Source organism: Zoogloea ramigera (assembly GCF_006539865.1).
GTDB classification, from domain to species: Bacteria; Pseudomonadota; Gammaproteobacteria; order Burkholderiales; family Rhodocyclaceae; genus Zoogloea; species Zoogloea ramigera.
In genome coordinates this window covers 1-57671 of the sequence record NZ_BJNV01000024.1, presented here as the reverse complement: position 1 = coordinate 57671, position 57671 = coordinate 1, and the positions used below count along the sequence as shown (strand labels likewise).

At 65.8% G+C, this 57671-nt stretch carries 48 protein-coding genes (1 of these 48 running past the window's edge); 20 read left to right on the top strand and 28 right to left on the bottom strand.

Annotated features, from left to right (window positions below):
- Positions 1–1321: the 5' portion of a sigma-54-dependent Fis family transcriptional regulator gene (locus ZRA01_RS08815; protein WP_141351342.1), read on the bottom strand. Its footprint begins 503 nt before the window's first position; the window shows 1321 of its 1824 coding nt (coding positions 1–1321); its start codon is at positions 1319–1321; the stop codon falls past the left edge of the window.
- 691 nt (positions 1322–2012) lie between these two features.
- Between ZRA01_RS08815 and benA the strand changes: the two genes are divergently transcribed.
- The 12 genes from benA to ZRA01_RS08755 all read left to right on the top strand — a co-directional run bounded on the left by benA (position 2013) and on the right by ZRA01_RS08755 (position 16678).
- Complete coding sequence (benA, locus tag ZRA01_RS08810) at positions 2013–3392, top strand: benzoate 1,2-dioxygenase large subunit (protein ID WP_281279863.1); 1380 nt, start codon at positions 2013–2015, stop codon at positions 3390–3392.
- Entirely contained in the window at positions 3392–3877 is a 486-nt protein-coding gene (gene benB / locus ZRA01_RS08805; protein WP_174851603.1) for a benzoate 1,2-dioxygenase small subunit, read from the top strand. Before benA ends, benB begins: the two co-directional genes overlap by 1 nt.
- Positions 3878–3951: 74 nt before the next feature.
- Positions 3952–4968, top strand: coding sequence for a benzoate 1,2-dioxygenase electron transfer component BenC (gene benC / locus ZRA01_RS08800; protein WP_141351338.1), 1017 nt, complete (start codon positions 3952–3954; stop codon positions 4966–4968).
- Complete coding sequence (gene benD / locus ZRA01_RS08795) at positions 4965–5756, top strand: benzoate diol dehydrogenase BenD (protein ID WP_141351336.1); 792 nt, start codon at positions 4965–4967, stop codon at positions 5754–5756. Before benC ends, benD begins: the two co-directional genes overlap by 4 nt.
- Before the next feature lie 77 nt (positions 5757–5833).
- On the top strand, positions 5834–7147 hold the full coding sequence (locus tag ZRA01_RS08790; RefSeq protein ID WP_141351334.1) for an MFS transporter: 1314 nt from the start codon (positions 5834–5836) through the stop codon (positions 7145–7147).
- A gap of 246 nt (positions 7148–7393) precedes the next feature.
- Positions 7394–7765 carry a 2Fe-2S iron-sulfur cluster-binding protein gene (locus ZRA01_RS08785; protein WP_141351332.1) on the top strand — a complete coding sequence of 124 codons (372 nt, stop codon included), beginning with the start codon at positions 7394–7396 and terminating at the stop codon, positions 7763–7765.
- Positions 7766–8713: a catechol 2,3-dioxygenase gene (locus ZRA01_RS08780; protein ID WP_141351330.1), complete on the top strand. Its 948-nt coding sequence runs from the start codon at positions 7766–7768 to the stop codon at positions 8711–8713.
- 241 nt (positions 8714–8954) lie between these two features.
- Positions 8955–10415, top strand: a complete 1461-nt coding sequence (locus tag ZRA01_RS08775; RefSeq protein ID WP_141351328.1) for a 2-hydroxymuconic semialdehyde dehydrogenase — start codon at positions 8955–8957, stop codon at positions 10413–10415.
- An 11-nt stretch (positions 10416–10426) separates the two neighbouring features.
- On the top strand, positions 10427–11269 hold the full coding sequence (locus ZRA01_RS08770; RefSeq protein WP_141351326.1) for an alpha/beta fold hydrolase: 843 nt from the start codon (positions 10427–10429) through the stop codon (positions 11267–11269).
- Positions 11270–11289: 20 nt separating this feature from the next.
- Complete coding sequence (dmpE, locus tag ZRA01_RS08765; protein ID WP_141351346.1) at positions 11290–12072, top strand: 2-oxopent-4-enoate hydratase; 783 nt, start codon at positions 11290–11292, stop codon at positions 12070–12072.
- Between the two features lie 19 nt (positions 12073–12091).
- Positions 12092–12880, top strand: a complete 789-nt coding sequence (gene dmpH / locus ZRA01_RS08760; protein WP_141351324.1) for a 2-oxo-3-hexenedioate decarboxylase — start codon at positions 12092–12094, stop codon at positions 12878–12880.
- A gap of 249 nt (positions 12881–13129) precedes the next feature.
- Positions 13130–16678, top strand: coding sequence for an indolepyruvate ferredoxin oxidoreductase family protein (locus ZRA01_RS08755; RefSeq protein ID WP_141351322.1), 3549 nt, complete (start codon positions 13130–13132; stop codon positions 16676–16678).
- A gap of 491 nt (positions 16679–17169) precedes the next feature.
- Here ZRA01_RS08755 and ZRA01_RS08750 read toward each other — a convergent pair whose 3' ends face one another.
- From ZRA01_RS08750 to ZRA01_RS08715, 8 genes are all read right to left on the bottom strand, one after another.
- Positions 17170–17373, bottom strand: coding sequence for a DUF3079 domain-containing protein (locus ZRA01_RS08750; protein ID WP_141351320.1), 204 nt, complete (start codon positions 17371–17373; stop codon positions 17170–17172).
- A gap of 627 nt (positions 17374–18000) precedes the next feature.
- A complete protein-coding gene (locus ZRA01_RS08745) occupies positions 18001–18420 on the bottom strand; it encodes an acyl-CoA thioesterase (RefSeq protein ID WP_141351318.1) in 420 nt (139 codons plus the stop codon).
- Between the two features lie 195 nt (positions 18421–18615).
- On the bottom strand, positions 18616–20178 hold the full coding sequence (locus ZRA01_RS08740) for an acyl CoA:acetate/3-ketoacid CoA transferase (protein ID WP_141351316.1): 1563 nt from the start codon (positions 20176–20178) through the stop codon (positions 18616–18618).
- Positions 20179–20196: 18 nt separating this feature from the next.
- Positions 20197–20964 carry an SDR family NAD(P)-dependent oxidoreductase gene (locus tag ZRA01_RS08735; RefSeq protein ID WP_141351314.1) on the bottom strand — a complete coding sequence of 256 codons (768 nt, stop codon included), beginning with the start codon at positions 20962–20964 and terminating at the stop codon, positions 20197–20199.
- A gap of 91 nt (positions 20965–21055) precedes the next feature.
- On the bottom strand, positions 21056–22306 hold the full coding sequence (locus ZRA01_RS08730; RefSeq protein WP_141351311.1) for a thiolase family protein: 1251 nt from the start codon (positions 22304–22306) through the stop codon (positions 21056–21058).
- Positions 22307–22309: 3 nt separating this feature from the next.
- Positions 22310–23068 carry a crotonase/enoyl-CoA hydratase family protein gene (locus ZRA01_RS08725; RefSeq protein ID WP_141351309.1) on the bottom strand — a complete coding sequence of 253 codons (759 nt, stop codon included), beginning with the start codon at positions 23066–23068 and terminating at the stop codon, positions 22310–22312.
- A 55-nt stretch (positions 23069–23123) separates the two neighbouring features.
- Positions 23124–24986 (bottom strand): feruloyl-CoA synthase, encoded by a 1863-nt coding sequence (locus ZRA01_RS08720; RefSeq protein ID WP_141351307.1) that lies wholly within the window; start codon positions 24984–24986, stop codon positions 23124–23126.
- Positions 24987–24997: 11 nt separating this feature from the next.
- Positions 24998–26137, bottom strand: coding sequence for an ABC transporter substrate-binding protein (locus tag ZRA01_RS08715; protein ID WP_141351305.1), 1140 nt, complete (start codon positions 26135–26137; stop codon positions 24998–25000).
- A 153-nt stretch (positions 26138–26290) separates the two neighbouring features.
- Here ZRA01_RS08715 and ZRA01_RS08710 point away from each other — a divergent pair, with 153 nt between their 5' ends.
- Positions 26291–28099: an acyl-CoA dehydrogenase gene (locus ZRA01_RS08710; protein WP_141351303.1), complete on the top strand. Its 1809-nt coding sequence runs from the start codon at positions 26291–26293 to the stop codon at positions 28097–28099.
- A gap of 359 nt (positions 28100–28458) precedes the next feature.
- On the opposite strand, the gene ZRA01_RS08705 is transcribed toward ZRA01_RS08710, so the two are convergent.
- From ZRA01_RS08705 to ZRA01_RS08690, 4 genes are all read right to left on the bottom strand, one after another.
- Positions 28459–29373 (bottom strand): helix-turn-helix transcriptional regulator, encoded by a 915-nt coding sequence (locus ZRA01_RS08705; RefSeq protein ID WP_218028685.1) that lies wholly within the window; start codon positions 29371–29373, stop codon positions 28459–28461.
- A 107-nt stretch (positions 29374–29480) separates the two neighbouring features.
- Positions 29481–30227 (bottom strand): ABC transporter ATP-binding protein, encoded by a 747-nt coding sequence (locus ZRA01_RS08700; protein ID WP_141351299.1) that lies wholly within the window; start codon positions 30225–30227, stop codon positions 29481–29483.
- Positions 30224–32014 (bottom strand): branched-chain amino acid ABC transporter ATP-binding protein/permease, encoded by a 1791-nt coding sequence (locus ZRA01_RS08695; protein ID WP_141351298.1) that lies wholly within the window; start codon positions 32012–32014, stop codon positions 30224–30226. The genes ZRA01_RS08700 and ZRA01_RS08695 overlap by 4 nt, the downstream gene beginning before the upstream one ends.
- Positions 32011–33048 carry a branched-chain amino acid ABC transporter permease gene (locus ZRA01_RS08690; protein WP_141351296.1) on the bottom strand — a complete coding sequence of 346 codons (1038 nt, stop codon included), beginning with the start codon at positions 33046–33048 and terminating at the stop codon, positions 32011–32013. Before ZRA01_RS08690 ends, ZRA01_RS08695 begins: the two co-directional genes overlap by 4 nt.
- Before the next feature lie 380 nt (positions 33049–33428).
- On the opposite strand from ZRA01_RS08690, the gene ZRA01_RS08685 reads away from it, so the two are divergent.
- Positions 33429–35753 carry an acetate/propionate family kinase gene (locus tag ZRA01_RS08685; protein ID WP_141351294.1) on the top strand — a complete coding sequence of 775 codons (2325 nt, stop codon included), beginning with the start codon at positions 33429–33431 and terminating at the stop codon, positions 35751–35753.
- A gap of 82 nt (positions 35754–35835) precedes the next feature.
- On the opposite strand, the gene ZRA01_RS08680 is transcribed toward ZRA01_RS08685, so the two are convergent.
- From ZRA01_RS08680 to ZRA01_RS08665, 4 genes are read right to left on the bottom strand one after another with little or no spacing between them, the layout of a single operon-like run.
- The gene (locus tag ZRA01_RS08680) at positions 35836–36570 is read right to left on the bottom strand and encodes a fumarate reductase iron-sulfur subunit (protein WP_141351292.1); all 735 of its coding nucleotides are present in this window, start codon (positions 36568–36570) and stop codon (positions 35836–35838) included.
- On the bottom strand, positions 36570–36899 hold the full coding sequence (locus ZRA01_RS08675) for a 2Fe-2S iron-sulfur cluster-binding protein (RefSeq protein WP_141351291.1): 330 nt from the start codon (positions 36897–36899) through the stop codon (positions 36570–36572). Before ZRA01_RS08675 ends, ZRA01_RS08680 begins: the two co-directional genes overlap by 1 nt.
- The gene (locus ZRA01_RS08670; RefSeq protein WP_141351290.1) at positions 36896–38875 is read right to left on the bottom strand and encodes a fumarate reductase flavoprotein subunit; all 1980 of its coding nucleotides are present in this window, start codon (positions 38873–38875) and stop codon (positions 36896–36898) included. The genes ZRA01_RS08675 and ZRA01_RS08670 overlap by 4 nt, the downstream gene beginning before the upstream one ends.
- 2 nt (positions 38876–38877) lie before the next feature.
- The gene (locus ZRA01_RS08665) at positions 38878–39756 is read right to left on the bottom strand and encodes a fumarate reductase cytochrome b subunit (protein WP_141351289.1); all 879 of its coding nucleotides are present in this window, start codon (positions 39754–39756) and stop codon (positions 38878–38880) included.
- 260 nt (positions 39757–40016) lie between these two features.
- Here ZRA01_RS08665 and ZRA01_RS08660 point away from each other — a divergent pair, with 260 nt between their 5' ends.
- On the top strand, positions 40017–40466 hold the full coding sequence (locus tag ZRA01_RS08660) for a YaiI/YqxD family protein (RefSeq protein ID WP_141351288.1): 450 nt from the start codon (positions 40017–40019) through the stop codon (positions 40464–40466).
- Here ZRA01_RS08660 and ZRA01_RS08655 read toward each other — a convergent pair.
- From ZRA01_RS08655 to ZRA01_RS08645, 3 genes are read right to left on the bottom strand one after another with little or no spacing between them, the layout of a single operon-like run.
- Positions 40458–41423 carry a cation diffusion facilitator family transporter gene (locus ZRA01_RS08655; protein ID WP_141351287.1) on the bottom strand — a complete coding sequence of 322 codons (966 nt, stop codon included), beginning with the start codon at positions 41421–41423 and terminating at the stop codon, positions 40458–40460. The two genes, ZRA01_RS08660 and ZRA01_RS08655, sit on opposite strands and share 9 nt — an antisense overlap.
- Positions 41420–42499 (bottom strand): nitroreductase family protein, encoded by a 1080-nt coding sequence (locus tag ZRA01_RS08650; RefSeq protein WP_141351286.1) that lies wholly within the window; start codon positions 42497–42499, stop codon positions 41420–41422. Before ZRA01_RS08650 ends, ZRA01_RS08655 begins: the two co-directional genes overlap by 4 nt.
- 20 nt (positions 42500–42519) lie before the next feature.
- Positions 42520–43398 carry a ThiF family adenylyltransferase gene (locus ZRA01_RS08645; RefSeq protein WP_141351285.1) on the bottom strand — a complete coding sequence of 293 codons (879 nt, stop codon included), beginning with the start codon at positions 43396–43398 and terminating at the stop codon, positions 42520–42522.
- Between the two features lie 144 nt (positions 43399–43542).
- Here ZRA01_RS08645 and ZRA01_RS08640 point away from each other — a divergent pair, with 144 nt between their 5' ends.
- From ZRA01_RS08640 to ZRA01_RS08630, 3 genes are all read left to right on the top strand, one after another.
- Positions 43543–44826, top strand: a complete 1284-nt coding sequence (locus ZRA01_RS08640; RefSeq protein ID WP_141351284.1) for an ABC transporter permease — start codon at positions 43543–43545, stop codon at positions 44824–44826.
- A gap of 25 nt (positions 44827–44851) precedes the next feature.
- Positions 44852–45622: a PEP-CTERM/exosortase system-associated acyltransferase gene (locus ZRA01_RS08635; protein WP_141351283.1), complete on the top strand. Its 771-nt coding sequence runs from the start codon at positions 44852–44854 to the stop codon at positions 45620–45622.
- Between the two features lie 81 nt (positions 45623–45703).
- Positions 45704–46525: an NADPH-dependent oxidoreductase gene (locus tag ZRA01_RS08630; RefSeq protein WP_141351281.1), complete on the top strand. Its 822-nt coding sequence runs from the start codon at positions 45704–45706 to the stop codon at positions 46523–46525.
- 36 nt (positions 46526–46561) lie between these two features.
- Here ZRA01_RS08630 and ZRA01_RS08625 read toward each other — a convergent pair whose 3' ends face one another.
- The 7 genes from ZRA01_RS08625 to ZRA01_RS08595 form a co-directional block, all read right to left on the bottom strand.
- Complete coding sequence (locus ZRA01_RS08625) at positions 46562–47353, bottom strand: ABC transporter ATP-binding protein (RefSeq protein WP_141351279.1); 792 nt, start codon at positions 47351–47353, stop codon at positions 46562–46564.
- A 22-nt stretch (positions 47354–47375) separates the two neighbouring features.
- The gene (ntrB, locus tag ZRA01_RS08620) at positions 47376–48317 is read right to left on the bottom strand and encodes a nitrate ABC transporter permease (protein ID WP_246093471.1); all 942 of its coding nucleotides are present in this window, start codon (positions 48315–48317) and stop codon (positions 47376–47378) included.
- A gap of 90 nt (positions 48318–48407) precedes the next feature.
- Positions 48408–49664, bottom strand: coding sequence for a CmpA/NrtA family ABC transporter substrate-binding protein (locus ZRA01_RS08615; RefSeq protein ID WP_141351277.1), 1257 nt, complete (start codon positions 49662–49664; stop codon positions 48408–48410).
- Between the two features lie 398 nt (positions 49665–50062).
- A complete protein-coding gene (locus tag ZRA01_RS08610) occupies positions 50063–50638 on the bottom strand; it encodes an ANTAR domain-containing response regulator (RefSeq protein WP_141351275.1) in 576 nt (191 codons plus the stop codon).
- 124 nt (positions 50639–50762) lie between these two features.
- Positions 50763–51656, bottom strand: a complete 894-nt coding sequence (gene sucD / locus ZRA01_RS08605; RefSeq protein ID WP_141351273.1) for a succinate--CoA ligase subunit alpha — start codon at positions 51654–51656, stop codon at positions 50763–50765.
- 11 nt (positions 51657–51667) lie between these two features.
- The gene (sucC, locus tag ZRA01_RS08600; protein ID WP_141351272.1) at positions 51668–52828 is read right to left on the bottom strand and encodes an ADP-forming succinate--CoA ligase subunit beta; all 1161 of its coding nucleotides are present in this window, start codon (positions 52826–52828) and stop codon (positions 51668–51670) included.
- A gap of 290 nt (positions 52829–53118) precedes the next feature.
- Entirely contained in the window at positions 53119–53670 is a 552-nt protein-coding gene (locus ZRA01_RS08595) for a DUF2889 domain-containing protein (RefSeq protein ID WP_141351270.1), read from the bottom strand.
- A 213-nt stretch (positions 53671–53883) separates the two neighbouring features.
- Between ZRA01_RS08595 and ZRA01_RS08590 the strand changes: the two genes are divergently transcribed.
- Positions 53884–55608: a type IV pilus assembly protein FimV gene (locus ZRA01_RS08590; RefSeq protein ID WP_141351268.1), complete on the top strand. Its 1725-nt coding sequence runs from the start codon at positions 53884–53886 to the stop codon at positions 55606–55608.
- 31 nt (positions 55609–55639) lie between these two features.
- On the opposite strand, the gene ZRA01_RS08585 is transcribed toward ZRA01_RS08590, so the two are convergent.
- On the bottom strand, positions 55640–56386 hold the full coding sequence (locus ZRA01_RS08585) for a Nif3-like dinuclear metal center hexameric protein (RefSeq protein ID WP_141351266.1): 747 nt from the start codon (positions 56384–56386) through the stop codon (positions 55640–55642).
- 67 nt (positions 56387–56453) lie between these two features.
- Between ZRA01_RS08585 and ZRA01_RS08580 the strand changes: the two genes are divergently transcribed.
- On the top strand, positions 56454–57617 hold the full coding sequence (locus ZRA01_RS08580) for a Do family serine endopeptidase (protein ID WP_141351265.1): 1164 nt from the start codon (positions 56454–56456) through the stop codon (positions 57615–57617).
- The last annotated feature ends 54 nt before the right edge of the window (positions 57618–57671 follow it).

Genomic DNA, 57671 nt, shown 5'->3' with positions numbered 1-57671 from the left:
GCGACATGAGCAAGGGGATGTCTTCCCGACGCTCCCGTAGAGGAGCGATACAGACAGGAAAGACATTCAGGCGGAAGAAGAGGTCCTCGCGAAAACGACCAGCCTTGACCTCCTCACGCAGGTCGGCGTTGGTCGCCGCAATCACGCGCACATCCACCTTGGTTGTATGGGAGCCCCCCAGGCGCTCGACTTCGCCCTCCTGCAAAACGCGCAGCAGCTTGCCTTGCGCGCTTGAACTGAGCGTCCCGATCTCGTCCAGAAACAGGGTTCCGCCGTCGGCGCGCTCAAAACGACCGGGCCGGCTCTGCATCGCCCCGGTAAAAGCCCCGCGCTCGACACCGAACAACTCGGACTCGATCAACTGCTCAGGAATCGCAGCGCAGTTAACAGCAACGAAGCTCTTGCTACTTCGGGCGCTCATCCGATGCAGCGTTCGTGCAAAGACCTCCTTGCCCACACCGCTCTCACCCAGAAACAGGACCGTCGCCTGGGTTGGCGCCACCTTCCGGACCATGTGCATCACGGCACTGAAGCCGGAGGAAATCCCCACCGGACCATCCGCCACCTCGCTTTGCGTCTTGGGCAAACCGAAAGGGCTGACCGAACGCTTGCCGGTGCTCGCCCCGAGCTCGGCAAAAAAGTCGGGCATCATGTAGCGCAGATCCTGGGCCGCTTCGTCTCCCCACTCCTCGACGAGCTTGCCCACGATCCGGCAGGCGGCATGCCCCATCGACTGGCACTCCACCTCCCGGTAAAGAACCTGCCGCCCCATGAACTCCGTTGAAAACCCCGAGGCGTAGCCGATCTGCATCCAGCAGGCCGGCTCATCGCCGATCGAAAAATAACGGATGTGCTCTTCGTCCTCGACGGGGCTGGTCCACAGGAACTCGCCATAGTGCCTGCCACGCTCGAGATCGAACTCGAGCCGGACAGCCTCGGAGACACCAATACCTTCAAGGCAGTGCATCTGCGGCCCGACGACGAAGATGTCCTTGAGGGTCGTCTTTGAGCGCACTTTCCGGGCCATCTGGGCGTCGTGCACGCCCGCACGGTAGCCCATGCGCGTCAGAAAACCCCGCGCGACATCAAGCCCCAGGACTTCGATCATCTCCCTTCGCAGCGCTCCCAACGACTTGGCGTGCACCAGCAGCATCCGCTGATCATCGAGCCAGATGCGCCCATCGCTGGTCGAGAAGCGAAGCCGCGCGAGCAGATCAGCCAGATCAGGGAAACGCACCTTGTCGTGCTCAACCTGAGCCGGATCAACGACCGCCAGGCGATCACGTGAGGTCGTCGCCCGGACGCGGGCACCACTCTTCATCGGACACCCCCGCAGCTCACATCCTGACCGACACCAGCACCGCAACAACGAATCGCATTCATAGTTCTTGTAGTCTCCTCGCATCGAACAGACGCCATAATTTCCTCAACACCGATCCGACGACGTAGCAAAGATACGCTGCCCGGCAGCACAGGAAAAGCTTTTGCCACCTTTGCTGCAACGCACATGCATCCATTGATACATGCTGCACTGCAATATTTATCCGCACATTAAATCATTTGATTCAATCCCCCGAAAAGGCACCACCGTACCACCCCGGACCACCCCACCGCTCGCCAACCGGATTCACCTTGCGGCACAAGGACTTCCCTGCTTTTCTGCGACATCTGTCACGAAGCTGGCACGCCCCCTGCTAAGTAAGGTTGCTGAGGCTGCAAGTGTAACCAAATGCTCGACGGCACCCGAGGGTGTCTGCGAAGCCTAGATAAAGCCCAAGAATGCCCGGCAGAGAGGCGTGAGAAGGAAGAGGATCAACCAATCGGCACAAGCTCCACACGGCCTGCCCCGGCGGCCGCCAAAGCATGTGAGCACCGCATTTTTCTCTTCCTGAAGCAGTCCCCAGGCAGCGCAACCGCAGGGCGGGGGCGCGACTGGTGGCTTGTGAATCCGGCGACATCTGACACCAAGTCCTGAAGTAGTTCTCGATTGTGACCACGAATAGGAGACGAGCGTGACCCAAGTCAATCAAGACACCCAAGCAAAAATTGCCAAGCTCGAAGCGATGCTTGAAGAAGACACCGCCAAGAACATGTACCGCATCGATCGCGCAGCCTTCACCGATGAAGAGCTGTTCGAACTCGAGATGAAGCACATCTTCGAAGGCAACTGGATCTTCCTGGCCCACGAAAGCCAGATCCCGAACGTCAACGACTACCTCAACATCTACGTCGGCCGCCAGCCGGTGCTGATCACCCGCGACAAGACCGGTCAGCTGCACGCGATGGCGAACACCTGTACCCACCGCGGTGCGACGCTTGCCCGTCACAAGAAGGGCAACAAGTCCAGCTTCACCTGCCCGTTCCACGGCTGGACCTTCAACAACAGCGGCAAGCTGCTGAAGGTCAAGGACCAGTCCCCGGACGCCGGCTACCCCGAGTGCTTCAACAAGAACGGCAGCCACGACCTCGTCAAGCTCGGCGCCTTCGAAAACTACCGCGGCTTCCTGTTCGGCAGCATCAACCCGGACGTCGTTCCCCTCGCCGACTACTTGGGCGAAGCGGCCAAGATCATCGACATGATCGTCGACCAGGCGCCGGACGGCATTGAAGTCCTGCGCGGCATCGGCGCCTACACCTTCGACGCCAACTGGAAGCTGCAGGCCGAGAACGGCGCCGACGGCTACCACGTCACCGCGGTTCACTGGAACTACGCCGCCACCCAGGGCCGTCGCACCGCCGACGGCAAGGAAGACACCATCAAGGCCATGAGCGCCGGCGGTTGGGCGCGTCAGGGCGGTGGCTCCTACTCCTTCAAGAACGGCCACATGCTGCTGTGGACCAACTGGGCCAACCCGGAAGACCGTCCCCTGTGGCACAAGCGTGACGAGTGGATCGCCAAGTTCGGTGAAGCCAAGGCCGACTGGATGCTCAAGAAGTCCCGCAACCTGTGCATCTACCCGAACGTCTATCTGATGGACCAGTTCAGCTCCCAGATCCGCGTGCTGCGCCCGATCTCGGTGGACAAGACCGAAGCCACGATCTACTGCATCGCGCCGAAGGGTGAAGAGCCTGCCGCCCGCGCCCGCCGCCTGCGCCAGTACGAAGACTTCTTCAACGCCACCGGCATGGCCACCCCTGACGACCTCGAAGAGTTCCGCTCCTGCCAGCACGGCTTCAACGCCCGCGCCGTCAAGTGGAACGACATGACCCGTGGCGCGACCCACTGGGTCAAGGGCCCGGACGCCAACGCCGACCTCATCGGCCTCAAGCCCGAGCTCTCTGGCATCAAGACCGAGGACGAAGGCCTGTACGTCATGCAGCACGTGTACTGGCTCGAGACCATGAAAAAAGCCTATATCGCCGAACAAGCCGAACAAGACGGAGCCAAGTGATGCTGTCCTACGAAGCCATTCAATCTTTTGTTTTCCAAGAAGCACGTGCCCTTGACGAACGCCGCTGGGCCGACTGGCTTGAGTTCTATGCCGAAGACGTCGAATTCTGGATGCCGGCCTGGGATGAAGACGACACGCTGACCAACAATCCGCAGAACGAAGTCTCGCTGATCTACTACGCCAGCCGTTCGGGCCTGGAAGACCGCATCTTCCGCATCGAGACCGAGCGCTCCAGCGCGACGATCCCGGATACCCGCCACGGCAAGTCGATCTCGAACCTCGAGGTGCTCTCCCAGGACGAAAACAGCGTCAAGCTGCGCTTCAACTGGATCACCAACAGCTTCCGCTACGACATCCTGGACACCTACTTCGGTTACTCCGAGTACACCCTGGACACGTCTGGTCCGAAGCCCGTGATCAAGAAGAAGTACGTGGTGCTGAAGAACGACTACATCCATCACGTTCTCGACATCTACCACATCTAAGCCGACGTGAAATGACCCGTCCGTGCCCGCGCACGGACGGGTTGCAGCTTTCAATCGCCGATAAGGACAATTCCATGCCGTTCAACATTGCCCTGCAGTTCGAAGACGGGGTCACCCGCGTCATCCCCTGCGACGCCAACGAGCTTGTATCCGAGGCCGCGTACCGCGCCAAGATCAACATTCCCCTCGACTGTCGCGACGGCGCCTGCGGCACTTGCAAGTGCCACTGTGAAAGCGGCACGTATACTCAAGGTGTTTACATCGAAGACGCACTGACCGACGAGGAAGCTGACCGGGGTTACGTCCTGACCTGTCAGATGAAGCCGACCTCCGACTGCGTCATCAAGATCCCGGCCTCCTCGGCCGCCTGCAAGACCGAAGTCGCGTCCTACGCCACCAAGGTCTCCAAGATCAACCGCGACTCCAAGACGACCGTCTCCTTCACCATCGAAGCCGACCGTCCGGTCTCCTTCCTGCCCGGCCAGTACGTCAACCTCGGCGTCCCCGGCACCCAGGAGACCCGCGCCTACTCCTTCAGCTCGGCACCGAACAGCACCGAGCTGGGCTTCCTGATCCGTGACGTCCCCAACGGCCTGATGAGCACCTACATGCGCAGCCAGGCCAACGTCGGTGACACCATGAGCTTCACCGGCCCCTACGGCAGCTTCTATCTGCGCCCCGTCGAGCGCCCCGTGCTGATGCTGGCAGGCGGTACCGGTCTGGCCCCCTTCCTGTCGATGCTGCTGTGGCTCAAGTCCAACCCGACGACCCACCCGATCATGCTGGCCTACGGCGTCAACACCAATGACGACCTGGTCGAACTCGACGCCCTGAACGCGCTCAAGGCCGCCATGCCGAACCTCGAGTTCTTCACGGTCATCGTCGATCCCGCCAGCGGCCACCCGAAGTGCGGCTACGTCACCGACCACCTGAGCGCCAAGGATCTGCACGACGGCAACGTCGACGTCTACGTCTGCGGCCCCCCGCCGATGGTCGAAGGTGTCCGCAAGTGGATGTCCGGCGTCGGCGTCACCCCGAACAGCTTCCATTTCGAGAAGTTCTCGTCCTCCACCGCGGGAGCTCACGAATGAGCAAGGCCGACCGCTTCAAGAAGAAGGTTGTCATCGTCACCGGTGCCGCTCAGGGTATCGGCCGCGGCGTCGCGCTGCAGGTTGCCGCCGAGGGCGGCAAGGTGCTGGCCGTCGACCGCTCCGACCTGGTCAATGAAGTCGTCGAAGAGATCAAGGCCGCCAAGGGCAAGGCAGTCGCCTTCCAGGCCGACCTCGAAACCTACGCCGGCGCACAGGCCGTCGTAGCGGAGGCGCTCAAGCAGTTCAAGCGGGTCGACATCCTCATCAACAACGTCGGCGGCACCATCTGGGCCAAGCCCTTCGAGTGCTACGAAGAAGCCCAGATCGAGGCCGAAGTGCGCCGTTCGCTGTTCCCCACCCTGTGGTGCTGCCGCGCCGTGCTGCCGACGATGATCGAGCAGAAGAGCGGCGTCATCGTGAACGTCTCCTCGGTCGCCACCCGCGGCGTGCACCGCGTGCCGTACTCGGCAGCCAAGGGCGGCGTGAATGCACTGACAGCATCCCTGGCCATGGAAAACACCCAGCACGGCATCCGCATCAACGCCACCGCTCCCGGCGGCACCGATGCACCGCCGCGCCGCGTGCCGCGCAACCAGAACGCCGTCGAACAGACTGCACAAGAAAAAGAATGGTACCAGGGCGTAATCGACCAGACGATCGACTCCAGCCTGATGCACCGCTACGGCACCATCGAAGAGCAGGTCGCTCCGATCCTGTTCTTCGCCTCCGATGAGTCTTCCTACATCACCGGGTCGGTACTGCCCGTGGGTGGCGGCGACCTCGGCTAATAATAAGAAACTCCCAAGACCTCCCTCCCCGTCACCTAAAAATCATTCATACCAATAACTAGATCAAGCGAGACAACATGGCCAAAATAGATGTTCACGAAATTGCCGACCACGCCAAGTTCAACGGCTTCCACGGCATGGTTCTGTTCTGGTGCGCCATCATCATCATTTTTGACGGCTACGACCTGGCAGTTGCCGGCATCGCCCTGCCGTCCATCATGAAGGAGATGGGCGTCACCCCCGCCACCGCCGGCTACATGGTCAGTTCGGCCCTGTTCGGCATGATGTTCGGTGCCATGTTCCTGGGCACCATCGCCGACAAGATCGGCCGCCGCTGGGCCATCGTGATCTGCATCATCCTGTTCAGCGTCTTCACTGCTGCGGCAGGCATGACCCACGACCCGGTCACCTTCAGCATCACCCGCTTCCTCGCCGGCCTCGGCATTGGTGGCGTGATGCCCAACGTGGTCGCCCAGATGACCGAGTACTCCCCGCGCAAGATGCGTAGCACGCTGGTGACGCTGATGTTCAGCGGCTACTCGGTGGGCGGCATGCTGGCGGCGGTGCTCGGCAAGGGTCTGATCGAAACCTACGGCTGGTCCTACGTGTTCTACGCGGCGGCCGTCCCGGTGCTGATCATCCCCTTCGTGCTGATGTCCCTGCCCGAATCCATGGCCTTCCTGCTCAAGAAGGGCCGCATCGACGAGCTCAAGAAGATCGTCCAGCGCCTCGAGCCCAGCTACACCCCCTCCGCCGGCGACAGCTTCGAGCTGCCCAGCACCCAGAAGGTCGAAGGCGCCCCGATCGGCAAGCTGTTCCAGGACGGCCGCGGTTTCAGCACCGCCATGTTCTGGATCGCCTTCTTCATGTGCCTGTTCATGGTGTATGCGCTCAGCTCCTGGCTGACCAAGCTGATGGCCCAGGCCGGCTACAGCCTCGGCTCCGCCCTGACCTTCGTGCTGGTGCTCAACTTCGGCGCGATGATCGGTGCAATCGGTGGTGGCTGGCTGGCCGACCGCTTCAGCATCAAGAAGGTCGTGATGTGCTTCTTTGCGCTGGCAGCAGTGTCGATCACCTTGCTCGGCGTCAAGATGCCCACCGACGCACTCTTCTTCGTTGTCGGCCTGGCCGGCGCCTCGACGATCGGCACGCAGATCCTGATCTACGCCTACGTCGGCCAGTACTACCCGATGGCGATCCGCTCCACCGGCATCGGCTTCGCCTCCGGCGTCGGCCGCAGCGGCGCGATCCTGGCGCCGATCGTGATCGGCACCCTGGTGGGCATGGCCCTGCCGCTCGAGCAGAACTTCATCGCCATCGCCATCCCGGCCGTGATCGCCCTGATCGCTGTCGGCCTGGTCAACCAGAGCCGTTCGGCCTCGGCCCTGTAATACGGAGTCAGCTGTGAATCCTCGCTCCAGGTCCATGCGGCGCAGCCAGTCGGCCTGCCTTGCAATGGCCCTGGAGCGAGTTCGTTTGCCTGCCCTGCCGGGTCAGCGACACGCCTGCCCGGAAGCTCCACGGCATCGCCGGCAGGCCACACCCGCAGCTCCGGATACACGGCCCTCCGCCCGCCCCGGAAACGTATTTTTGCCTGCCTCCCCCAGGATGATCGCGTCAGCAAAGGCTATCCAGGCATGAAGCACACCGTCACAATCGAAAACACCGGCGAAACCTTCCGCTGCGACGAGGAAACCAACGTCCTCCTCGGCATGGAGCAACTGTGCCGCAAGGGGATCCCGGTCGGCTGCCGGAATGGCGGCTGTGGCGTGTGCAAGGTTCAAGTCAAGAAAGGTCAATACGCCAAGCGGAAAATGAGCCGCGGCGTGGTGAGCGCCGAGGAAGAAGCCTCCGGCTGCGTGCTGGCCTGCAAGATCTTCCCCCAGAGCGATCTGGAGGTCGAGGTGGTCGGCAAGATGGCTCGCGCCATTGTTGCCCAACAGAGCGCGTCGTCCGATTTCGGGTTCACGACGACGATGAAAACCAATAAACCCGTCGAGGAGAAGTGAATGGCACTGACTGGCGTTTTGCGCCCCGGGCACGTCGCACTGCGCGTGCTCGAGATGGAGCCGGCCCTGAAGCACTACAGGGACGTGCTTGGGCTGATCGAAGTCGCCCGCGACGACAAGAACCGGGTCTTTCTGAAGGCTTGGGACGAGCATGATCACCACAGCGTGGTGCTGCGTGAGGCCGACGAAGCTGGCATGGACTACATGGGCTGGAAGGTGGACTCCCCCGCCACCCTGAAGAAGCTCGCCGCCGACGTTGAGCAGTCCGGTCTCGCCACCGAGATGTCCTGGATTCCGGCCGGCGAGCACCCCGCCACCGGCGAACGTTTCCGCTTCACGATCCCCACCGGGCACGTGATGGAGCTCTTCGCCGAGAAGGCCATCGTTGGCAACAACTGCGGCACCGACGGCCAGGACATCAACCCCGACCCGTGGCCGGACGGCCTGAAGGGCATCGCGGCGACCCGCTTCGACCACTGCCTGCTCTACGGCGACGACCTCGACGGCAGCGTCAAGCTGTTCACCGAAGTGCTGGGCTTCGGCATCGCCGAGCAGGTCATGCTCGCCGGCGACAAGAAGTTCATGATCGGCGCCTTCCTGTCGTGCTCGAACAAGGCCCACGACGTGGCCTTCATCCGCCAGCCGGTGAAGGGCAAGTTCCACCACGCCTCCTTCGAACTGCGCAGCTGGGAGCAGGTCCTGCGTGCCGGCGACATCCTGTCCCGCACCAAGACCTCCATCGACATCGGCCCGACCCGTCACGGCATCACCCGCGGCGAGACGATCTACTTCTTTGATCCCTCGGGCAACCGTAACGAAGTCTTCTCCGGCGGCTACATCTACTACCCGGACAAGCCGGTCATCACCTGGTACGACGAAAGCCTCGGCCCGGCGATCTTCTACCATGATCGCAAGCTCAACGAAGCCTTCCTGAGCGTGTTCACCTGACATGCCGCTCCCTCGCACCGCAGCTTGCGGTGCGAGGGGTTTTGCACAGACGATTTGCAGCAAAAAAATATCGAGATTTTTTTCAAATATCGGTATATTACGCATCAACCGCATGACGTGACTTCAATCACGTCCAGCGGTGAGTAAAACGCCATCCAGACGCAGCTTGTCTGTTCAAGACACCAGGCACAGACCATCGGTGCACGGCAGGGGCCGCGACACCATAAGGAGAGAGTACGACATGAAAGACATCCTGAATTTCATCAACGGCGAGTACGTATCCAACGTCAGCGGCAAGACGTACGAAAAGCGCAACCCCGTCGACAATTCCCTGATCGGCATGGTGCATGAAGCCGGCAAGCCGGAAGTCGACGCCGCCGTCGCCGCCGCCAAGGCTGCCCTCAAGGGCCCCTGGGGCAAGCTATCGGTGGTCGAGCGCTGCAACATGCTCGACGCCATCGTCGCCGAGATCAACAACCGCTTCGACGACTTCCTGCAGGCCGAGATCGCCGACACCGGCAAGCCCGCCACCCTCGCCTCGCACATCGACATCCCCCGCGGCGCTGCCAACTTCAAGATCTTCACCGACACCATCAAGAACGTGTCGACCGAATCCTTCGAGATGCGCACCCCCGACGGCAAGACCGCCCGCAGCTACGGCGTGCGCACCCCGCGCGGCGTGATCGCGATCATCTGCCCGTGGAACCTCCCGCTGCTGCTGATGACCTGGAAGTGCGGCCCGGCCCTGGCCTGCGGCAACACCGTGGTCGTCAAGCCCTCCGAAGCCACCCCGAGCACCGCCACCCTGCTGGGCGAGGTGATGAACAAGGTCGGCGTCCCGCCCGGCGTCTATAACGTGGTCAACGGCTTTGGTGTCGACTCCGCCGGCTCCTTCCTGACCTCCCACCCGGACGTCAACGGCATCACCTTCACCGGCGAGACCAAGACCGGCACCGCCATCATGAAGGCCGGGGCCGACGGCATCCGCCCGGTGTCCCTCGAGCTCGGCGGCAAGAACGCCGCGCTGGTGTTCGCCGACTGCGACTTCGACAACGCCGTCGCCACCGTCACCCGCTCCTGCTTCGAGAACGCCGGCCAGGTCTGCCTGGGCACCGAGCGCGTCTACGTCGAGCGCCCGATCTTCGACAAGTTCGTCGCCGCCCTCAAGGAAAAGGCCGAGCAGATGAAGCCGGGCCGCCCCTTCGACGCCGACACCAAGATCGGCCCCCTGGTCAGCAAGATCCACCAGAAGAAAGTCCTCGGCATGTACGCCAAGGCCAAGGAAGAAGGCGCCAACATCGTCTTCGGCGGCGGCATCCCCGACATGCCCGAAGAACTGAAGGACGGCTGCTGGGTTCAACCCACCATCTGGACTGGCCTGCCCGAGACCGCCACCGTGGTCACCGAGGAAATCTTCGGGCCGTGCTGCCACATCCAGCCCTTCGACACCGAAGAAGAAGTCGTGGCGATGGCCAACAACAACCGCTACGGTCTCGCCACCTCGATCCACACCCAGGACATCAGCCGCGCCATGCGTCTGGCCAGCGAGATCGAAGTCGGCCTGTGCTGGATCAACAGCTGGTTCCTGCGTGACCTGCGCACCCCGTTCGGCGGCTCCAAGCAGTCTGGCATCGGCCGTGAAGGCGGTGTGCACTCGCTCGAGTTCTACACCGAGCTGCGCAACGTGATGGTCAAGTACTAAGAGCCGGCGCCATGAGCCAGAACCCCGAAATCGCCAGCAGCATCCGCACCGGCGGCTTCAACAGCAACGTCCATGATGTCGGCACCGGCAGCGGCACGCCGGTGCTGATGATCCACGGCTCCGGCCCCGGCGTCAGCGCCTGGGCCAACTGGCGCCAGGCGATCCCGGCCCTCGCCGGGAGCCGCCGGGTGATCGCGCCGGACATGGTGGGCTTCGGCTACACCGACCGTCCGGCCGGCATCGAGTACAGCATGGACACCTGGGTCCGGCAGGGGCTTGATCTCCTCGACGCCCTCGGGCTCGAGCGGGTGCACCTCGTCGGCAACTCCTTCGGCGGTGCCCTGGCCATGGCCCTCGCAATCCGTGCCCCCGAGCGGGTGCAGCGCCTGGTGCTGATGGGCTCGGTCGGCGTCCCCTTCCCGATCACCGAAGGGCTCGACGCCGTGTGGGGCTACCAAGCCTCGTTCGAGAACATGCGCAGCATCATGGACTACTTCGCCTGGAGCCGCGAACTCGTCACCGACGAGCTCGCCAAGCTCCGCTACGAAGCCAGCATCCGCCCCGGCTTCCAGGAGTCCTTCTCGGCGATGTTCCCGGCACCGCGCCAGCGCTGGGTGGATGCAATGACCAGCGCCGAGGCCGACATCCGCGCCCTGCCCCACGAAACCCTGATCATCCATGGTCGCGAAGACAAGGTCATTCCCCTGTCCAACTCGCTGACCCTGGCCGACTGGATCCCCAACGCGCAGCTCCATGTGTTCGGCCACTGCGGCCACTGGACGCAGATCGAACACAGCGCCCGCTTCAACCGGCTCGTCGGCGACTTCCTCGCCGAGGCCGACCAGCAATCCTGACACCCGAGGTTTTCCCCATGATGGATAAATCCAAGATCGAAAAGTACGGTGACGAGCTCTACGACGCTCTCATCAACCGCAAGGCCGTCGCTCCGCTGACCGACCGCGAAGCCGACATCACCATCGAGGACGCCTACCAGATCCAGCAGCGCATGATCCAGCGCCGCCTCGACGCCGGCGAGACCATCATCGGCAAGAAGATCGGCGTGACCAGCAAGGTTGTCATGGACATGCTCAAGGTCAGCCAGCCCGACTTCGGCATGATGACCTCCGGCATGGTCTTCAACGAAGGCGAATCCATCGACACCAGCACCATGATCGCCCCGCGCGCCGAAGCCGAAGTGGCCTTCGTGCTCAAGAGCGACCTGATGGGCCCGGGCGTTACCGCGGCCGACGTGCTGCGCGCCACCGATTTCGTGGTGCCCTGCTTCGAGATCGTCGACTCCCGCATCCAGGACTGGAAGATCAAGATCCAGGACACCGTCGCCGACAACGCCTCCTGCGGCGTGCTGGTGCTTGGCGGCCGTCGCAAGAGCCCGGCCGACATCGACCTGGCGCTGGCCGGCATGGTTCTCGAAAAGAACGGCGAAATCATCAGCACCTCCACCGGCGCCGCAGTCCAGGGCTCCCCGGTGAACGCAGTGGCCTGGCTTGCCAACACGCTAGGCAACCTGGGCATCGGCCTCAAGGCCGGCGAAGTGATCCTGTCCGGTTCGCAATCCCCGCTGGTTCCGGTCAAGGCCGGCGACAGCCTCGTTTGCACCGTTGGTGGCCTGGGTGGCACCTCCGTCCGCTTCATCTGATTGTAGAAAGAGATAACTCATGAACCTCGATAACGCCACCATCCTGAAGCTCGCGGAGCACCTCGAAAACGCCGAACTCCAGGCCCACGACGTCACCAAGATCACCAACGACTACCCGGACATGGACTGGGACGACGCCTACGCCATCCAGGACGAGATCCGTCGTCGCAAGGAAGCCCGCGGCAACAAGATCGCCGGCCTCAAGTGTGGCCTCACCTCCTTCGCCAAGATGAAGCAGATGGGCGTCGAAGTGCCCGTGTTCGGCTTCGTCGCCGACTACATGGCCCGTCCGGACGGTGGTGACATCAAGCACGCCGAGATGATCCACCCGAAGGTCGAAGCAGAAATCTGCATCGTCACCAAGGCCCCCCTGAAGGGCCCGGGCTGCCACGTCGCCGCGGTCATGGCTGCCACCGACTTCGTGGTTCCGGCCGTTGAAGTGATCGACTCCCGCTACCGCGACTTCAAGTTCGACCTGAAGAGCGTGATCGCCGACAACACCTCCTCCTCCCGCTTCGTGATCGGCGGCAACATGCGCAAGCTCGACGAACTCGACCTGCGCACGCTGGGTGTGGTGCTCGAGATCAACGGCGAAATCCGCTCGATGGCTGCCGGCGCTGCCGTGCTGGGCAACCCGCTGGCCGCCGTCGCCATGCTGGCCAACCACCTGGGCGCCCGCGGCCAGGAGATCCCGGCCGGCACCTTCATCATGACCGGCGGCGTGACCGAAGCCATCACCGTCAATCCGGGCGACAACGTCAATGTCCGCTTCCAGGACCTCGGCTCCGTCTCGATGCGTTTCGTCTAAAGCCAGAAGCGCCACCGACCCGACGCCGGCCAGCCGCTTGCCCGGCCCTGTCTCGACGAGGCAGGGCCGGGGCCGCGCCGGAGCGGGGAAAGTGCTGCTCGGGCGCCAGGCGCAGCCGGCTCCGGCCGCGCCTGGCTGCAGTAACCCGATCCTGAATCCAGTCGGTTTTATCGTGGCAACAGCTCAGCAAGCCTAGTGCTGCCCCAAAAAACCAGGGACTGGGGGCGGAGACAACAAGAGGACAATTTCATGTCATCAAAGCAAAACCTCACCACCGTGTTCAACAAAGAGTCTGGAGAAATCCACCTCGGCGGCATCGACGCGCTGGTTCGGCTGACCCTCGACCAGGTGCGCACCGACGCGCGCCGCGGCCTCAAGACCGGCATGTTCGTCTCCGGCTACCGTGGCTCCCCGGTGGGCATGCTCGACGCCGCGCTGATCAAGCAACAAAAGCTGCTCGTCGAACACAACATCAAGTTCGTTGACGGCCTCAACGAAGACCTCGCCGCCACCGCCGTGTGGGGCACCCAGATGATGCACACCGTCGGCAAGCAGAAGTTCGACGGCGTCACTGGCATGTGGTACGGCAAGGCCCCGGGCGTCGACCGCTCCGGCGACGCCCTCAAGCACGCCAACTACACCGGCATCGGCAAGAACGGCGGCGTGCTCGCCATCGTCGGCGACGACCCGAGCTGCAAGAGCTCCTCCCTCGCCAGCCAGTCCGAGCCCATGCTGTTCCACGTCGGCATGCCCTCGCTCTACCCGGCCAACGTCCAGGAAATCCTCGACCTGGGCCTGCACGGCTACAACATGTCGCGCCTGGCCGGCCTGTGGGTCGGCATGAAGATCGTCACCAACGTGGCCGACGGCACCGGCACCGCCAGCGTCGACCCCGCGCGCCTCAACTTCGTCACCCCCGACCTCATGTTCGACGGCCAGAAGTTCACGCCGAACATGAACCTCGGCATGAATGTGCGCGTCGAGGCCCTCGAGATGGAGCAATCGCTCTACACCCGTCGCCTCGAAGTCGCCAAGCGCTACGCCCGCGAGAACAATCTCAACAACGTCGTCTTCAAGAACCCGGATGCCTGGCTCGGCATCATGACGGCGGGCAAGACCTACAACGACCTCATGCAGGCCTTCCTCGAGATGGGCCTCGACGCCGACGCGCTGCGCCGCTATGGCATCCGCGTGCTCAAGATGGGCATGCTGTTCCCGATGGAACCGACCATCGTGCGCGAGTTCGCCGAAGGCCTCGAAGAGATCTTCGTGATCGAAGAAAAGCGCCCCTTCCTCGAGATGTTCGCCAAGCAGGTGCTCTACGGCCGCGCCAACGCGCCGCGCATCGTCGGCAAGTTCGACGAGGAAGAAAAAGAGCTCCTGCCCCACTACGGCGAGTTCGAATCCGACATCATCGTCCGCGCGCTGCTCAAGCGCCTGGGCCGCAAGACCCGCATCGAGTCCGCCGAAAACTGGCTCAAGCGCCTCGACGAGATCCACGCCCGCACCAAGCTGCCCACCGCGGCCCGCACCGCCTGGTTCTGCTCCGGCTGCCCGCACAACAGCTCCACCGTGGCGCCGGACGGCAGCGTCGTGTCGGCCGGCATCGGCTGCCACACCATGGCCATGTGGATGAACCGCAACGTCGTGATGGGCACCCACATGGGCGCCGAAGGTGCACAGTGGATCGGCATGGCGCCGTTCACCAACACCAACCACATCTTCCAGAACATGGGCGACGGCACCTACGCCCACTCCGGCAGCCTGGCGATCCGCTACTGCGCGTCCACCGACGTCAACATCACCTTCAAGCTGCTGGTCAACTCGCACACCTCGATGACCGGCGGCCAGGCCATCCAGGGCGCCAACCCGGTGCCCAACATGGTCGCCGACCTGCTCGCCAACGGCGTGCGCAAGATCATCGTCACCACCGACGACCTGTCGCTGTACTCCGGCGTCCAGCTGGCCGGCCACACCGAGGTCATGCACCGCGACCGCCTCGACGAAGCCCAGAAGGAACTCGCCGGCACCCCCGGCACCACCGTGCTGATCCACGACCAGGAGTGCGCCGCAGAGCTGCGCCGCGCCCGCAGCCGTGGCAAGGCCGAAGAGCCGGCCGAGGTCACCGTCATCAACGAGCGCGTCTGCGAAGGCTGCGGCGACTGTGGCGAGAAGTCCAACTGCATGAGCGTGGAGCCGGTCCAGACCGAATTCGGCCGCAAGACCCGCATCCACCAGTCGTCGTGCAACAAGGACTTCTCGTGCGTGAAGGGCTTCTGCCCGTCCTTCCTCACCATCACGCCGAACCCTGAGCCTGCCGGTGACGGCGCGCCCAAGAAGAAGAAAAAGGGCCGCATCCCGGTCCTCGACCGCGAGCTGCCCCAGCCCGTCAACAAGATCGACGACACCATCGGCGTCGGCATCCACGTGATGGGTATCGGCGGCACCGGCTCGGTGACCGTGGTGGCCACCCTGGCCAACGCCGCTCGCCTCGAAGGCAAGCACGTCATCGGCCTCGACCAGACCGGCCTGGCCCAGAAGGGCGGCGCGGTGATCTCCGACATCAAGATCACCCACGTCCCGTTCCAGGGTTCCAACAAGATCTCCGACGGCCGTGCCGACCTGTACCTGGGCTTCGACATCCTCAACGCGACCGATCCGAAGAACCTGGACAAGTGCGGCCCCAACCGCACCATCGCGGTGGTCTCGACCACGCAGACCCCGACCGGCCAGATGGTCTCCAACCGCCACAACTTCTTCCCGAACACCAAGAGCCTGACCGCCGGCATCGACCGCGTCACCCGCAAGGAAGACAACGTCTTCCTGGATGGCCAGGCGATGGCCGAGGGCCTCTTCGGCGACGCGATGGCGACCAACAACTTCATGGTTGGTGTGGCCTACCAGGCCGGCACCATCCCGCTGAAGGCCGAGTCCATCGAGCAGGCCATCAAGAACTCCGGCGTCGGTGTCGAGCAGAGCCTCGCCGCCTTCCGCTGGGGCCGCATGGCCGTGGTCGATCGCGCCTTCGTCGAAGCCGAGATCGCCAAGCAGGCCGGCGCCGGTGTCATCCAGCTCAAGGCCGCCCCCCAGCTCAGCCCCGCTGCCCGCGCGATCGTCGACAGCGTCGGCGCCCAGGGCGAGGTCAAGCGCCTGCTGGAGATCCGCGTGCCCGACCTGATCGACTACCAGGACGAAGCCTACGCCAAGCGCTACGCCGAGGTGATCAAGCGCGTCGTCGCCGCCGAACAGCGTGCCCTGCCGGGCAGCCAGCTGTCCGAGGCCGCCGCCCGCTACCTCTACAAGCTGATGGCCTTCAAGGACGAGTTCGAAGTGGCCCGCCTGCACACCGACCCGGCCTTCCTGGCCCAGCTCGACGCGCAGTTCAAGCACGGCTACACGGTCAAGTACAACCTGGCGCCCCCGCTGCTCTCCGAGCGTGACCCGGAAACCGGCCACCTCCAGAAGAAGCAGTTCGGTGACTGGGTGTTCAAGGCCTTCCAGTTCCTCGCCAAGCGCAAGTCCTGGCGTGGCGGCGCCCTCGACATCTTCAGCAAGACCGAAGAGCGTCGTCAGGAACGCCAGTCCATCGAGGACTACATCAAGGTTCTGGACGAGATCATCTCCCGCCTCAGCGCCAGCAACCACACCGCTGCCGTGGCCCTGGCCAGCGTTCCCGACGAGATCCGCGGCTTCGGCCACGTGAAGGAGAAGAACCTGGCTACCGCCAAGAAGCTGTACGAGGAGCGCCTCAAGGCTTTCCGTAATCCGGAACAGGTGCGCCAGACCGCCACGGTCTGACCGGCACACCCGCCTAGCCCCGCAAACCCCCGCCGTGGAAACACGGCGGGGGTTTTTCATTGCCGGCCAGCCGCCAGCCACCGGCGCATCGACCACCCGGACGCGCTACTCGAACCGGGTTTCCGGGCCGCGCGCAGCATGACATCCGCAGCACCCGTGAAATTCTTTACGTTTTAGCGCATCACCATATTGCGCCGCACCACTCATGACGATATGCTTTCACCTGTCTCCTCCACCCTCCTCCTCTGGTGTGGATTTAACCCGAGCGGCGCCCCCCGTGCCCCTCGGGTTTTTCTTTGGCTATCTTGGCACCAGCGGGGAGTGCAGCGACGGGCTCCCGCGCGGGATAGAGCATCAACATTCAGGCTGAAAACCGTCGCCGAGCCAGCTGACCGCTCTCCGGCGCGCTCAAGAGCCGGGGGAGCGCTGGCTGCGCTGCCTGCTTCAACGCTCACCGCACGCGATCGAGACGGCGCCGCGCCGGGCGACGATCAGGGCTTGGGCGGCACCGGTGGGGTGTCCACATCCAGCCCCCAGTCACCGTAGGTGTACCAGTCGTCGCCGAGCATCTCGGCCGGGTGCAGGGTGCGGCCTGAGCCGTTGCCGCAGGCGAGGGAGTCGGTCGGGCAATATTTGTCGCAACCCCAGCAGATGCGCTCGGGGTGGGCGGGATGAAGGGGAAACTTCTTGGCCATGGCGGCGTGACAGCAGCAGGTCGTGAGACCCGCCGCAGCATACGCCGCCCCGGCCGCCGCGCTTTGATGGCCATCAAGCGGCGGTATGAGCCTCTCTGTGATGCATGCACATCCTTCGGTGACGGGTGCACTTCCTTCCGTGATGGGTGCCGATGCTGTTGTGAGACGTGCACTTCCTTCATGCACGCATCACAAAGCTGTTGTGCGCCGTCACAACTCGAAGTGCACGCGTGCACATTGAGTTGTGACGGCGCACAACATGAAGTGCACGCCCGACAACACGATTGCGATAGTTGCCATTCGAATGTGCAGGCATGCAATTGAGGGAAAAAGCTATCGCAATCGAGTTGTCACGCATCACAACACGATTATTATAGTTGCCATTCGAATGTGCACGCTTGCAGGCAAGAAAAAAACTATCGTCGACGGCTGAGCGCTGCGTGGTGTCGGGTTACGCTGCGCTAACCGCGACCTACGCGGGGGCCGGCAAGGGGCATACGCACGAGCCGGGGGGCCCCCCGACGACGGGCGTTGCGCAGGCCATCATTTTATCAACGCGCCCCCGCAAAGCCCGCGTTGGCGCAGTTGGGCGGCAGGAAAGCACCGAGGCCTTCAGCGGCCCGCCCGCTACTCGCACAAGGCTCGCCAGGCCGCCGGGATCGGCACCGCGCGGATGCGCGTCGGGTCGCCCGCCTCGCGCACCGCGAACACGCGCACCTCGCGCCCTTCGGCGATCACGGTGTCGCCGCGGCGGGCAACGTGGCGCATCACGAAGCTTTTGGTGTTCCAGGCTTCGACCCAGCTCTCGATGTCCAGGTCTTCGCCGTAGGTGGCGGGGTTGCGGAAGCTGGCCTGGGCGTCCACCAGGGGTGTGCCGATGATGCCGCTGTCGCGCTCGGTGTCGCGCCAGCTCGGCACGCCGCAGGCGGTGAAGAATTCCCGGCTGGCGGTGTCGAACCAGCGGAAGTAGTTGGAGAAATGCACGATCTGGGCCGGGTCACAATCGACGAAGGCGACCCGATAACGGTGGATATGGCTGCGGGGCACGTTGGCTCTCCCGGGTAAATGAAGGCGCAGCCCCAGCGCGCCATCACGCTTGTTGGGGCTCTCAAGGAAGCGCAGGGCCGCCCCGAGTTTCCTTGACGCCCACGGGGGGCGGGCTTGGGCGGAGGCCGGCCCAGGGAGCGCTCCGGAGCGGCGCCGGAATGAAAAAAGGCCCGCGGCGCACCGCGGGCCCAGGCTTCAGCGGCCGCCCACCCGCTCGGCGAGGCGCCCCCATTCGGCCTGGAAGACCCCGGCGTCCATCAGCTGCACGTCGCGCATGATCGGCGGGAAGGCCATGTGGGCCACCACGTCACGCTCGATGTCGATGCCCGGCGCCACCTCCAGCAACTCGACGCCCTCGGGGCTGAGCCGGAACACCGCCCGCTCGGTGACATACAACACCACCTGCCCGGTGCCGGCGGCATAGTGGCCGCTGAAGGTGATCTGCTCGACGTGGTCGAGGAACTTGCGGCTCTTGCCCTCGCTGACGATCTTCAGGCGCCCGTCCTCGACGGCCACCTGCAGCCCGCCGGCGGTGAAGGTGCCGCAAAAGACCACCTTCTTGGCGTTCTGGGTGATGTTGATGAAGCCGCCGCAACCCACCGGCCGGCCGCTGAACTTGCTGACGTTCACGTTGCCGTGCTGGTCGGTCTGGGCGAGGCCCAGGAAGGCCACGTCGATGCCGCCGCCGTCGTAGAAATCGAACTGCGCCGGCTGCTCCACCACCGCCTCGGCGTTGGAAGCGTGCCCGAAGTCGAAACCCGCCGCCGGCACGCCGCCGATGGGGCCGGTCTCGAGGGTGAGCGCCATCATGTGCTCGATCTTCTCCTCGGCGGCCACCGAGGCGACGCCCTCCGGCATGCCGATGCCGAGGTTCACCACCGCGCCCGACTTCAGCTCCATCGCCGCCCGGCGGGCGATGATCTTGCGCTCGTCGAGGGGCAGCGGCGCCATCGCCCGGGTCGGCACCTTGATGTCACCGGCGTACACCGGGTTGAAATAGGTGTTCATCGTCTGCAGGTGGTTCTCGGGCCTGCCGATCACGATGTAGTCCACCAGGATGCCGGGGATCTTGACGTCCTTCGGGTGCAGGGTGCCGTTCTTGACGATGTGCTCCACCTGCACGATCACGATGCCGCCGCTGGCCCGCGCCGCCTGGGCGATCGACAGCGACTCCAGCAGCACGCCCTCGCGGGCCATCGACACGTTGCCGTTCTCGTCGGCATACGAGCCGCGCAGCAGCGCCACATCCACCTTGGGGTTGCGGAAGTACAGCCACTCCTCGCCATCCAGGTGCACCACCTCGACCAGGTCTTCGGTGGCGGCCGCATTCACCTTGGCGCCCTCGATGCGCGGGTCGACGAAGGTCTCCAGCCCCACCTTGGTCAGAAAGCCCGGCCGCCGCCCGGCCACCTGCTTGGGAATCTGCACCAGCACGCCCTGGGGCAGGTTGTAGGCCTCGACCTTGTTGTCCATGATGAGGCGCATCAGCTCCGGGCCGCCGACGCCGAAGTGCCCGCCGACGATGCGCTTCAGCAGGCCCTCGGCGGCAAAGTGGTGCACGCCCCGGTCCTTGCCGTTGCCCACGCCGGTGGCGTGGTAGAGCGTGAGGTCGCGCGGGTGGCCGGTGGCATTGAAGGATTCGCGGATCGCCTTGACCGCCTCTTCGGCAAAGCCCGCCAGGCCCATGCCGGTGCAGTACACGGTGGCGCCGTTCTTGACCAGGTGGCCGACGTCGCCGGCTTCGATGATTCTCGCCATGTCTGTCTCCCCTCGCCCTTACTTGCCGGCCAGCCGGACGGCGCCGTCGAGGCGGATGAGTTCGGCGTTCACCATCACGTTCTCGACGATGGAGCGCGCCATCGCGGCAAACTCCGCCGGCCGCCCCAGCCGCGGCGGGAAAGGCGTGGCCTTGCCGAGGGCGTCCTGCACGTCCTGGGGCAGCGCCTCCATCATCGGCGTCAGAAACAGCCCCGGCGCGATGGTGTTCACGCGGATGCCGTAGCGGGCCAGCTCGCGGGCCATCGGCAGCGCCATGGCAGCCACGCCGGCCTTCGACGCGGCGTAGGCGGCCTGGCCGATCTGGCCCTCGAAGGCGGCGATCGAGGCGGTGTTGATGATCACCCCGCGCTCGCCCTCGGCGTTTGGCTCACCCCTGGCCATCGCCACGGCAGCGAGGCGGATCATGTTGAAGGCGCCCACCAGGTTGATATTGACGGTGCGCGCGAAGGCATCGAGCGGGTGCGGGCCGTCCTTGCCGATCATCTTCCAGGCCGGGCCGACGCCGGCGCAGTTGATGAGCCCGTGCAGGCCGCCGAAGCGGCTCACCGCCAGGTCGACCGCGGCCTGGGCCTCGGCCTCGCTGGTGATGTCGGTCTTGCAGAAGGCCACGCCCTCGCCCAGCTCGGCGGCCAGCGCCTCGCCCTTGGCGACGCCCACGTCGGCGATCACGACCTTGGCGCCGGCGCCGTGGAAGGCCCGCACGGTGGCCTCACCGAGGCCCGAAGCGCCGCCGGTGACGATGAAGATGGAGTCTTGCAGTTGCATGAGTTGTTCCTTCGAAGTCTGTAGGTCGGGCTTCAGCCCGACTCCGCGTGGTGCGTCGATCGTGTCGGGCTGAAGCCCGACCTACATGGCCTCAGGCGCGCTCCACCAGGATCGCCATGCCCTGACCGCCACCAACACAGGCCGAGGCGATGCCGAACTGCTGATCGTCGAGGTGCAGCTGGCGCGACACCGTGTGGGTCAGGCGCATGCCCGAGGCGCCCAGCGGGTGGCCGATGGCCACCGCGCCGCCGCGGGTGTTGGCACGCTCGCGGTCGAGGCCGAGCTCCCGCTCGCAGCCCAGGTACTGGGCGCTGAAGGCCTCGTTGATCTCCACCCGGCCCACATCCGCCAGCGTGAGGCCGGCCTTGGCCAGCACCGCGCGGATCGCCGGCGCCGGGCCCATGCCCATGATCTCCGGCGGCACGCCGGCCGAAGCCCCGGCCACGATGCGGGCCAGGGGCTTGAGGCCGTTGGCACGCACGAAATCGCCCGAGGCCACCAGCACCGCGGCGGCGCCATCGACGATGGCCGAGCTGTTGCCGCCGGTCTGCACGCCCTTGAAGGCGGGCTTGAGCTTCTGCAGGGTCTCGAGGGGGGTCGGCTTGACGTGCTCGTCGCGGGCAAACAGAGTCTGCCGGTCGGCCAGCTTGAGGAAGCGGCTCTGGTAGCCCTCCAGCGCAAACTCGGCGTTGCTCACCGGGGCCACCTCGTCGTCGAAGTAGCCGGAATCCCACGCCGCGTTGGCGCGGGCGAAGGTCTGGGCGGCGTAGGCGTCGACCTCCTCGCGGGTCAGGCCGTAGCGCACGGCCACGTTCTCGGCGGTGTTGCCCATGCCCTGGCGGGTGGCCGGGTCGGTGAAGGCTTCCCACAGGAAATCCTTGAACTCGATCTGCCCCATCCGGAAGCCGGCCCGGTGGGTGTAGGCCGCCACCGGGTTGCGCGACATCGATTCGGTGCCCACCGCCAGCACCACCTGGGCGCTGCCCAGGGCGATCTGGTTGGCCGCCTGCAGGATGGTCTCGAAGCCGGTGCCGCAGATGCGGGTGGCCAGCATCGCCGGCGCGGTGGCCGGCACGCCGGCGTAGAGGCCGATGTGGCGTGGCAGGTAGTAGGCGTCGAAGCCGGCCTGGGCCATGTTGCCGGCCACCACCGACTGCACCTGCGCGGCCGGGATGCCGGAGCGCTCGAACAGCGCGCGGGCGGCGAAGATGCCCAGGTCGATGGGGTTAACATCGCGCAGCACGCCGTTGTAGTCGGCAAACGGGGTGCGGGCGCCGGCCACCAGGTAGATGTCGTCGTAGCGGGTGACGAGGGCGTTCTGTTGGAAATCTTCGTAAGCCATGGCTCAGCCTTTCTTGCGGTTGAGGAAGTCCTGCATGCGCTTGTTCGCCTCGTCACTGCTCTGGGCGAGGGCGGCTGCCATGGACTCGGTGTAGAGGCCGTTGGCCATCGACATGTCGCCGATGTTGGCCACGGCGTTGATCGACGCCCAGTTGGAGAGCGGCGCGTTGGTGGCGATCTGGCGGGCGAGGCGGAAGGCCTCGGGCAGCACCTCGGCGTCGTCCACCAGGTAGTGGGAGAGGCCCAGGCGGTAGCCGTCCTCGGCGTCGTAGCGGCGGCCGGTGAGCATCATCTCGGTCATGCGGTCGGGGCCGATGATCTTGGAGACGCGCACCGAGGCACCGCCGCCCACGAAGATGCCGCGCTGGCCCTCGGGCAGCTGGTAGAAGGTGCTGCGCCCGGCCACCCGCACGTGGGTGCTGGTGGCGAGCTCGAGCCCGCCGCCGACCACCGCGCCATGCAGCGCCGCGACCACCGGCCGGCCGCCGAACTGCACCTTGTGGAACACCCGGTGCCACCACTGGGAATGCTGGAGCACCTCGAAGGGGGTGCGGACCTGGTGCTCGGAGAGGTCGAGCCCCGCCGAAAAGTGGGCGCCCTCGCCCGAGATCACCACCACCGTGGCGTCGGCGCCCATGCCGTCGAGGGCCGCCTCGATGTCCTGCAGGAGGCCGTTGTTCACCGCGTTGCGCTTGGCCGGGCGGTTGAGCCGAAGGTGGGCGATGCCGTCTTCGATGCTGAGCAGGATGTTCTCGTAGTTCATTTTTTCCTCTGGGTTGGCGGGGCAGAGTTGCTGTTCTCCTGGCCCCGCATTTTTCTCAGGCTGCGCCGGCCGGGACGATCACGTCGTGTTCCGGCTGGTCGGCGTGCAGGCGCATCACCAGATCGGCACGGCGGGTGAGCACCAGGCGCTGGTTGATGTAGCCCTTGTCGGTGATCTCGCCGGCGTCGATGGACGGCGGTTCGACCAGCAGCATCGCCCGCGCCGCGTAGCCGGACGAGCCGCCACCTTCCTTCTTGAGCCGGGCCAGGCCACGCGCCACCATCGCGCGCACCGAGGGCTGGTGGAGGAGCTCCTCGACCGAGGCCTCCGCCGGCAGGTTGGACGACAGCTTTCGCAGCTCCGGGATATTGGGGAAGATCAAAAAGCCGATCTCGTCGCGGTCGTGGCCGGTGACGACGATGTCCTGGGCCACCGGCACCAGCGCGTCGAGGGCCTTCATGCGCAGGCTGCCCACGTGCACCCAGGTGCCGGTGACGAGCTTGAAGTCCTCGCCCACCCGGCCGTCGAAGAGCAGGCCCTTCTGGGGGTGCTGCCGGTCGAGGAACTCGACCGCGTCGCCGATCTGGTAGAAGCCCTCCTCGTCGAAAGCCGCCTCGGAGAGCTCGGGCAGCTTCCAGTAGCCGGGCATCACGTTGGGGCCGCGCACGCGCACCTCGAGCTTGTCGGCCGACGGCACCAGCTTGAGCTCGGTGCCGGGGATCGGGATGCCGATCACGCCGGAGCGGTCGGGCGCAAAGTGGCTGTCGGTGCACAGCGGCGCCGTCTCGGTGGAACCCCAGCCGGACACCAGCGGCACCCGCACGCCGATGGTCTCGACCGACAGGCGGCCCAGCTCTTCGTACAAGTGCTGGGGCAGCGCGGCGGCGGCGTAGAAGATCACCTGCAGGTTCTTGAAGAAGGCCTGGCGCAGCGCTTCGTCCTCGTGCAGCGCCGAGACCAGCATGTCGAAGCCCCGCGGCACGTTGAGGTACACCGTGGGCGAGACCTCCTTGATGTTCTTCAGGCTGGTCTCGAAGGCGCCGGGGGCCGGCTTGCCGGCATCGAGGTACATCGTGCCGCCGTTGCGCAGCACCATGTTGAAGTTGTGGTTGCTGCCGAAGGTGTGGCTCCACGGCAGCCAGTCCACGATCACCGGCGGGGTGCGTTCGAGGAAGGGCCAGATCTGCGCCTTGGCCTGCTGGTTGGAGCAGATCATGTGCTGGGTGTTGATGACCGCCTTCGGCGCGCCCACCGAACCGGACGTGAACAAGAACTTGGCGATGGTGTTGCCATCCACCCGGGCGTAGGCCGCATCGACTGCTGCGGCGTCGGTGCGGGCGAGCAGCTCGGAAAAGGGCACGCAGCCCTCGCCCGGGCCGCCCGCCGTGCCGGTGACCACCACCCCGTCATGCAGCGGCGCGATGGCCGCCAGCGCCGGCGCGAAGCGGGCGTGGTGCTCGACGAAGATCACGCCCGGCGTGATGTGGCTGATGTTGCTCTTCAGCTTGGCGAAATCCTTGGAGACCAGCGAATAGGCCTGGGAGATCGCCGACACCGGCACGCCCACATGCATCGCCGCCAGCATCAGGATGGCGTGCTCGATGCTGTTGTCGGACAGCACCACCACCGGCCGCTCGGCCGACAGGCGCTGGCCGAGCAGCCAGGAGCCCACCGCGCGGACGCGGGCCAGGGCTTCGGCGTAGCTGAGCTTCACCCACTCGCCGCCAGCGCCGCGCTCGGCCAGGAAGGTGCGCTCCGGCGCCGCGGTGGCCCAGCGCTCGAGGTGCTGGCCGAGCTTTTTGGGCACCGCGCCCAGGGCCATCGGCGAGCGCAGCACGCGGCTGCCGTCGGGCCGATGGTCCACCTGCACGGTGGCCGGCGCGAAGAGCTGCAGGGGGTCGCGAATGATCGCAGTCATGGCGGCCTCCCTCACTTGCCGGACAGCACTTTCCACTCGCCGCCCTGCACCCGCACCAGCACGCGGGCGCGCTCGTCGAGGCCGAAGTGGTCGTTGGCGCTCATGTTGAAGACGCCGTGGGCGCCAGCCACCTCGCGCTCGGCCTCGAGGGCGTCGCGCAGGCCCTTGCGGAAGGCCGGGGTGCCCGGCTTGCCGGCCTTGAGGGCGGTGGGCACGGCTTTTTCGATCAGCTTGTAGGCATCGAAGGCATAGGCGCCGAAGGACGACACGCTGCCCGGGCCGTACTTGGCTTCGTAGAGCTTGATGTATTCCAGCGCCGGCTTCTTGGAGGGGTGCGAATCGGGCAGCTGGGCCGCCACGGCCACCGGGCCGATCGGCAGGATGCCGCCCTCGACGGCCTTGCCGCCGACCTTCAGGAACTCTTTGTTGGCCGCCGCGTGGGTCTGGTAGATCTGGCCCTTGAAGCCGCGCTCGAAGAGCGTCGAGTGGGGCAGCGCCGCCGGAGTGCCGGAGCCGGCGACCATCACCGCGTCGGGCTTGGCCGCCACCAGCTTGAGCACCTGGCCGCTCACCGAGGTGTCGGTGCGGTTGTAGCGCTCGACGGCGATCAGCTTGATGCCGGCGGCTTCGGTGGCGGCGGTGATCTGCTTGAGCCAGTCTTCGCCGTAGGGGTCGGAGAAGCCGATGAAGCCGAGGGTCTTCACGCCGGTTTCCTTCATGTGGCCGACCAGCGCCTTGGCCATCAGCGAGTTGTGCTGGGGCGCGCGGAAAACCCAGGTGTTCTTGGCGGCCGGCAGGTCGACAGGGCACATCGCCACCTGGGGCGTCTGGGTCTCGTTGGCCACTTCGGCGATCGCCGCGCAGGCCGGGGTGCTCGACGAGCCGACCAGCACATCCACCTTGTCTTCGGTGATCAGCTTGCGGGCGTTCTTGGTGGCCTGGCCGGGGTCGGTGGCGTCGTCGAGCACGATGTAGTTGATCTTCTCGCCGCCGATGCTGGTGGGCAGGATCGCGAAGGTGTTCTTTTCGGGGATGCCGAGGGATGCCGCCGGGCCGGTGGCCGAGACGGACACGCCGATGTTGATGTCGGCCTGGGCGGCGCCCGTGGCGGCCAGCAGAACCAGGGTGGAAAGCACGCGTTGCTTGTTCATTTTTGTCTCCTCCGGTGGGACGTCGTCCCGGTTGGGTCCCGGTTTGTTGGCCCGGGTTCGGTATCAGATATGAGATTTCTAACCGCGAACAAAATATACTTTATAATAATCACACAACGCAAGAGATCTTATCTGATACTCACGGAGGAGACGATGTCCAACTACCAAGCCCCCCTGCGCGACATGCGCTTCGTCATTCATGAGCTGGTCGAGAGCGGCCCGATCTGCGCCCTGCCCGGCTACGCCGACTGCGACGCCGGGCTGATCGACGCGGTGCTCGAAGAAGCCGCGCGCTTCGCCGGCGACGTGCTGTCGCCCCTCAACCCGGTGGGCGACCGGGACGGTGCGCGCTGGCTGGCCGGCACCGACGGAAAGGGCGAAGTGCGCACCGCCGCCGGCTTCGCCGACGCCTATACACAATTTGCCGAGGGCGGCTGGATGGCCCTGCCCTGCCCGCCCGACTACGGCGGCCAGGGCCTGCCGCGCCTGCTGGCGGTGGCGGTGAGCGAGATGTGGAAATCCGCCAACCTGTCCTTCTCCCACGTCATCACCCTCACCCACGGCGCCATCGAGGCGCTGCTGATCGCCGGCTCCGACGCGCTCAGGGCCACCTGGCTGCCCCGGCTGGTGTCGGGCGAATGGACCGGCACGATGAACATCACCGAGCCCCAGGCCGGCTCCGACCTGGCCGCCATCGCCTGCCGCGCCGTGCCCCAGGCCGACGGCAGCTACCGCATCAGCGGCCAGAAGATCTTCATCACCTACGGCGACCACGACATGGCCGCCAACATCGCCCACCTGGTGCTGGCCCGCACGCCGGACGCGCCGGCCGGGGTCAAGGGCCTGTCGCTGTTCCTGGTGCCCAAGTTCATCCTCGACGAAAACGGCAACCCGGGCGCGCACAACGACGTGTATTGCACCTCCATCGAGCACAAGCTCGGCGTGCATGGCAGCCCCACTACCACCCTGGTGCACGGCGACCACGGCGGCTCCACCGGCTACCTCATCGGGCAGCTCGGCCGCGGGCTGGAGATCATGTTCGTGATGATGAACTCGGCGCGCCTGTCGGTGGGCACCGAGGGCCTCGGCGTCGCCCAGCGGGCCTGGCAGCTCGCCTCGGAATACGCGAAGGACCGCGTCCAGGGCACCGACGTGAGCCAGAAGAGCGGCGAGCGCGTCGCCATCGTGCGCCACCCGGACGTGCGCCGCCTGCTGATGACCCAGCGCAGCCACACCGAGGCGATCCGCGCCCTCGCCTACACCATCGCCGCGCTGCAGGACATCGCCCACCAGTCGCCCGACGCCGCCGCCCGCGATGCCGCCCACCGCCGCGTCGAGCTGCTGACCCCGGTGCTGAAGGGCTGGAGCACCGAAAGCGCGGTCGAGCTCACCTCGATGGCGATCCAGATCTTTGGCGGCATGGGCTTCGTCGAGGAGACCGGCATCTCGCAATACATGCGCGACGCCCGCATCACGCCGATCTACGAAGGCACCACCGCCATCCAGGCCGCCGACCTCGCCGGCCGCAAGATCGCCCGCGACGGCGGCCAGGTGCTCGTCGGCCTGATCCAGGAGATGCGGGCGGACCGCAACCGCCTGGCCGGGCCCAACAACCCGCAGCTGCAAGCCATCGCCGCCCACCTGGGCGAGAGCCTCGACCACCTGGAGACCGCCACCGGCGCGCTGCTGGAGAAGATGAACCGGCAACCCGCCGCCGGCCTGCTGGTGGCCGAGCCCTACCTCAAGCTGCTGGCCACCGTGGTCGGCGGCTGGCTGATGGGCAAGGCCGCCCGCCTCGCCAGCCAGGCCATCGAAGGCGGCAGCAGCGACCCCTTCTACCGCCACAAGCTCGCCTCGGCCCGCTTTTACGCCGACCACCTCCTGCCCAGGAGCGCCGGGCTGGTGGTGACGGTGCAGGCCGACAACAGCACGCTGCTGGGGTTGGAGGACGAGGCGTTCTGAGCTCTGCCAGCTCGCACACACCGCCCAAATGCTGGCCCGGGCGGTGTGGCAGGCGCGGGAGCAGTCCGACACGCCCAGGTGCGCTCATCCACGCTTCGCAGAACCACGGCGGCACAATGCTCGAAACGCTGTCGAAGACAGAACGCGTGGCGTGAGACAAGAGGCTATTTGCGAGCGGGCGGACAGCTGACAAGCGCCCTCGCCTGGCCAGCCCTCGGCAGCGAACGAGGAGGGTCAAGGCAAGGGTGGCAGATCGGCATCATTGAGAGCGCCACATCAGGCCGACAAGCGGCCACCCAATCCCATCAATCGGATTGCCGGCTTCCGGTAGCCGAGGCCCCAAGCTCCACGCCCAGCCCTCACCCCCGACCAGCCGCCCCGCTCCCCTCGACGATCTTGTCCACCACCTCGTCCACCGTCAGCGGCGTGGTGTCGATGGCCAGCGGTGCCATGTGGCCGAGGTGTTCGCGGGCGGCCAGGGTGTTGCGGATGTTCTCCATCGCCTCGCGGTAATGGCTGGGGGTGGCGATGCGGGCGTCGTGCTGCTCCATCACCCGGCGGAAATGCACCTCCGGGTCGGCGCGCAGCCACACGGTGTAGAAGGCGCCGAGGAGCAGCTGATAGGTTTGCGGCTCGACGACGATGCCGCCGCCGGTGGCGAGCACCACCTCGGGCTGCGAGACGGCCAGCTCTTCGAGGCAGCGCTTCTCGAGCTTGCGGTAGCCGGCCTGGCCGTAGAGGGTGATGATCTCCTGCACGCTGAGGCCGGCCTCGCGCTCGATCTGCTCGTTGAGCTCGACGAAGGGCCGCCCGAGGCGGACCGCCAGCGCCTTGCCCACGGTGCTCTTGCCGGCGCCGCGCAGGCCGATGAGGGCGATGCGCTGGCTGCGGGCCGAGGCCGCCGACTGAAACTCGGAGAACAGCGTCTCGCGGATGTCGGTGAGCCGGGCCGCCGGCTGCTGGCGCAGGAACTCGACGATCAGGGCCAAATCGCCCGACAGCAGCTCGTTTTCGGAGAACAGGTTGGCGAGGGGCTGATTGAGGGCCCGCGCCACCTTGCCGAGCACCACCACCGAGACATTGCCCTGGGAGCTCTCGAGGCGCGCCAGGTGCGGCAGCGAGACGCCCGACTGCTCGGCCAGGTTCTTGCGCGTCATGCCGCGCTGGCTGCGGAAGAGGCGGATGTTGCGCGCCAGGGTGGCGAGCAGGCGGGCCGACTCTTCGTCGAGGCCCGCCGCCGCTAAGTTTTGTTGCTCGTCCTGCGCCGCTGTCACGCTGTGGCCTGTCGTGTCTGAAAAGTGCGGCATTTTAGCGCCCCGCGCGCCATATCCCAATGCGGGGCAGCGGCCCGGCTTGATCGCGGGCAAGCCGGGCCGGCATTTCAGGTGGACAGCATGGCCTGGTGCTTGCTGCCGAGGCCCAGGTAGGCTTCGACCACCCGCGGGTCGTCGGCGAGCTCGCGCGCCGGGCCTTGCATGGCCACCGCGCCCATCTCGAGCACGTAGGCGTAATCGGCCACCTGCAGCGCGGCGCGGGCGTTCTGCTCGACCAGCAGGATCGAAACACCGCGGTCGCGCAGCCCGCTGATGATGCGGAAGATCTCGCGCACGATCAGCGGCGCGAGGCCGAGGCTCGGCTCGTCGAGCATCAGCAGCTTGGGCTTGCCCATCAGCGCACGGCCGATGGCGAGCATCTGGCGCTCGCCGCCCGACATGGTGGCCGCCGCCTGGCTGCGCCGCTCGGCGAGCCGCGGGAACAGCGCGAAGACCTCCTCCATCGTCTGCGCCTGGTCGCGGTGGCCCTTGCGGAAGCGCTGGAAGGCGCCCAGCAGCAGGTTGTCCTCGACGCTCATCTCGCCGAACAGGTCGCGCTTCTCGGGCACCAGCGCGAGGCCCTGGATGACCCGCTTCTCCACGTTGGCCGCGCGCTGCACGTGGCCGTCGAAGTCGATGTGCCCGCTGGACGGCAGCAGCCCCATGATCGCCGCCAGGCTGGTCGTCTTGCCGGCGCCGTTGGGGCCGATCACCGTGACGATCTGCCCGGCGCCCACCTCAAGGCTGATGTTGTGGATCGCCTCGACCTTGCCGTAGTTCACCCGCAAGTCCTGCACCTTCAGCAACGCGCTCATTCCACACCTCCCAGGTAAGCCGCCAGCACCCGCTCGTCCTGCTGGATCTCCTCCGGCAGCCCTTCGGCGATCTTCTGGCCGAACTCCATCACCACGATGCGATCCACCAGCCCCATCACGAAGTCCATGTCGTGCTCGACCAGCAGGATCGCCACGCCTTCGGCCTTGAGCTTTTTCAGCAGCTCGGCGAGGGCTTCCTTTTCTTTGAAGCGCAGGCCGGCGGCCGGCTCGTCGAGGAGCAGCAGCGACGGGTCGGCGGCCAGGGCGCGGGCGATCTCGATGATGCGCTGCTGCCCGAGGGCCAGCGAGCCGGCCTCGTCGTGCATATGGGCCTCCAGCCCGACCCGGCGGATCTGCCGCGCGGCTTCGGCGAGCAGGCGCTCTTCCTCCGGGCGCTCCATCCGCCAGGCCGACGGAAACACCCCGCCGCTGCCGCGCAGGTGGGTGCCGATGGCCACGTTCTCGAGCACGCTCATCTTCGGCAACAGGCGCACATGCTGGAAGCTGCGGCTCATGCCGAGGCGGGCGATCTCGCGGGAGTCGCGGCCGGTCACCACCTGGCCGGCAAACACGATCTCGCCGGAGGTGGGCGTATCGACGCCGGAGATCTGGTTGAACATGGTGCTCTTGCCGGCGCCGTTGGGGCCGATCAGGGCCAGGATCTCGCCGGCCTTCATGCTGAAGTTCATGTCCTTGTTGGCCACCAGACCGCCAAAGCGCCGGGTCACGTCCTTCACCTCGAGGATCACCTCGCCCCGCGCCGGCAGCGTACGCCGGGGCAGCGCCGCGGCGCCCTCGACAACCACCTTGGGCTCGGCCTTCACCCGGAACAGGCGCAGCAGCGCCGGCCACATGCCTTCGCGGGCACGGTGCAGGATGAGCAGCAGGAGCAGCCCGAACACGATGATTTCGAAGTTGCCGGCGTGGCCAAACAGCCGCGGCAGCCAATCCTGCAGCCACTGGTTGAGCAGCGTCACCAGGCCCGCGCCGATCACCGCGCCCCACACGTAGCCGGCGCCGCCGACCACCGCCATGAACAGATACTCGATGCCGTGGTGCAGCCCGAAGGGCGACGGGTTAACCAGCCGCTGCATGTGGGCATACAGCCAGCCGGCGGCGCAGGCGTGCAACGCGGCGATCACGAAGATCACGATGCGCGAGCGGGACGTATCCACGCCCATCGCCTCGGCCATCACCACGCCGCCCTTCAGCGCGCGGATCGCCCGCCCCTCGCGGGAATCGAGCAGGTTGTGGGTGGTGACCACCGCCGCCAGCACGAAGGCCCAGATCAGGTAATAAATCTCGCCGCCTTCGTCGAAGCTGAAGCTGCCGATGGTGATCGGCGGCAGGCCCGAGATGCCGCTCTGGGCGCCCAGGAAGTCCAGCGTGCCGAACAGGAAATACAGGCTGATGCCCCAGGCGATGGTGCCCAGCGGCAGGTAATGGCCTGACAGCTTGAGCGTCAGCGAGCCGAGCAACAGCGCGATCAGGCCGGTGATCACCAGCCCCGCCACCAGCGCCAGCCACGGCGACGCGCCGGCCCAGGCGATCCAGCCCGGCAAGCTCGTCGAGGTGGTGAGCACCGCGGTGGTGTAGGCCCCGACGCCGACGAAGGCAGCCTGGCCGAAGGAAGTGAGCCCGCCGACGCCGGTGAGCAGCACCAGGCCCACGGCCACCAGCGCCGAGATCCCGATATAGTTGAGCAGGGTGACGTAATACGGCGGCAGCAGCGCCGGCACGGCGGCCAGCACAAGCACCAGCACGAACAACTGGACGATGCGTTTCATTCTTCATCCTCCACGTGATGACTGTTGAAGGAGCGCCACAGGAGCACCGGGATGATCAGCGTGAACACCAGCACCTCTTTAAAGGCGCTGGCCCAGAACGACGAGAACGATTCCAGCAGCCCCACCAGCACCGCCCCGGCCGCCGCCAGCGGGTAGCTCGCCAGCCCGCCGATGATCGCCGCGACGAAGCCCTTCAGCCCGATCAGGAAACCCGTGTCGTAGTAGATGGTGGTGATCGGCCCGATCAGCACCCCGGAGAACACCCCCAGCAACGCCGCCAGCAGAAAGGTGAGCTTGCCGGCGACCACCGGCGAGATCCCCATCAGCTTGGCGCCAGAGGGGTTCACCGAGGTGGCCCGCAGCGCCTTGCCGTACAGGCTGCGCGTGAAGAAGGCCGCCAGCCCGACGATGAAGGCCAGCGAGCAGCCCACCACCCACAGCGTCTGGAGGTTGATCGACACCTCGCCGAAAGTGAGGCTGCCCTCCGAGAACGGCGCGGTGCGCACGCCCTCGGCACCAAAGAACACCAGCCCCAGCCCGGTGAGGATCAGATGCACCGCCACCGAGGCGATCAGCAGCACCAGCACGCTGGTCTCGGCGATCGGCTGGTAGGCGATGCGGTAGATCATCGGCCCGAGCGGCACCAGGATCGCCAGCGTCAGCAAAATCTGCAGCGCCATCGGCAGGCCGCCCGACTCCACCGCATGGAGCAGCGCCGCCAGCGCCAGCGGGTAGGCCAGGTTCCAGCCGAGCAGGCTGCCGAGGCCTTCGGTGTCCCGGTCACGCAGCCGGGCCAGGCCATCGACGACGGCCACGACGGCGCCCATCGCCACCAGCAGCCACACCGTCGCCGGCACCTTGCCCGCCTGCAGCATCGCCAGCGTGAGCGCCCCGAAGGCGACGAACTCGCCCTGGGGGATGAAGATCACCCGCGTGACCGAGAAGATCAGCACCAGGGCCAGCGCAAGCAGGGCGTAGATCGCCCCGCTGCTCACCCCGTCCTGACCGAGTATCAAAACGATTCCTGCGTCCAAAGCCGCCCCCTTTTTTTGTGACCATCCAGATGAGGCGCCGCCGGCATCGCGATCTATGCGTTGCTCTCTTTCGGGCACCCTCCTCCCATGAAAAGTATTTTATACGATATCTTTTTGTTAATGAAGATCTTTTTTGATATCCATCGGAACGCAAAAAATATCCGATATCTTCACCGGCCACCAAGACCACGTCAGCCGCCCGCCTCCTGCCCCCACCGGGCCCCGACAGATGCCTGCCGCGCCCGCCAACGCAGCGCACAAACGCCGGCCTCCAGTCACACCGAAAGTTGCCGTTGTTAAGGGCAATCCACACTTTGATGCGTTGCAGCAAAGTGATAGGCTTTCAATACGGGCTACCCCGTCATCACACGAGTCAGACCATGAGTGAAGTTGACCTGAAAAAATTCTTCCTCGAAGAAGTCCGCCTCTTCGAAAACTTCTCCGCCGACAAGGTCGACCTGATCGTCGCCCAGTCGCACCTGACGACGTTCGAAGGCAACGAGGCGATCCTCGAGACCGGCGACGAGAGCAAGTACATGGGCGTCCTGGTCAGCGGCCACGCAGAAATCTCGGTGACCGACAAGACCGGCACCCGCACCGTGATCAGCCAGCTCGCCACCGGCGACGTGTTCGGCGTGATGTCCACCCTCACCGGCGAGCGCATGTCCGCCGACGTGATCGCCGGCACCCGCTGCCTCGTGCTGCTGATGCCCTACGAGGTCTTCAGCGCCCATGTGCTGACCAACCCGAAGGCGGTCACCTACCTGTCGCGGCTGCTGCTCGACCGCATGCGCCACCTCGCCACCGACATCCTCAACGCCCAGACCGGCGGCCCGGCCAAGGCCGATGACCCCTACGCCCTGTCGCTGCACAGCGACACCCCGGGCAAGGTGCTGGCCCTCAACGTGGGCGTCAGCCAGATCCACTTCGGCATCTACGACACCCGCGACCTGGGCTCCGACGTGCACGGCATCATCGACACCTCCGATGCCGCCTCGGCCCACATCAAGGTGATGGTGGGCACCCAGAGCCGCACGCTGGTGCGCGATGCCTTCCCGCTCACCGAGCTGTTCCAGGTGATGCAGGAATCCACCCGTCTGCTGGGCGACGCCTTCGCCTTCCACCCCGAAGAAGTCACCGCGGTCGGCCACCGGGTCGTGCATGGCGGCAGCAAGTTCACCAGCTCGGTGGTGATCACCCCGCAGGTGATCGGCGAGATCGAAGCCCTGTCGGTGTTCGCCCCGCTGCATAACCCGGTGAACCTCGAAGGCATCCGGATCGCCATGCAGCGCCTGCCGAGCGTGCCCCACGTGGCCGTCTTCGACACCGCCTTCCACCAGACCCTGCCGCCCTACGCCTACCTCTACGGCCTGCCCTACGAGCTCTACAAGAACGAAGGCATCCGCCGCTACGGCTTCCACGGCAGCTCGCACCGCTACGTGTCGCTGAAGGCCGCCGAGGTGCTCAAGCGGCCGCTGGGCGAGCTCGAGATCGTCTCCTGCCACCTGGGCATCGGCGCCTCCCTGTGCGCCATCGACCACGGCCGCTCGGTCGACACCACCATGGGCATGACGCCCACCGACGGCCTGATCATGCCCAGCCGCTCCGGCAGCATCGACCCGGCGGTGATGATCCACCTGATGGAACACCACGGCATGAGCACCGAGGAGCTCTCCCGGCTGATCAACAGCGAGAGCGGCCTGAAGGGCATCTCCGGGATCTCCAGCGACATCCACGACATCGAGACCGCCGCCAACGAGGGCCACCACCGCGCCCTGCTCGCCCACAAGGCCTTCTGCTACCAGGTGCGCAAGAACATCGGCGCCTACGTGGCGGCGATGGGCGGCATCGACGTGCTGGCCTTCACCGGCGACATCGGCGAGACCAGCGCCACCGTGCGCAGCCTGGCCTGCCAGGGCCTCGGCTACATGGGCATCAAGCTCGACGAAGAGAAGAACCGCAACCTCGGCAAGATGGGCGACTGGGCGATCATCTCGGCCGACGACTCGCCGGTGACCATCCTCGTCATCGCCAACGACGACGAGCGTCTGGTGGCGTGGGAGGCCCTGCGCGCCATCGAGCGCAACGCCCTCATCATGGCCGTGCGCGAAGACCCGGCCGAGGCCTCGATCCCCATCGAGATCTCGGCCCACCACGTGCACCTGTCCCAGGCCGACGTGGAGAAGCTCTTCGGCCCCGGCCACCAGCTCACCCCCGAGCACGAGCTGTCGCAGCCCGGCCAGTTCGCCTGCGCCGAGAAGGTGCACCTGGTCGGCCCCAAGGGGCGAATCGCCAACGTCCGCGTGCTCGGCCCGACCCGCAAGGAAACCCAGGTCGAGATCGCCATGACCGAGCAGTTCAAGGTCGGCATCCAGCCGCCGATCCGCGAATCCGGCGACCTGGCCAACACCCCGGGGATCACCCTCGAAGGGCCCTTCGGCAGCACCACCATCGAGCGCGGCGTGATCTGCGCCCAGCGTCACATCCACATGACGCCCGAAGACGCGATGCGCTTCCATGTGCGCGACAAGTACATCGTGCGCGTGCGCGTCGAGGGCGAGCGCGAGCTGATCTTCGGCGACGTGGTGGTGCGCGTGAACCCGGCCTACCGGCTGGCCATGCACATCGACACCGACGAGGGCAACGCCGCCAACATCCGCACCGGCATGCTGGGTTACATCGAAGAGATCCAGTCGCGCCACTGAAAGGCGCGCATAAACCTGTAAAAAGGCCCGACCCCGCATTGCGGGGCCGGGCCTTTTTTATGGGCGGAGCCGGCGGGACGGGCTATTTGAAGCCGACCACCGCCATCTTGCGCCGCAAAAAGGCGATCTGGGTCTGCAGCGGCAGGCCCTTGGGGCAGACGTCGTGGCAGCCGAGCAGGCTCATGCAGCCGAACACACCGGTGTCGTCGCCGATCAGGTTGTAGAAATCCTCGTCGCTGCGTTCGTCTCGGGGGTCGAGCCGGAAGCGGGCGATCTTGTTGAGGCCGACCGCGCCGACGAAATCCTCGCGCATCCGCAGGGTGCCGCAGCCGGCCACGCAGCAGCCGCACTCGATGCAGCGGTCGAGTTCGTAGATGGCCTCGGCGAGCTCGGGCTCCATCGGCGCCTCTACGGCCGTGAGGGCCGGCGCCTGCTGGCGGTGGATCCAGGTCTCGAGGCGCTCGGCGGTGCCGCGCATCCACTTGCCGGTGTTCACCGAGAGGTCGCCGATCAGCTCGAAGACCGGCAGCGGCGCCAGCGTGATGGTGGCGCCGTGGTCTTTGGTGAGGGTGCGGCAGGCCAGCCCCGGGCGGCCGTCGATGAGCATCCCGCAGCTGCCGCAGATGCCGGCGCGGCAGACGAAGTCGAACTGCAGCGAGGGGTCGAGGTTCTGGCGGATCTCGTTGAGGGCGATGAAGAGGGTCATGCCTTCAGCCTCCTCGACGGCGAAATCCTGCCACTGGGGCTCGACATGGGCGCCGGGAGCGCTGCGCAGGATGCGCAGCGTGAGGCTGCGGGGCTTGCCGGGGGCGCTCATCAATGCCCTCCCCGCACGACGTTGCGCAGGCCATCCCAACCCTGGGCGTGGTGGCCAGGGGCGATGCTGATGCGCTTGCCCAGCTCGCGGACGAACATGGTGCACGGCACGCCGGGCTGGCCATTGATCAGCACGCTGCAGGTGTTGCAGGCGCCCGCGTGGCACACAAAGGCCTCGCCGAGGTGGGGCGGGAGCGCCTCACCCACCTGCTTCAGGGCGCACAGCAGGCTCATGCCCTCGGTCTCGAGGAGTTCAAATTCGTGTTGGGCTCCGCCTTCATCGGCGATCGCCAGGGTGAGGGTGCGGACGTGGGACAGCGGGGCGTTCACGGTGTGTCTCCCAGCCTTTCGTTGCGGCCCCGGAAGGGTTCCGGGACCAGGTGCTCGAAGGGCATCAGTGCCTGTTGCAAGGTATAACGGTCGGCGTGGCCGAAGGCTGACCGGATGGCGGCGATCTCGGCGGCGCGGGCCTCGGTGGCCGGGTGCGCGATGGCGTCCTTCGCGCCGTAGCCGCGCCAGCCGGGGGGCAGCTCCATGCGCGTGACGTCGAGGGGCTCGTAGGCCAGGGTCGGCAGGGTCTGGCCAGCGTCGGGCCAGCTGGCCAGGGTGCGCTTGAGCCAGTCGGCGTCGTTGCGCCGGGGGTGGTCTTCGCGGTAGTGGGCGCCGCGGCTCTCGGTGCGCTGGAGCGCGCCATGGGCCACACAGAGGGCGAGTTTCAACATCTTCTGCACCCGGTAGGCGGTGACCAGCTCCGGGTTGGCGCCGGGCCGTCGGGTTGCGATACCGATACTGCGGCTCCTGACGAGCAGTTGCTGCAGCTCCTCGACGGCGGATTCGAGCAGGTCGCCCTGGCGGAAGATGCCCACCTTGTCGGTCATGATCTCCTGCATGCGGGCCATCAGCGCCGCGGCGTTCTCGCTGCCGTCGCCGTGGAGGAGAGTGTCGATCCGGGCCTGCTCGCGTTCGAGGAACTCCCGCACGAGGGCGGTGGAAACCTGCAGGTCACCCGCGGAGGATTCCACGAAGTCGGCCATCGTCTCGCCGACGATCATGCCCGCCACCACGGTTTCCGCCACCGAATTGCCCCCCAGCCGGTTGAAACCATGGAGATCCCAGCAGGCCGCCTCGCCACAGGCGAACAGCCCGGCGAGCCGGGTGGACTGGCCGCCGGCGTCGGTGCGGATGCCGCCCATCGAATAATGCTGAGCCGGGCGCACCGGGATCAGGTCACGCGCGGGGTCGATGCCCAGGAAGTGCTGGCAGATCTCCTTCACCTCGCGCAGGCGGCCGTCGATGTGGGCCTTGCCGAGCAGGGTGATATCCAGCCACAGGTGCTCGCCAAATCGGCCCTTGACGCCATGGCCGGCGCGGATGTGCTCCTCCATGCGGCGCGACACCACATCGCGGGAGGCGAGCTCCTTTTTTTCGGGCTCGTAGTCGGGCATGAAGCGGTGGCCGGCGGCGTCGCGCAGCAGGCCGCCGTCGCCCCGGCAGCCCTCGGTGACGAGGATGCCGGCCGGCACGATGGTGGTCGGGTGAAACTGCACCGCCTCCATGTTGCCCAGTTCGGCCACACCGCTCTCGAGGACAATCGCCGCGCCGATGCCCTCGTTGATGACGGCGTTCGACGTGACCCGGTAGATCCGCCCGAAGCCGCCGGTGGCGATGCAGGTGGCGCGGGCGATGTAGGCCGACAGCTCACCGGTGACCAGGTTGCGCACGATGGCGCCGTGGCAGCGGCCCGCGTCGTGGATCAGCGCGATGGCCTCGCAACGCTCATGGACGGGGATGGATTCGGCCACCGCCTGGTCGCTCACCGCGTAGAGCATGGCGTGGCCGGTGCCGTCGGAGACAAAGCAGGTGCGCCACTTCTTGGTGCCGCCGAAGTCGCGGGCGGCGATCAGGCCGTGGGCCTCGGGCCGCTCGCAGAGGGTGACCCGCTGGCCGTCCATGACCACCTCATGCTCGCCGGCCTTGACCCGGTTCCAGGGCACGCCCCAGGCGGCCAGCTCGCGCACGGCCTGGGGTGCGGCATGGACGAAAAGCCGCGCCACCTCCTGATCGCATCCCCAGTCGGAGCCGCGCACGGTGTCTTCAAAGTGCACGTCCTCGTTGTCGCCAGCGCCCTTGGTGGTGTTGCCGAGGCTGGCCTGCATGCCGCCCTGGGCCGCCGCCGAGTGGGAGCGCTTGGGCGGCACCAGGCTGAGGATGATCACCTCGTGGCCGCGGCGCCGGGCGCCCACCGCCGCCCGCAAACCCGCCAGCCCGCCGCCGACCACCAGGACATCGGTGTAGATGATGCGCATGCTCAGCGCCCCCCCAGGCTGACCGCCGCCTGCACGCCGGATGCCGCCTCGCCCGGCGCAGCGCCCGGGACATACGGCTCGCCAGCCCGGTCGGCATGGGCGATGCCCAGCTGCACGTAGGCCAGCAGGGTCACCAGGCCGAGCCCCAGGAAGAACAGGCTGAAGCCGGTCTTCACGATGCGCAGGCGCCGCCGCCCGGCGGCCGGGTCGCGCCCCTCCAGCCAGCCCCACTTGAGGGCCAGGCGGTAGAGGCCGATGCTGCCATGCACCTCGACCATGAACAGCAAGACCAGATACAACGGCCACAGGGTCCCGGTCCAGATGCGGTCAGCGGATTCATAGGGGCCGATCGCCGCCGGCTGGGTGAGCATGCCGTAGAGATGCACGGTACCGAGGAAGAACAGCGCAAAGCCCGTCCACAGCTGGATCCACCACAGGCCGGTGTCGCCATGGCGCAGCTGGGCCTTGTGGGCGGCGAAAACCTTGTACTGGCGGAAGTTGGTGGGGAACTTGCGCATCGCCAGCCAGGCGTGGAGCACGAAGACCACCAGCACACCACCCACCACACACGACACGACCCACGGCTGCGGCGTGCCGAACAGCCAGCCGGCCTCGAAGAAGCGGGCGACGGTGTAGAAGGTGTCGTGGCTGATCAGGATCGACGACACGAAGAACATGTGCGCGACGAGAAACAGCGCCAGAAACAGGCCCGAGGCGCTTTGCAGCAGGTCGAGCCGCGCCGGCCAGCGGCTCTTGCGGGCCCGGGCCGGGCATACGCGCGCCGCGTGCGCTGCAGCGGCGGGCAGGCCGCGAGTGGACGCCTCGACGGGCGCCAGCGCCGCCGGATCGGCCAGCGCCTGATGTTCGAGAGAACGATTCATGATGAGAAGACCGCAGTAGTCGCCCCGGCTTGGGGCGCAAACCGGCCGAATTTTGGCTGCCTGGCGGAGAAACCCGCCCTTACAGCCCTCCGCCGATACGCCTTGTCTCCTCGCCGCTGGTTTGGACCAGCTTCTCTTTCAAGCAATGTAGCACAAAATTATTGCACCGCAGCATGACAAAAACCCCGCGGCCCCGCGCATCGCAGCAGGCGCCCACCGCCCGGGTTACACTGCAGCCCCCGCCCCCGAGCCCCCTCCTCATGCAGATCTGGATCGACGCCGACGCCTGTCCGGCGGTCATCAAGGACATCGTCTTTCGTGCCGCCGAACGCCTTGAAATCAGCACCACCCTGGTCGCCAACCGCATGTTGCGCACGCCGCCGTCGCGCTTCATCCGGGCTGTCCAGGTGCCGGCGGGCTTCGACGTGGCCGACCGGCACATCGTCGATCAGGTCGAGCCCGGCGATCTGGTGATCACCGCCGACATTCCGCTGGCCGCCGCGGTACTGGAACGCGACGCCCACGCCCTCAACCCGCGCGGCGAGATGTATTCGGCCGCCAACATCGCCGAGCGCCTGTCGATGCGCAATTTTCTGGAGGAGCTGCGGGGGAGCGGCGTGCAGACCGGCGGCCCGGCCGCCTTCAGCGCGGGCGACCGGCAGGCCTTCGGCGCCGCCCTCGACCGCTTTCTGGCCCGTCGCTCAGGCTGACGAGCCACCCGACGGGGTGAGCCGAGCCGGCCGGGCACAGCCGTCGTCGATGCCATCCAGCTCGATCTGGATGGTCGGGTGCTGGATGTGGAAGCGCTGCGCGAGGCCGTCGGCCAGCGCGACGACGAAGGCATCGCCCGGGTGGCCGGCCGGCATCACCAGGTGCGCGGTGAGGGCCACGTCCGACGTTCCCAGCGCCCAGACGTGGAGATCATGCACATCGACGACGCCCGGCTGGGCACTCAGCCAAGCGTGCACCTCGACGAGGTCGATGCCTTCCGGGACGCCATCGAAGGCCAGGTGCAAGGACTGCCGAAACAGGCCCCAGGTGCCAAGCACGATCACCACCGCGATCGCCAGGCTCACCAGCGGGTCGAGCCAGCCCCAGCCGAACTGCAGGTAAAGCAGGCCCGCGACGACCACCCCCAGCGACACCAGCGCGTCGCCCGCCATGTGCAGGAAGGCGCCGCGTACATTGAGGTCGGACTTGCGACCAGCCATGAACAGCATGGCGGTGAGCCCATTGACGAGCACGCCGACGGCCGCGACGACGATCACCGTCCAGCCGGCCACCGGCTCGGGCGCCTGCAGGCGCTGCACGGCCTCGACCGCCAGCACCCCCATCGCGAAGATCAGCAGCAGCGCATTGGCGAGGGCGGCAAGGATGGAGGCACGCATCCAGCCATAGGTGCGCCGGTGGGTCGGGCGCAGACCGCCGGCGAGGGCGGCGCCCCACGCGAGCACCAGCCCGGCCACGTCGGAGAGGTTATGCCCGGCATCGGCCAGCAGCGCCAGCGAGCCGGACAGCCAGCCATAGACGAGCTCGATGACGACGAAGCCCACGTTGAGGGCGATCCCCAGTGCGAAGGCCCGGTTCGAGGCCCCCGGCGCCGGGTGGTGATGGCTATGGCTATGGCTATGGCCGTGGGCGTGATCGTCGCAATGGACGTGGCTCATCGGCCGGGGAGCATCAGCTCGTCGAGCCCCTTGCGCAGGGAGCGGGAACGGGGCGTGTCCGACACTCCGACGCGGCAGAAGAAGGTGAGCCCCTGCCCGGGCCCGAAGCCGCCCAGGCGCTCGAACTCCTCGGCCAGCGCGAGACACCCCTGCGCGATCTCGGGCAGCGCCGAGAACGACTTGCCCTTGCGCGCATACCAGCGAAAGATCAGCGGCGTCATCTGGGGCTGCAGATGCAGGCCGACCGCGGCGGCCGTCAGCCACACCCGCTGCAGCGCGACGCCCCCGCGCACATGGGCCTCGATGCCCTCGGCGGGCACGTCGGCGCGGATCAGCACATGGGCGGCGCAGGCCCGCGCCGGGATGTAGTCGAGCTGGATGCGCGGGGCGATGGTGCCGAACAGGTAGGTGTTGAAGAACTTGACCCGCCCCCAGCTGGCCATCACCCACTCCATCAGCCGCGCGGTGCCGGCGTCGACGCCGACCGCCTCCTCGGGGATGCGGTCCTTGCTGAAGCGGGTGCGCCACTCGATGATTTCTTTGTGCACCGGATAGGCTTCGGGGCAGATCAGGCGCAGGTAGGCGCTGCGCCACAGGAAGCCCGTCACCGCCTTGCGTTCGGCGGAGGATTCGAAGAACTGGGCCGTGTAGCCCGGCCCGGGCGCCGCCGCCAGGGCCGCCCGCTGGGCCGGCGTGAGCGGCGTGGTGCGCATGGCGCGGCGCTGCACGACGCGAGACTCGATGAAGGGCAGCAGCGGGTCGGGGGTGAGGCCGGGCTGGGCCGCGAGGCGCACATCGAACACCGGTGCCGTTTCGGGCGAACCCGGCCGCAGGGCCCAGGTGGCAACGAGGCCCTCGCCGGTGGCGGCGATGCGCAGGGTCTCGAGCAGCGCGCCGTGGGCCATGTGGCTGGCGTGGCCGTTGAAATCGTAGAGACACCAGTCACGGGTATCGTTGCCGTGCACGACCAGGTGGTCGTCGCCCGCAATCTCGAAGCGCCAGGGCTGAGTGTTGTCGCCACTGGGAGCCCAGCGGGCCAGGTCGAGGATCTTGAGCAGGGTTTCGCGACTGGCCATGGTGGCGTCTCCGGAAGGTTTCAGCGGCGCATCGCGCGCAACTGGCGGCGCGCGATGAACAGGCCGATCTGCTGAAGCGGGTTGCGGTTGCCGCCCGGCCGCCAGGTTTTTACATAGCGGTTGCGGTAGGCGTCGAACTGGAAGCCCCACGGCGCGCATAGCACCTTGCCACGCCCGAGGAGGATCTTGAGCACCTCGACGGCGGTGACCCCGGCGCACAGCTGGCAGGCGGCGCCGGTGCTGGGCCCGCGACGCTCCGAGAAATTGACCCGCGACGGGTCGACCAGGTAACCCCGGTTGAGCATCGCCGGCGACAGGCCAAGCACGAAGCGGACCGCCATTTCGTCCTCGTCGCAGCCCTCGAAGCGAAAATACTCTTCGAAGCTCATGTGGCCGGGCAGGAAGGACAGCACCGCCGTGCCCATCCCCAACGGGGCCGCGGTGACGGCCGGGATGCCGCGCTCATGGCAGGCCTTGAAGGTGTCGCGGCGGGCCTTGAAGGCGAAGAAATCGAGACCGTCGACGTAGATATCGACACCATCGAGGAAGTCGCCAAGGTTGGCCGCATTTACGCCGTCCGGGAAGATGCGGATGTCGAGCTCGGGATTGATGTCACGGGCCATCTCGGCCATCACCTCGACCTTCGGGCGGTCGAGGGTGGACATCATCGCGCCGGCCTGGCGGTTGAAATTGACCAGGTCGAAGCGGTCCATGTCGGCGATGGTGAAGGCACCGACGCCCAGCCGGGCGAGCGTGAGCAGATGCACGCCGCCGACACCGCCGGCACCGGCAATGGCGATCCGCTTACCGCGCAGGGCGGCCTGCTCGGCTTCGGTCACCCACCCGAGATTGCGGGCAAAGGCTTCTTCGTAGCGAAAGGCTTTCTTTGTTGGCGACATGCGATCTGTATCCGTCACGCGAGGAAGCAGTATCATACGATAGTTCGGCCAGCCGGCCGCATCGCCCGTGTCGGCCATGCCCAGCCCGGGCAGCCACGCCCCGGCACGGGGCGGCAAACCCATCCACGCAGCCCGTCGATCGCCATGCACGTCGAAAACGCCCAGAGCAACCGATTGCGCCAGAGGCTCCACTCCGCAAAACAGGTGTATGCCGCCACGGCGAAGCTCGCGGTGCGCAACATCCTGCGCCAGAAGTTTCGCACCGGCATGACCCTCGCCGCGATCATGTTCGGGGTGGTGAGCCTGGTGCTGGCGGGCGGCTTCGTGGCCGACATCTTCATCCAGCTCGGCGAAACCATCATCCACTCCCAGACCGGCCACCTGCAGCTTTTCAAGCAGGACTTCCTCGAGAAGGGCAGCCGCTACCCCGAGCGCTTCCTGATCGAAAAGCCCGAAGAGATCGCAAGCAAAATCGCCGCCCACCCCGAGGTCGATGCGGTGATGGGGCGCATGTATTTCGCAGGCCTGCTCAACAACGGCCGGCGCGATCTTCCCATCATCGGCGAGGGCGTGGAGCCCAACAAGGAGGCCAGGCTGGGCAGCCTGCTCAAGATCGTCGAAGGCCAGCAGCTGCGCGACCAGGACACCGACGGCGTGCTCGTGGGCCAGGGCGTGGCGCATTCGCTGGGCCTCAAGCCGGGCGATTCGGTGACCCTCGTGATGAACGCCGCCGAGGGTGCGATGAACACCCTCGACTTCCGCGTCGTGGGCATCTTCCAGAGCTTCTCCAAGGAGTTCGACGCCCGCGCGGTGCGCATTCCGCTGGCGGCCACCCAGGAACTCATGCAGACCAAGGGCGCCAACCAGCTCGTGGTGGCCCTGCATCGCACCGAAGACACCGACAAGATGCTCGCCAGGCTGGGGGCCGAATTCAGCGGCACAAGCTTCGACCTGCGCAGCTGGCGCACCCTGTCGGACTTCTACGACAAATCGGTGCAACTCTACGACGCCCAGTTCGGCGTGCTGCGCCTGATCATCCTGGTGATGGTGCTGCTGTCGGTGACCAACAGCGTCAACATGAGTGTCTTTGAGCGCCAGGGCGAGTTCGGCACCATGCAGGCGCTGGGCAACCGTCACCGCGACATCGTCCGGCTGATCATCGTCGAATGCACGATCCTGGGCCTGGTGGGCGCTCTGCTTGGGGCCCTGCTCGGGATGCTGCTGGCGCTCGTCATCTCGACCATCGGCATTTCGATGCCGCCGCCGCCCAATGCGAACATCGGCTACACCGCTTTCATCCGGATCGTCCCCGCCACGGTGATCGGCGCGTTTTTCGTCGGATTCATCGCCACCGTGCTGGCTTCTGTCTACCCCGCATTCAAGGTGTCACGCATCCCGGTCGTAGATGCCTTGAGACAGAACGTTTGAACTGACCATAAAGGGCCTTCCAGCCATGTCCTTACTCGATAGGTTCAGCCTGGGCGAAGGCTTCCGAAAATACTTTCAAGTTGAGCCCGCGTTCACCGACGAACTGCGTAATGCCGTGTACGGCATCCGCCACGAAGTGTATTGCGAAGAACTCGGCTTCGAGCCGGTGCGCCCCGACCGTCGTGAAACCGACGACTACGACCGCCACAGCATGCATTGCCTGCTGCGCAGTTCGACCGACCCGGCCACCCTGGTCGGCTGCAACCGCCTCGTGCTGGCCCGCCCGGGGGAGCCCGATTTTCCGCTGCCCTTCGAGCACACCTGCCGTGACACCCTCGACCGCTCGATCATCGACCCGGCCAGGCTGCCGCGCCACACGATCGCCGAAGTGTCCCGCCTGGCGGTACGCGCCCAGTACCGCCGACGCAAGGGCGAAACCAAAACCGCCCTCGCCCTCAGCGACGACGACTTCGGCACCAAGGATCAGCCGCGCTTCCCGTACATCCCGATCGGTCTCTACCTGGCGGTGGTCGCCATGGCCAAACGCGAAGGGATAGAGACCCTGTTCATGCTGACCGAACCCCGGCTGGCCGACCACTTCTCCAAGCTCGGCGTCCGGATCATCCAGATCGGCGGCCCGGTGGAGCATCGCGGCATCCGCGTGCCTTCGATGATGAGCGTGAGCGAGGTCATCGCCAGGCTGCGCTTCTTCGTCAAACCCATCTGGCGGGTCGTCGTGGCAGAGATCGACGCCGGCTACACAATGGGCCGGCCGGCTTTTCTGCCTCCACGCTGAGGGCGACGCCGGGCGTAGAATTGCGGGTTTTCCGGGGGCGCCGGCTCGTTCGGCCCCTGGACACCACCGCCAGGAGTCTCAATGAATACCCGCGCTTCCCTCTATCAGGCTCGTTACGGGTCTGCCGAGGTCCCGGTGCCGAGCACCGGCTCGCACCTCATCGACCAGCTTCTCGCCCACCGTTCGGTGCGGGCTTATTTGCCCGATCCGGTCAGCGACGACACCCTCACCGCGATCATCGCAGCCGCCCAGTCGGCCTCCAGTTCGTCCAACCTGCAGGCCTGGAGCGTCGTCGCGGTGCGCGACCCGGAGCGCAAGGCCCGGCTCGCCGCGCTGGCGGGCGATCAGGAACACATCCGCCAGGCGCCTCTGCTTCTCGTATGGCTGGCCGATCTGGCCCGCCTCGAGCGCGTTGCCGGGCAGGTCGACGAAGCCTGCGCGGCGCTCGATTACCTCGAGATGTTCGAAGTCGGCGTGATCGACGCCACCCTCGCCGCCCAGAACGCCGTTGCCGCCGCCGAATCCCTCGGCCTGGGCGCCGTGTATATCGGCGCGATGCGCAATCACCCCGAGGCCGTCGCCGCCGAACTGGCCCTGCCACCGCGGGTAACCGCCGTGTTCGGGCTGTGCATCGGCACGCCCGACCCCGAGGCCCCGGCCAGCGTCAAGCCACGCCCGCCCCAGTCGGTGGTGCTGCACCACGAGACCTATTCGCTGCCCGCGCAGGACGGCGGCCTCGCCGCCTACGACGAGGCCATGCGCGCCTTCTACGCCAGCCAGGGGATGAAGGTGCGCGGCACCTGGTCGAACCACTCGGCCAAGCGCATCCGCGACGCCGCCGCCCTCACCGGCCGTGACCGGCTTGTGGAGGCCCTCCAGGCCCTCGGCTTTCCGCTGAAGTAAGGCACGCACCTGCCCTGCGCGCCGCGGGCCGACGCGTCAGGCGGCCCTCTTCATCTGCTTCTGGTACAAGAACTCCAGGATCGCCGCCCGGTGCTCGGCAAAGCGGGCATCGTGGGCCAATTGCAGGCGGTCCCGCGGCTTGGGGAGATCCACCGCGAGGATCTCGCCGATGGTCGCCGCCGGGCCGTTGGTCATCATCACCACCCGGTCGGACAGCAGCACCGCCTCATCGACGTCGTGGGTCACCATCACCACGGTGGCGCCGGTCTTTTCCATCACACCGATCAGCTCGTCCTGCAGCGCGGCGCGGGTGAGCGCGTCGAGGGCGCCGAAGGGCTCGTCCATCAGCAGGATCTTCGGCTCCATCGCAAAGGCGCGGGCGATGCCGATCCGCTGTTTCATGCCACCCGAGATCTCCTGGGGCAGCTTGTGGGCGGCGTGTGCCATGTGCACCATGTCCAGCGCCCTGGCGGTGCGGGCCTTGAGGGCCTCACGGCCTTCCCTGGCGCCGAAGACGCGCTCGACGGCGAGGTGAACGTTCTCGAAGCAGGTCAGCCAGGGCAGCAGCGAGTGGTTCTGGAACACCACCGCCCGCTCCGGGCCTGGCCCGGCGATCTCCCGCCCGTTGCACAGCATCACCCCCGACGTGGGCAGCGTGAGGCCGGCGATGAGGTTGAGCAACGTGGATTTGCCACAGCCCGAGTGCCCGATCAGCGACACGACCTCTCCACTGTGGATCTGGAGATTGACGTCCTGCAGGGCGACGAAACGGCCTTTCTTCGTGTCGAAGCTCATGCCGACGTTTTCGACCTTGACGATTGCGTTCATTTGAACCTCCCTGGACAGAAAATCAATTGACGCCGTAGCTGAAGCGGCGGGCGATCAGCAACAGCAGGTATTCGAGCAGCAGGCCGACGATGCCGATCACGAAGATGGCGATCAGGATGTGCTCCACTTTGAGGTTGTTCCACTCGTCCCACACCCAGAAGCCGATGCCCACACCGCCGGTCAGCATCTCGGCGGCGACGATCACCAGCCAGGCCGTGCCGATGGAGAGACGGATGCCGGTGAGCATGTAGGGCAGCACCGAGGGGAAGAGGATCTTGGTGATGATCCGGAACTCGGACAGGTTGAGCACCCGCGCCACATTGAGGTAATCCTGCGGCACGCGCTGCACGCCCTGGGCGGTGTTGAGGATCATCGGCCAGATCGAACAGATGAAGATCGTCCAGGTGGAAGCCGGGTCGGCGGCCTTGAAGACCATCAGCCCGATGGGCAGCCAGGCCAGCGGCGAGACTGGGCGCAGCAGGCTGATGATCGGCGCCAGCATGCTGTTCATGAAGGCGAAGCGGCCGATGATGAAACCCAACGGAATGCCGACCAGCGCAGCCACGCCAAAACCCACGGCAACCCGCTTGAGGGACGACAGGATGTTCCAGCCTATCCCCTGGTCGTTGGGGCCGTTGCTGTAGAAGGGGTCGGAAAACAGCACGACGGCGGCGTCGAGGGTCTTGGACGGCCCGGGAAAGTCCGACGACTTCATCGCCACCAGTGCCCACAGGCCAACCACCAGGGCCAGGCCGATCAGCGGCGGCAGCACCGCCCGCATGAAGTTGCCAAAATATTCGCCGACGGACGGGCGATTGACAACGGGGCCCGGCGCCGGCGAGGCGGCAACAGGCGCTTCGGTGGCGGCACCGTCCCTGGCAGCAGGGGTGACGTTCCGGGAGCCGCAGTCCATCTCCGCGGCGGAGGGCCCTTCGAGGCCCCGAGCAAGCGTGGCAGTAGTCATCTTGATCTCCATATATTCAGTGGCGGCGGTGGCGTTCGCCTGCAAACCGTGGGCACCGACGGCGCGGGCGACCGGGTCGCCCGCAACCGGTCAGGCGCGAACCTTGAAGCTGGCGGCGTATTTCTTCGGGTCCTTGCCGTCCCAGACGACACCGTCGATGAGCCTGGAGGTGCGGAAGTCGGACTTCGGCACCGGCACGCCCACCTGCGCGGCGGCCTGCTTGTAGAGCTCGGTCTGGTTGATGGCCTTGGCCACCGCCAGGTAATCCACGTCCTGCTTGAGCAGGCCCCAGCGGCGGTGCTGGGTGAGGAACCACATGCCGTCAGAGAGGTAGGGGTAGTTCACCTGGCCGTCGTTGTAGAACTTCATCAGGTTCTTGTCGGACCAGCTCTTGCCGAGGCCGTTTTCGTACTGGCCGATCATGCGGCTGCGGATCACGTCCACATCGGTGTTGACGAAGCTCTTAGCGGCCACCGTCTCGGCCGTCTTGCTGCGATTGGCGGCGCTGGCGTCGATCCAGCGGGAAGCCTCGAGAATCGCGCAGATCATCGCCCGGGCGGTGTTGGGGTACTTGGCGGCAAACTCGGCGGTGGCGCCGAGCACCTTTTCCGGATGGTCGGTCCAGATGTCCTGGGTGGTCACCGCGGTGAAACCGATCTTGTCGACGATCGCCCGCTGATTCCACGGCTCGCCGACGCAGTAGCCGTCCATGTTGCCGACACGCATGTTGGCCGCCATCTGCGGGGGCGGCACCACGATGTTCTTCACGTCGCGGAAGGGGTCGATGCCGTGGGCCGCCAGCCAGTAATACAGCCACATGGCGTGGGTGCCGGTGGGGAAGGTCTGGGCGAAGGTGTATTCCTTGTCCTTCTTCGCAATAACCTTGGCCAGCGAGACGCCATCCACCGCGCCCTTGTCCTTGAGGGCGTTCGACAGGGTGATCGCCTGGCCGTTGTTGTTGAGGGTCATCAGCACGGCCATGTCCTTCTTGGGACCGCCGACGCCGAGGTGCAGGCCATAGACGAGGCCATACAGCACGTGGGCCGCGTGGAGCTCACCGTTGGCCAGCTTGTCGCGCACGCCGGCCCAGGAGGCTTCCTTGCTGGGGGTGATCTTGATGCCGTACTTCTTGTCGAAGCCCATCACGGAGGCCATCACCACGGACGAGCAATCGGTCAGCGGAATGAAGCCGATCTTCACCTCCTCGATTTCCGGCTTATCGGAACCGGCCGCCCATGCACCGCCGCTCGGAAGCATCGTACTCATCGCAGCCAACCCTCCCAGGCCCGCCCCGGCTTTCAGAAAGCCGCGGCGGGAAAGAACCTTGTCATCAAATTGCTCGCTCATCGCCTGCCCCTGATCCAAAAAAAGCGGGCGTCACATCACCCGCCAGGAAACCTGCGGGGGATGGACGCCCTTGTCCAAGTGAGATCGCCTGATCAAGCCGGCCCGCCGTTGGACCGACTCGATCAAGCTTGAGCGAGGAGTGTGCCAGGCACAACAAGCACATGATTTAATTGAATATTTTTCTCATCTTAAAAAATTACCTCAAAAGAGGTAGGCAAAACCCCCTCAAATGGCGCACTGCTGCGGTGCAGCACGCACCGGATTGGCGCGAGGCCCGCACCTGGCCACCGAAGATCCGCTTATACAAAGGAAAACGGGGCGCCGACACGCAAGCATCGACGCCCCGACATGAAGCCCTCCGGGCAAAACCCTATCCCTTTAGGACTAAGCAAGCAGATTCACAGCAACAGCTTGGCCATCTCGATGACGTCCTGCGCCACGTCGGCCAGCTTGCGCCCGCGCTCCATCGCCAACTTGCGCAGCGCGTGGTAGGCCCCATCCTCGTCGAGCCCGCGCGCCCTCATCAGCACGCCCTTGGCACGGTCGATGGTGATGCGTTCGGACAGCTTGCGGGTTGCGTCGTCCCGCTCGGCACGCAAGTTTTGAAACGCCTCGAACTGGGCGACAGCCACCTCCACCAGCGCATCGAGACGCTCCGGCGACACTGAATCAATCACATACGACGACACGCCAGCCTTTACCGCACGGCGGATCATTCCCGAGTCGGAATCGGGCGAGCACATCAGTACCGGCCGCGGGCAATCGCGGTTCATGATGGCCAGGTGCTCCAGGGTGTCGCGGCTGGGGGAGTCGGCCTGGATGAAGATCACATCCGGCCGGGTCGCCAGCACCTGAGCGGGGAGCTCGAAGGCGGAAGGCAGCACCGCCGCCACCTGATGACCGGCAAGGGCGAGCGCTGCACAGACATCTGCAGCACGCTCGCGGGAAGAATCGACAACCAGCACTCGGAGCATGGGAGGGAATATTCATAGAGACACCCCCAACCTGTAGCACAAAGCGCGCCAGCCAAGCCCAAAATAAAAACCGCGCCGGAGGCTGTCGCCTCAGGCGCGGTTCAGAACAGGCAGGAAGCCCGGGTTACAGCATGGCCTTCAGCAGCTTGGCCATTTCGGACGGGTTGCGGGTGACCGTGAAGCCACACTCTTCCATGACGGCGAGCTTGGCGTCAGCGGTGTCGGCACCGCCAGAGATCAGCGCGCCGGCGTGGCCCATGCGCTTGCCGGCCGGAGCGGTGACGCCAGCGATGAAGCCAACGATCGGCTTCTTCATGTTGGCCTTGCACCACATGGCGGCTTCAGCTTCGTCCGGGCCGCCGATTTCGCCGATCATGATGACCGCGTCGGTATCCGGATCGTCGTTGAACATGCGCATCACGTCGATGTGCTTCAGACCGTTGATCGGGTCGCCACCGATACCAACCGCGGAAGACTGGCCCAGACCGATTTCGGTCAGCTGGGCAACGGCTTCGTAGGTCAGGGTGCCGGAGCGGGAAACCACGCCGATGCGACCCTTGCGGTGGATGTGACCCGGCATGATGCCGATCTTGATTTCATCGGGGGTGATGAGGCCGGGGCAGTTCGGGCCGAGCAGCAGGGTCTTCTTGCCGCCAGCAGCTTCCTTGGCCTTCATCTTGTTGCGCACTTCCAGCATGTCACGGACCGGAATGCCTTCGGTGATGCAGATCGCCAGATCCAGGTCGGCCTCGACGGCTTCCCAGATCGCAGCAGCCGCGCCAGCGGGTGGCACGTAGATCACGGAGACGGTGGCGCCGGTTTCAGCAGCGGCTTCCTTGACGGTACCGAAGATGGGCACGTCGAGGATCTTCTCGCCGGCCTTCTTGGGGTTCACACCAGCCACGAAGCAGTTCTTGCCGTTTGCGTATTCGATACACTTTTCGGTGTGGAACTGACCGGTCTTGCCGGTGATGCCCTGGGTGATGACCTTGGTGTCTTTGTTGATCAGAATGGACATTCGGTAACTCCTTACTTGACCGCGTCGACGATCTTCTGGGCCGCTTCGGCCATGGTGTCGGCAGCAATGATCGGGAGGCCCGAATCACGCAGGATCTGTTTGCCGATGTCTTCGTTGGTGCCCTTCATGCGGACGACCAGCGGAACCGACAGATGGACTTCACGGGCAGCGGTGACCACGCCGGTGGCGATGGTGTCGCAGCGCATGATGCCGCCGAAGATGTTGACGAGAATGCCCTTGACCTTGGGGTTCTTGAGCATGATCTTGAAGGCTTCGGTCACCTTCTCGGTGGTGGCACCGCCGCCCACGTCGAGGAAGTTGGCCGGCTCGGCACCGAACAGCTTGATGGTGTCCATGGTGGCCATGGCCAGACCGGCACCGTTCACGAGGCAGCCGATGTTGCCGTCGAGGGAGATGTAGGCCAGATCGAACTTGGAAGCTTCGATCTCGTCAGCATCTTCTTCGTCGAGGTCGCGCATGTCGACGATCTCGGGGTGACGGTACAGGGCGTTGGAGTCGAAGTTGAACTTGGCGTCCAGAGCCTTGATGGTGCCGCTGCCTTCCAGGATCAGCGGGTTGATCTCCGCCAGGGAAGCATCGGTCTCCATGTAGCAGGTGTAGAGCTTCTTCAGGGCATCGACGGCGAAGGCGACGGAGGCCTCCGGAACGCCAATGCCGCGCGCCAGGGTTTCAGCCTGGGCGTCGGTCAGGCCGACCAGCGGATCCACGAATTCCTTCAGGATCTTCTCGGGCGTGCTGTGAGCGACTTCTTCGATGTCCATGCCGCCTTCGGAGGAGGCCATCACGGCAACCTTCTGGGTGGCGCGATCGGTCAGGACGGCGACGTAATATTCTTTTTTGATGTCGGCGCCTTCCTCGATCAGGAGGTTACGCACCTTCTGGCCTTCCGGGCCGGTCTGGTGGGTCACCAGCTGCATACCGAGGATGGCTTCGGCGTTGGTCCGCACTTCGTCGAGCGAACGGGCCAGCTTGACACCGCCGCCCTTGCCGCGACCGCCGGCGTGGATCTGGGCCTTGACGACCCATACCTTGCCGCCGAGATCTTCAGCCGCCTTGACCGCCGCGTCGACGGAAATGCAGTGGAAGCCCCGCGGCGTGACGACGCCATACTTCCTCAGTAGTTCTTTTGCCTGATACTCATGAATTTTCATGGTTGCCCTTCGATCGAAGTCTTAGCCCGTAAGGCCGCTTACGCTTGGTTGATGGGACTCTTCGGAGCCGTCAAGGCCCCGCGACACCCGCGCCGTTCTCCCTCGTCCAACGCAGATACCGCTTTGCTCCCCGAGTTGCCTGCCGACACCGGCACGACCGCCCGAGGGGCTATTCCGCACCTCTTGACCCGAAAAACCCGGGTTTGGCGGAGCTTTGGAATCCATTGATTATATACGAAACATCGGGCGTATCCGCTTTCACGCTGCAGTGCAACCAGAGGGCGGGCTGCTCACTCGCCCGCCGGCCGGCGGTACCAGCGGGGGTAATACTGCCGCACGGTGGGTGCGCTCGTTTCCAGCGCATGGCAGCGATCGAGCTGAAAAGGCTTCTCATCGGTGTCCTCGTTCTCACGACGGAAGGTCGCGAAGGTCTGGATCGCCGCGGTCGGCAACGAAAACAGCAGCTCGGTGAGATGGGAACATCCGCGCACGTCGGCAAACATCTCGCTGACGGTGCGCCGGAAGCCGCGCAGCAGATTGAGCCCGACCAGGCTTCGATAGGCCGGCCCGATCGTGTCACAGGCGCCGGGATATGGCACCCAGTCGGAGCAGGCCTCCACGGCAATGATCGAGAATGACTTGTCGATCGTCACACGAACAAGCAAGTCGTGTATCGGATCGCCGACCTTGCGGACACCTGAAGCCAGAGGCTGATCCCGATCCTTCAGGTCGGTCAGACGGGCGTCTAGTTCGAGAAGACCATCTTCGCGAAGAAAACCCTCCACCTCGATCCGGCGGAGATGGGCCCGCGAACGGGCGACTTTTGGCATGGGGAGTGGCATCGCAGATCTGAAAGAAAACAAATATCGTAAAAAAAGCCGCCAAAACAGAGCTCGCCACACAAGGGCGCAATTCACAGCCGACAAGAGCCCGCGGCGAAGCCCAAACTTCTTTAGAATACTGTAGCTTTGCCGTGGACGTACGCTTGACTCACCACGTTCCGGCCAACGTAGGCAACATCGGCTTCTGTCCGCCGGATCGACCACCATTTCTTGATGAACAGCTCGCGAAAGCCGCTTTCCCTGCTCATTGCACTGCTGCTGCCCCTGTGGAGCCTCTCCGCCGGGGCCGTCGGGCTGGGCGACTTGACAGCAAAATCGCACCTGGGCGAGCCCCTTCGGGCTGAAATCCGGCTACTCAGCCTGAACGGCGTGGAGCTCGACCAGAATTGCGTGCGTCGCGTCAGCCCCGCAGACGTAGACGACATGCCCTGGATCCGTTCAGCCCGCATTCGGGTTGCTGGCGACAGGCTGATTGTCACCACCCGCGAACCGGTGAACCACCCTATTGCGATGCTCGGCATCCAGTTGGGCTGCGACAGCCCGCTGCGCCGCGACTACCCTGTTCTGCTTCAGCCACCGGTCGGGCTCAGCACCGCAGTGTCGCCGGCTGAAATCACGGCAGAGCCCGCGCCAAGGCCCGCGACGAGCCGGCTCTCTGCCGTCAGCGTGCCCACCGCAGAGCGGAGCGTACAGCCGACGTCTCGCCCGAAGCAGCCCCAGGAGCGCCGTCAGGACAGGCCTGCAGCGCGCAACCTGCATCCCGTGCCCTCGAGCTCCGACCGGCTTCTGATCGGCAGCGGCGCCGACGGGCTCGCACCTCTGCGCATGAGCCTGCTGCTGTCCAGCCCGCCGCAGGGCGACGAACCGGACGGCACACGCCAGCAACTGCGCCAGGAGCAACGGACCCTCGCAGAGATCGACGACCGGATCGCCTCCCAACTCGAGGTCAACGAGAAAATCCGGCGCCTCGAAGAATACCAGCTGATGCTCAAGGAGCGGATCGTCCAGCTCGATCAGCGCAAGCCGGCGCCCGCATCGGCCGCGGCCAAGCAGAGCGAGGCCGCCGCACAGACGCTCAGCGGCACGGACAAGCTGCTCGAAACCCTCAAAACCTGGGCACCGACTCTGGCCGGGCTGGCGGCAGTACTGGCAGGCCTGGGCGCACTGATCTGGATGCGTCGGCGGCGGCACGCCGAAGAGGCCGAAATGACGACTGAGCCGGCCTTCGAAACCGACATGCGGATCAGCGCCCCACCGCAGACCATCGGCAGATCGAAGCGCGAAGAGCCGGCGGAGATGCGGGCGATGCCGCCAGTCCAGCACTCCATCGCCCCGCTGCCTCCGGCAGACACGTCGGCCGAATGGGCGGACCCGACCTTCGCCCCAGCCCACCCGATTCCCTTCGACGAGACGGTGGACGAACAGGACTCCGCGCTGGAACTGGCCGAAATCATGATGTCCTTCGGCCGGACCCAGGGTGCTGCCGAAACCCTGGCAGATTACATCCGCAACAACCCACGCCAGGCCGTCAAGCCCTGGCTCAAGCTGCTCGATGTCTATCACGTGGCGGGAATGCGCAGCGAGTTCGAGGCACTGACCCGTCAGCTCAACAAGACCTTCAACGTCAAGATGGTGAGCTGGAACGACTTCAAGGCAGTTCGCTCCGCGCCCGCGGACACCGTCGAGAAGATGCCTCACATCACCCAGCGCCTTCAGGACCTCTGGGGGACCCAGGAGGCGCAGGCCTACATTCACCAGATTCTGCGAGACAACCGCAACGGTACGCGGGAGGGCTTCCCCCTCAGCGTGGTCGAGGAGCTGCTGCTGCTGCTCGCCATCCTGGACAGCGAGTTCGGCCCCTACAAACCATCAACCGAACCGACCCTGGAGCCCATGGCGCAAGCGGCACCTCCAACCGAGGCCCCCCTCGACTTTTAGTCCGGCAAGCCGCAGCAGACGGGCGGGCGCGTCAAACCGGGTTTTCCACCTCGACAAACTCAGCCTCGACACCAAAAGCCTGGGCCAGATGAGCGCCTAGCGCCTGCACCCCATACCGCTCGCTGGCGTGGTGGCCGATCGCCAGGTAAGCCACCCCCGACTCCCGGGCCAGGTGGGTCGTCTGCTCGGAGACCTCCCCCGATATGAAGCAATCCACGCCGGCCGCGATGGCCTGCTCGAAGTAGGACTGAGCGCCACCGGTGCACCACGCCACGCGCCGGACACTCCGCCTCCCCTCCCCCAGCATCAGAGGCTCCCGCCCCAGCCGCGCCGCGGCCGCCCGAACCAGTACATCCAGCGTCGAGGGGTGGGCGAGCACGCCCGTCCAGCCCAGATCCTGCTCGCCGAATCGCCCGTCGGGCTCCCAGCCCATCAGCCGGCCAAGCTGTGCGTTGTTTCCGAGCTCGGGGTGGGCATCGAGGGGCAGATGGTAGGCGAACAGATTGATGTCGTTACCAAGAAGTGTCGCCAGACGCTTCCGACGCATTCCGGTGACACGACCGTCCTCCCCACGCCAGAAGTAACCATGATGGACCAGCACCGCATCCGCCCCGCGCGCCACCGCTGCATCCAGAAGCGCCTGGCTCGCCGTCACGCCACACACAATGCGCCTCACCTGCGCCCGTCCTTCCACCTGCAGGCCGTTTGGGCAATAATCCTTGAAGCGTGCCACCTCGAGCAGAGTGTCGAGATAGCGCTGCAATTCGACTCGTTCCATGACCGTTTTCCCGTAAACTTGCATTAATTCAACGCGCATGTGCGCGCTCTCGGTGGCAGATTTTACGATGCATCGCCTGTGGATGATCTTTGCTCAAACTGTCACGGTGTCGGTGGCGATCCTGTTCGTCGTCAGCACGCTCCGCCCCGACTGGATCGGGGAGCGCAAGACTCCACCCGCTGTCACGATTCAAGAGGCGGTCGCACCTGGCAGCGTCCCGGCCACGAATGCGCCCAGTTCCTACGCCGATGCCGCCCAGGCCGCCTTGCCTGCAGTCGTGCATATCTTCACGAGCAAGGAAGTCAAAACCCAGCGGCACCCGTTTGCCGACGATCCGCTGTTTCGCCACTTCTTCGGGGACCGTCTCGATAACAGACCACAGCAACGCGCTTCCGGCCTGGGGTCGGGAGTCATCGTTTCATCGGCAGGCTACGTCCTTACCAACAATCACGTGATCGAAGGTGCGGACGACATCGAGGTCGCCCTCAACGACGGCCGCAAACTGTCGGCCCGCATCGTCGGGCGCGACCCCGAATCAGACCTGGCGGTGCTTCAGATCAAGTCAGACGGCAAGCTTCCAGCCATCACCTTTGGCCATCCCGAACAGCTGCGCGTCGGAGATGTCGTGCTCGCCATCGGCAATCCCTTCGGCGTCGGGCAGACGGTCACCATGGGGATCGTATCTGCCCTCGGGCGCACCCATCTGGGCATCAATACTTTCGAAGACTTCATCCAGACCGATGCGGCGATCAACCCGGGCAACTCCGGTGGCGCGCTGATTGACGCCGGCGGGCACCTGATCGGCGTCAACTCCGCCATTTACTCCCGGACGGGCGGGTCGCTGGGAATCGGCTTCGCCATTCCCGTCTCCCTGGCTCGCAACGTGATGGAGCAAATAATCCAGAACGGATCGGTAACCCGCGGCTGGATCGGGGTTGAGGTTCAGGCTATTACAGGCGAGCTCGCCGAATCGTTTGGGCTACCCTCCAGCGATGGCACCCTCATTTCGGGCGTCATGCGCGGCAGCCCGGCAGATCGGGCTGGGATCCAGCCTGGAGACATTCTCCTCGCAGTGGATGGGCGCAAGGTTACTGATCCGCAGTCGATGCTGGAGGCGATCGCCGCGCTGCAACCAGGCCGCAAGGCGGATTTCGAGCTACGCAGAGGAAAGGACATGATGGGGCTAAAAGTAGAGATCGCTCGTCGCCCCGCGCTGTCCCGTGGCGACTAAGCCGACCAAGGTTCATCGCCATCAGCCTCAGCCACTTTAATGCGAACGTCTAGC

What these genes read in the sequence shown, in the direction of transcription:
- ZRA01_RS08585 (WP_141351266.1), bottom strand. Translation starts at nt 56,386, where the DNA reads ATGGAACGAGTCGAATTGCAGCGCTATCTCGACACTCTGCTCGAGGTG.
- ZRA01_RS08665 (WP_141351289.1), bottom strand. Translation starts at nt 39,756, where the DNA reads ATGAATCGTTCTCTCGAACATCAGGCGCTGGCCGATCCGGCGGCGCTG.
- ZRA01_RS08770 (WP_141351326.1), top strand. Translation starts at nt 10,427, where the DNA reads ATGAGCCAGAACCCCGAAATCGCCAGCAGCATCCGCACCGGCGGCTTC.
- ZRA01_RS08725 (WP_141351309.1), bottom strand. Translation starts at nt 23,068, where the DNA reads ATGAACTACGAGAACATCCTGCTCAGCATCGAAGACGGCATCGCCCAC.
- ZRA01_RS08730 (WP_141351311.1), bottom strand. Translation starts at nt 22,306, where the DNA reads ATGGCTTACGAAGATTTCCAACAGAACGCCCTCGTCACCCGCTACGAC.
- ZRA01_RS08615 (WP_141351277.1), bottom strand. Translation starts at nt 49,664, where the DNA reads ATGAGCGAGCAATTTGATGACAAGGTTCTTTCCCGCCGCGGCTTTCTG.
- ZRA01_RS08580 (WP_141351265.1), top strand. Translation starts at nt 56,454, where the DNA reads ATGCATCGCCTGTGGATGATCTTTGCTCAAACTGTCACGGTGTCGGTG.
- benD (WP_141351336.1), top strand. Translation starts at nt 4,965, where the DNA reads ATGAGCAAGGCCGACCGCTTCAAGAAGAAGGTTGTCATCGTCACCGGT.
- ZRA01_RS08790 (WP_141351334.1), top strand. Translation starts at nt 5,834, where the DNA reads ATGGCCAAAATAGATGTTCACGAAATTGCCGACCACGCCAAGTTCAAC.
- ZRA01_RS08715 (WP_141351305.1), bottom strand. Translation starts at nt 26,137, where the DNA reads ATGAACAAGCAACGCGTGCTTTCCACCCTGGTTCTGCTGGCCGCCACG.
- benB (WP_174851603.1), top strand. Translation starts at nt 3,392, where the DNA reads ATGCTGTCCTACGAAGCCATTCAATCTTTTGTTTTCCAAGAAGCACGT.
- benC (WP_141351338.1), top strand. Translation starts at nt 3,952, where the DNA reads ATGCCGTTCAACATTGCCCTGCAGTTCGAAGACGGGGTCACCCGCGTC.
- ZRA01_RS08625 (WP_141351279.1), bottom strand. Translation starts at nt 47,353, where the DNA reads ATGAACGCAATCGTCAAGGTCGAAAACGTCGGCATGAGCTTCGACACG.
- ZRA01_RS08775 (WP_141351328.1), top strand. Translation starts at nt 8,955, where the DNA reads ATGAAAGACATCCTGAATTTCATCAACGGCGAGTACGTATCCAACGTC.
- ZRA01_RS08755 (WP_141351322.1), top strand. Translation starts at nt 13,130, where the DNA reads ATGTCATCAAAGCAAAACCTCACCACCGTGTTCAACAAAGAGTCTGGA.
- ZRA01_RS08650 (WP_141351286.1), bottom strand. Translation starts at nt 42,499, where the DNA reads ATGGCCAGTCGCGAAACCCTGCTCAAGATCCTCGACCTGGCCCGCTGG.
- ZRA01_RS08670 (WP_141351290.1), bottom strand. Translation starts at nt 38,875, where the DNA reads ATGCGCATCATCTACACCGATGTCCTGGTGGTCGGCGGCGGGCTGGCG.
- ZRA01_RS08740 (WP_141351316.1), bottom strand. Translation starts at nt 20,178, where the DNA reads ATGGCGAGAATCATCGAAGCCGGCGACGTCGGCCACCTGGTCAAGAAC.
- ZRA01_RS08695 (WP_141351298.1), bottom strand. Translation starts at nt 32,014, where the DNA reads ATGAAACGCATCGTCCAGTTGTTCGTGCTGGTGCTTGTGCTGGCCGCC.
- ZRA01_RS08630 (WP_141351281.1), top strand. Translation starts at nt 45,704, where the DNA reads ATGAATACCCGCGCTTCCCTCTATCAGGCTCGTTACGGGTCTGCCGAG.
- ZRA01_RS08785 (WP_141351332.1), top strand. Translation starts at nt 7,394, where the DNA reads ATGAAGCACACCGTCACAATCGAAAACACCGGCGAAACCTTCCGCTGC.
- ZRA01_RS08655 (WP_141351287.1), bottom strand. Translation starts at nt 41,423, where the DNA reads ATGAGCCACGTCCATTGCGACGATCACGCCCACGGCCATAGCCATAGC.
- ZRA01_RS08720 (WP_141351307.1), bottom strand. Translation starts at nt 24,986, where the DNA reads ATGACTGCGATCATTCGCGACCCCCTGCAGCTCTTCGCGCCGGCCACC.
- ZRA01_RS08640 (WP_141351284.1), top strand. Translation starts at nt 43,543, where the DNA reads ATGCACGTCGAAAACGCCCAGAGCAACCGATTGCGCCAGAGGCTCCAC.
- ZRA01_RS08780 (WP_141351330.1), top strand. Translation starts at nt 7,766, where the DNA reads ATGGCACTGACTGGCGTTTTGCGCCCCGGGCACGTCGCACTGCGCGTG.
- ntrB (WP_246093471.1), bottom strand. Translation starts at nt 48,317, where the DNA reads ATGACTACTGCCACGCTTGCTCGGGGCCTCGAAGGGCCCTCCGCCGCG.
- ZRA01_RS08735 (WP_141351314.1), bottom strand. Translation starts at nt 20,964, where the DNA reads ATGCAACTGCAAGACTCCATCTTCATCGTCACCGGCGGCGCTTCGGGC.
- dmpH (WP_141351324.1), top strand. Translation starts at nt 12,092, where the DNA reads ATGAACCTCGATAACGCCACCATCCTGAAGCTCGCGGAGCACCTCGAA.
- ZRA01_RS08645 (WP_141351285.1), bottom strand. Translation starts at nt 43,398, where the DNA reads ATGTCGCCAACAAAGAAAGCCTTTCGCTACGAAGAAGCCTTTGCCCGC.
- sucD (WP_141351273.1), bottom strand. Translation starts at nt 51,656, where the DNA reads ATGTCCATTCTGATCAACAAAGACACCAAGGTCATCACCCAGGGCATC.
- ZRA01_RS08590 (WP_141351268.1), top strand. Translation starts at nt 53,884, where the DNA reads ATGAACAGCTCGCGAAAGCCGCTTTCCCTGCTCATTGCACTGCTGCTG.
- ZRA01_RS08660 (WP_141351288.1), top strand. Translation starts at nt 40,017, where the DNA reads ATGCAGATCTGGATCGACGCCGACGCCTGTCCGGCGGTCATCAAGGAC.
- ZRA01_RS08610 (WP_141351275.1), bottom strand. Translation starts at nt 50,638, where the DNA reads ATGCTCCGAGTGCTGGTTGTCGATTCTTCCCGCGAGCGTGCTGCAGAT.
- ZRA01_RS08710 (WP_141351303.1), top strand. Translation starts at nt 26,291, where the DNA reads ATGTCCAACTACCAAGCCCCCCTGCGCGACATGCGCTTCGTCATTCAT.
- sucC (WP_141351272.1), bottom strand. Translation starts at nt 52,828, where the DNA reads ATGAAAATTCATGAGTATCAGGCAAAAGAACTACTGAGGAAGTATGGC.
- ZRA01_RS08750 (WP_141351320.1), bottom strand. Translation starts at nt 17,373, where the DNA reads ATGGCCAAGAAGTTTCCCCTTCATCCCGCCCACCCCGAGCGCATCTGC.
- dmpE (WP_141351346.1), top strand. Translation starts at nt 11,290, where the DNA reads ATGGATAAATCCAAGATCGAAAAGTACGGTGACGAGCTCTACGACGCT.
- ZRA01_RS08635 (WP_141351283.1), top strand. Translation starts at nt 44,852, where the DNA reads ATGTCCTTACTCGATAGGTTCAGCCTGGGCGAAGGCTTCCGAAAATAC.
- ZRA01_RS08680 (WP_141351292.1), bottom strand. Translation starts at nt 36,570, where the DNA reads ATGAGCGCCCCCGGCAAGCCCCGCAGCCTCACGCTGCGCATCCTGCGC.
- ZRA01_RS08685 (WP_141351294.1), top strand. Translation starts at nt 33,429, where the DNA reads ATGAGTGAAGTTGACCTGAAAAAATTCTTCCTCGAAGAAGTCCGCCTC.
- ZRA01_RS08700 (WP_141351299.1), bottom strand. Translation starts at nt 30,227, where the DNA reads ATGAGCGCGTTGCTGAAGGTGCAGGACTTGCGGGTGAACTACGGCAAG.
- ZRA01_RS08595 (WP_141351270.1), bottom strand. Translation starts at nt 53,670, where the DNA reads ATGCCACTCCCCATGCCAAAAGTCGCCCGTTCGCGGGCCCATCTCCGC.